The organism is Photorhabdus temperata (assembly GCF_025384845.1).
GTDB lineage: Bacteria > Pseudomonadota > Gammaproteobacteria > Enterobacterales > Enterobacteriaceae > Photorhabdus > Photorhabdus temperata.
In genome coordinates this window covers 1-57,671 of sequence record NZ_JAJAFX010000034.1, presented here as the reverse complement: position 1 = coordinate 57,671, position 57,671 = coordinate 1, and the positions used below count along the sequence as shown (strand labels likewise).

At 43.9% G+C, this 57,671-nt stretch carries 52 protein-coding genes, 1 tRNA gene, 1 other RNA gene and 2 pseudogenes; 26 read left to right on the top strand and 30 right to left on the bottom strand.

The features are described from left to right. Positions 1-34: 34 nt before the first annotated feature. A complete protein-coding gene (gene zapG / locus LGZ99_RS14540) occupies positions 35-439 on the bottom strand; it encodes a Z-ring associated protein ZapG (protein ID WP_021323576.1) in 405 nt (134 codons plus the stop codon). A 220-nt stretch (positions 440-659) separates the two neighbouring features. On the opposite strand from zapG, the gene zapE reads away from it, so the two are divergent. The 5 genes from zapE to sspB all read left to right on the top strand — a co-directional run bounded on the left by zapE (position 660) and on the right by sspB (position 4,325). Further along, a complete protein-coding gene (gene zapE, locus LGZ99_RS14535) occupies positions 660-1,790 on the top strand; it encodes a cell division protein ZapE (RefSeq protein ID WP_262979249.1) in 1,131 nt (376 codons plus the stop codon). A gap of 253 nt (positions 1,791-2,043) precedes the next feature. Beyond that, positions 2,044-2,472 carry a 50S ribosomal protein L13 gene (gene rplM / locus LGZ99_RS14530; protein WP_011148147.1) on the top strand — a complete coding sequence of 143 codons (429 nt, stop codon included), beginning with the start codon at positions 2,044-2,046 and terminating at the stop codon, positions 2,470-2,472. Between the two features lie 15 nt (positions 2,473-2,487). Beyond that, entirely contained in the window at positions 2,488-2,880 is a 393-nt protein-coding gene (gene rpsI, locus LGZ99_RS14525) for a 30S ribosomal protein S9 (protein ID WP_021323578.1), read from the top strand. A 290-nt stretch (positions 2,881-3,170) separates the two neighbouring features. After that, positions 3,171-3,812, top strand: a complete 642-nt coding sequence (sspA, locus tag LGZ99_RS14520; RefSeq protein ID WP_021323579.1) for a stringent starvation protein SspA — start codon at positions 3,171-3,173, stop codon at positions 3,810-3,812. 3 nt (positions 3,813-3,815) lie between these two features. Next, positions 3,816-4,325, top strand: coding sequence for a ClpXP protease specificity-enhancing factor (sspB, locus tag LGZ99_RS14515; protein ID WP_021323580.1), 510 nt, complete (start codon positions 3,816-3,818; stop codon positions 4,323-4,325). A gap of 56 nt (positions 4,326-4,381) precedes the next feature. Here the strand turns inward: sspB and LGZ99_RS14510 are convergent, their stop codons facing one another. The 3 genes from LGZ99_RS14510 to gltB form a co-directional block, all read right to left on the bottom strand. Continuing rightward, positions 4,382-4,894, bottom strand: a complete 513-nt coding sequence (locus tag LGZ99_RS14510; protein WP_023044335.1) for a hypothetical protein — start codon at positions 4,892-4,894, stop codon at positions 4,382-4,384. Between the two features lie 226 nt (positions 4,895-5,120). Then, positions 5,121-6,539: a glutamate synthase small subunit gene (locus tag LGZ99_RS14505; protein WP_036840311.1), complete on the bottom strand. Its 1,419-nt coding sequence runs from the start codon at positions 6,537-6,539 to the stop codon at positions 5,121-5,123. A 9-nt stretch (positions 6,540-6,548) separates the two neighbouring features. After that, positions 6,549-11,006 (bottom strand): glutamate synthase large subunit, encoded by a 4,458-nt coding sequence (gene gltB / locus LGZ99_RS14500; RefSeq protein ID WP_036840314.1) that lies wholly within the window; start codon positions 11,004-11,006, stop codon positions 6,549-6,551. A 745-nt stretch (positions 11,007-11,751) separates the two neighbouring features. Here gltB and arcB point away from each other — a divergent pair. The 3 genes from arcB to mtgA all read left to right on the top strand — a co-directional run bounded on the left by arcB (position 11,752) and on the right by mtgA (position 15,714). Next, positions 11,752-14,094 (top strand): aerobic respiration two-component sensor histidine kinase ArcB, encoded by a 2,343-nt coding sequence (gene arcB, locus LGZ99_RS14495; RefSeq protein WP_021323583.1) that lies wholly within the window; start codon positions 11,752-11,754, stop codon positions 14,092-14,094. Between the two features lie 236 nt (positions 14,095-14,330). Beyond that, positions 14,331-14,984: an isoprenoid biosynthesis glyoxalase ElbB gene (elbB, locus tag LGZ99_RS14490; protein ID WP_021323584.1), complete on the top strand. Its 654-nt coding sequence runs from the start codon at positions 14,331-14,333 to the stop codon at positions 14,982-14,984. 4 nt (positions 14,985-14,988) lie between these two features. Beyond that, complete coding sequence (mtgA, locus tag LGZ99_RS14485) at positions 14,989-15,714, top strand: monofunctional biosynthetic peptidoglycan transglycosylase (RefSeq protein WP_039877864.1); 726 nt, start codon at positions 14,989-14,991, stop codon at positions 15,712-15,714. Between the two features lie 141 nt (positions 15,715-15,855). Here the strand turns inward: mtgA and dolP are convergent, their stop codons facing one another. From dolP to LGZ99_RS14465, 4 genes are read right to left on the bottom strand one after another with little or no spacing between them, the layout of a single operon-like run. Beyond that, a complete protein-coding gene (gene dolP, locus LGZ99_RS14480) occupies positions 15,856-16,431 on the bottom strand; it encodes a division/outer membrane stress-associated lipid-binding lipoprotein (RefSeq protein ID WP_021323586.1) in 576 nt (191 codons plus the stop codon). Between the two features lie 10 nt (positions 16,432-16,441). Next, entirely contained in the window at positions 16,442-17,032 is a 591-nt protein-coding gene (gene diaA, locus LGZ99_RS14475) for a DnaA initiator-associating protein DiaA (RefSeq protein WP_021323587.1), read from the bottom strand. A 24-nt stretch (positions 17,033-17,056) separates the two neighbouring features. Further along, positions 17,057-17,437, bottom strand: a complete 381-nt coding sequence (locus tag LGZ99_RS14470; protein ID WP_023044340.1) for a YraN family protein — start codon at positions 17,435-17,437, stop codon at positions 17,057-17,059. Positions 17,438-17,497: 60 nt separating this feature from the next. Continuing rightward, entirely contained in the window at positions 17,498-19,240 is a 1,743-nt protein-coding gene (locus LGZ99_RS14465) for a penicillin-binding protein activator (protein ID WP_262979248.1), read from the bottom strand. 63 nt (positions 19,241-19,303) lie between these two features. Here LGZ99_RS14465 and rsmI point away from each other — a divergent pair, with 63 nt between their 5' ends. Together rsmI and rnpB are read left to right on the top strand one after the other, a co-directional pair. Next, complete coding sequence (rsmI, locus tag LGZ99_RS14460) at positions 19,304-20,170, top strand: 16S rRNA (cytidine(1402)-2'-O)-methyltransferase (protein ID WP_036840327.1); 867 nt, start codon at positions 19,304-19,306, stop codon at positions 20,168-20,170. A gap of 77 nt (positions 20,171-20,247) precedes the next feature. Beyond that, an RNA gene (gene rnpB, locus LGZ99_RS14455) (RNase P RNA component class A) lies at positions 20,248-20,623 on the top strand. 43 nt (positions 20,624-20,666) lie between these two features. Here rnpB and LGZ99_RS14450 read toward each other — a convergent pair. Next, positions 20,667-21,368 (bottom strand): pirin family protein, encoded by a 702-nt coding sequence (locus LGZ99_RS14450; protein ID WP_021323589.1) that lies wholly within the window; start codon positions 21,366-21,368, stop codon positions 20,667-20,669. A gap of 110 nt (positions 21,369-21,478) precedes the next feature. Here LGZ99_RS14450 and LGZ99_RS14445 point away from each other — a divergent pair, with 110 nt between their 5' ends. After that, the gene (locus LGZ99_RS14445) at positions 21,479-22,375 is read left to right on the top strand and encodes a LysR family transcriptional regulator (protein WP_021323590.1); all 897 of its coding nucleotides are present in this window, start codon (positions 21,479-21,481) and stop codon (positions 22,373-22,375) included. Positions 22,376-23,036: 661 nt separating this feature from the next. On the opposite strand, the gene LGZ99_RS14440 is transcribed toward LGZ99_RS14445, so the two are convergent. The 6 genes from LGZ99_RS14440 to LGZ99_RS14415 all read right to left on the bottom strand — a co-directional run bounded on the left by LGZ99_RS14440 (position 23,037) and on the right by LGZ99_RS14415 (position 26,131). Further along, a complete protein-coding gene (locus tag LGZ99_RS14440; RefSeq protein ID WP_021323591.1) occupies positions 23,037-23,432 on the bottom strand; it encodes a DoxX family protein in 396 nt (131 codons plus the stop codon). Positions 23,433-23,636: 204 nt separating this feature from the next. Next, positions 23,637-23,909: a YqjK-like family protein gene (locus LGZ99_RS14435; RefSeq protein ID WP_036840330.1), complete on the bottom strand. Its 273-nt coding sequence runs from the start codon at positions 23,907-23,909 to the stop codon at positions 23,637-23,639. After that, on the bottom strand, positions 23,902-24,303 hold the full coding sequence (locus LGZ99_RS14430; protein WP_021323593.1) for a phage holin family protein: 402 nt from the start codon (positions 24,301-24,303) through the stop codon (positions 23,902-23,904). The genes LGZ99_RS14435 and LGZ99_RS14430 overlap by 8 nt, the downstream gene beginning before the upstream one ends. 1 nt (position 24,304) lies before the next feature. Beyond that, on the bottom strand, positions 24,305-24,610 hold the full coding sequence (locus LGZ99_RS14425) for an ElaB/YgaM/YqjD family protein (RefSeq protein ID WP_023044346.1): 306 nt from the start codon (positions 24,608-24,610) through the stop codon (positions 24,305-24,307). A gap of 192 nt (positions 24,611-24,802) precedes the next feature. Continuing rightward, a complete protein-coding gene (locus LGZ99_RS14420; protein ID WP_023044347.1) occupies positions 24,803-25,474 on the bottom strand; it encodes a DedA family protein in 672 nt (223 codons plus the stop codon). A 414-nt stretch (positions 25,475-25,888) separates the two neighbouring features. Then, a complete protein-coding gene (locus LGZ99_RS14415; protein ID WP_158019959.1) occupies positions 25,889-26,131 on the bottom strand; it encodes a hypothetical protein in 243 nt (80 codons plus the stop codon). Positions 26,132-26,221: 90 nt separating this feature from the next. Here LGZ99_RS14415 and LGZ99_RS14410 point away from each other — a divergent pair, with 90 nt between their 5' ends. Then, a complete protein-coding gene (locus LGZ99_RS14410) occupies positions 26,222-27,184 on the top strand; it encodes a TerC family protein (protein WP_046975316.1) in 963 nt (320 codons plus the stop codon). A gap of 289 nt (positions 27,185-27,473) precedes the next feature. After that, complete coding sequence (gene sstT / locus LGZ99_RS14405) at positions 27,474-28,721, top strand: serine/threonine transporter SstT (RefSeq protein ID WP_046975317.1); 1,248 nt, start codon at positions 27,474-27,476, stop codon at positions 28,719-28,721. A 136-nt stretch (positions 28,722-28,857) separates the two neighbouring features. Here sstT and LGZ99_RS14400 read toward each other — a convergent pair whose 3' ends face one another. Next, complete coding sequence (locus LGZ99_RS14400; protein ID WP_046975318.1) at positions 28,858-30,879, bottom strand: oxidoreductase; 2,022 nt, start codon at positions 30,877-30,879, stop codon at positions 28,858-28,860. A 270-nt stretch (positions 30,880-31,149) separates the two neighbouring features. Here LGZ99_RS14400 and LGZ99_RS14395 point away from each other — a divergent pair, with 270 nt between their 5' ends. Next, complete coding sequence (locus LGZ99_RS14395; protein WP_235184789.1) at positions 31,150-31,737, top strand: GNAT family N-acetyltransferase; 588 nt, start codon at positions 31,150-31,152, stop codon at positions 31,735-31,737. 53 nt (positions 31,738-31,790) lie between these two features. Here LGZ99_RS14395 and LGZ99_RS14390 read toward each other — a convergent pair whose 3' ends face one another. Then, entirely contained in the window at positions 31,791-32,726 is a 936-nt protein-coding gene (locus LGZ99_RS14390) for a VirK/YbjX family protein (protein ID WP_031280557.1), read from the bottom strand. A 538-nt stretch (positions 32,727-33,264) separates the two neighbouring features. Between LGZ99_RS14390 and idi the strand changes: the two genes are divergently transcribed. The 5 genes and pseudogenes from idi to LGZ99_RS14370 all read left to right on the top strand — a co-directional run bounded on the left by idi (position 33,265) and on the right by LGZ99_RS14370 (position 36,237). Continuing rightward, positions 33,265-33,798 carry an isopentenyl-diphosphate Delta-isomerase gene (idi, locus tag LGZ99_RS14385; RefSeq protein ID WP_021323599.1) on the top strand — a complete coding sequence of 178 codons (534 nt, stop codon included), beginning with the start codon at positions 33,265-33,267 and terminating at the stop codon, positions 33,796-33,798. 135 nt (positions 33,799-33,933) lie between these two features. Next, positions 33,934-34,878, top strand: coding sequence for an SAM-dependent methyltransferase (locus LGZ99_RS14380; RefSeq protein ID WP_036840341.1), 945 nt, complete (start codon positions 33,934-33,936; stop codon positions 34,876-34,878). A gap of 90 nt (positions 34,879-34,968) precedes the next feature. Next, positions 34,969-35,261: pseudogene (locus LGZ99_RS14375) on the top strand (hypothetical protein); the annotation flags it as partial. Positions 35,262-35,723: 462 nt separating this feature from the next. Then, positions 35,724-35,795, top strand: coding sequence for a damage-inducible type I toxin DinQ (gene dinQ / locus LGZ99_RS24855; RefSeq protein WP_369293964.1), 72 nt, complete (start codon positions 35,724-35,726; stop codon positions 35,793-35,795). A 241-nt stretch (positions 35,796-36,036) separates the two neighbouring features. Then, the gene (locus LGZ99_RS14370) at positions 36,037-36,237 is read left to right on the top strand and encodes a hypothetical protein (RefSeq protein ID WP_023043729.1); all 201 of its coding nucleotides are present in this window, start codon (positions 36,037-36,039) and stop codon (positions 36,235-36,237) included. A 352-nt stretch (positions 36,238-36,589) separates the two neighbouring features. On the opposite strand, the gene LGZ99_RS14365 is transcribed toward LGZ99_RS14370, so the two are convergent. Further along, positions 36,590-36,832, bottom strand: a complete 243-nt coding sequence (locus LGZ99_RS14365; RefSeq protein ID WP_262979247.1) for a hypothetical protein — start codon at positions 36,830-36,832, stop codon at positions 36,590-36,592. On the opposite strand from LGZ99_RS14365, the gene dinQ (LGZ99_RS24850) reads away from it, so the two are divergent. Further along, entirely contained in the window at positions 36,825-36,896 is a 72-nt protein-coding gene (gene dinQ / locus LGZ99_RS24850) for a damage-inducible type I toxin DinQ (protein ID WP_390894019.1), read from the top strand. The genes LGZ99_RS14365 and dinQ (LGZ99_RS24850) overlap by 8 nt on opposite strands. A 406-nt stretch (positions 36,897-37,302) precedes the next feature. Here dinQ (LGZ99_RS24850) and nadS read toward each other — a convergent pair whose 3' ends face one another. The 5 genes from nadS to rpsU form a co-directional block, all read right to left on the bottom strand. Next, the gene (gene nadS / locus LGZ99_RS14360) at positions 37,303-37,599 is read right to left on the bottom strand and encodes a NadS family protein (RefSeq protein ID WP_113044380.1); all 297 of its coding nucleotides are present in this window, start codon (positions 37,597-37,599) and stop codon (positions 37,303-37,305) included. 291 nt (positions 37,600-37,890) lie between these two features. Beyond that, positions 37,891-37,967, bottom strand: a tRNA-Ile gene (locus LGZ99_RS14355). Between the two features lie 329 nt (positions 37,968-38,296). After that, positions 38,297-40,147 carry an RNA polymerase sigma factor RpoD gene (gene rpoD, locus LGZ99_RS14350; protein ID WP_023044425.1) on the bottom strand — a complete coding sequence of 617 codons (1,851 nt, stop codon included), beginning with the start codon at positions 40,145-40,147 and terminating at the stop codon, positions 38,297-38,299. Between the two features lie 170 nt (positions 40,148-40,317). Beyond that, entirely contained in the window at positions 40,318-42,063 is a 1,746-nt protein-coding gene (dnaG, locus tag LGZ99_RS14345) for a DNA primase (RefSeq protein ID WP_036840343.1), read from the bottom strand. A 121-nt stretch (positions 42,064-42,184) separates the two neighbouring features. Next, positions 42,185-42,400 carry a 30S ribosomal protein S21 gene (gene rpsU / locus LGZ99_RS14340; RefSeq protein WP_001144069.1) on the bottom strand — a complete coding sequence of 72 codons (216 nt, stop codon included), beginning with the start codon at positions 42,398-42,400 and terminating at the stop codon, positions 42,185-42,187. Between the two features lie 306 nt (positions 42,401-42,706). Here rpsU and tsaD point away from each other — a divergent pair, with 306 nt between their 5' ends. After that, positions 42,707-43,720, top strand: a complete 1,014-nt coding sequence (gene tsaD / locus LGZ99_RS14335; RefSeq protein WP_021323603.1) for a tRNA (adenosine(37)-N6)-threonylcarbamoyltransferase complex transferase subunit TsaD — start codon at positions 42,707-42,709, stop codon at positions 43,718-43,720. A 70-nt stretch (positions 43,721-43,790) separates the two neighbouring features. Here tsaD and plsY read toward each other — a convergent pair whose 3' ends face one another. Next, positions 43,791-44,447 carry a glycerol-3-phosphate 1-O-acyltransferase PlsY gene (gene plsY, locus LGZ99_RS14330; protein ID WP_023044427.1) on the bottom strand — a complete coding sequence of 219 codons (657 nt, stop codon included), beginning with the start codon at positions 44,445-44,447 and terminating at the stop codon, positions 43,791-43,793. A gap of 106 nt (positions 44,448-44,553) precedes the next feature. On the opposite strand from plsY, the gene folB reads away from it, so the two are divergent. Both folB and bacA read left to right on the top strand, forming a co-directional pair. Beyond that, positions 44,554-44,904, top strand: a complete 351-nt coding sequence (folB, locus tag LGZ99_RS14325; RefSeq protein ID WP_036840345.1) for a bifunctional dihydroneopterin aldolase/7,8-dihydroneopterin epimerase — start codon at positions 44,554-44,556, stop codon at positions 44,902-44,904. Between the two features lie 178 nt (positions 44,905-45,082). Then, positions 45,083-45,901: an undecaprenyl-diphosphate phosphatase gene (bacA, locus tag LGZ99_RS14320; protein ID WP_036840346.1), complete on the top strand. Its 819-nt coding sequence runs from the start codon at positions 45,083-45,085 to the stop codon at positions 45,899-45,901. Positions 45,902-45,977: 76 nt separating this feature from the next. On the opposite strand, the gene LGZ99_RS14315 is transcribed toward bacA, so the two are convergent. Both LGZ99_RS14315 and LGZ99_RS14310 read right to left on the bottom strand, forming a co-directional pair. Beyond that, on the bottom strand, positions 45,978-47,204 hold the full coding sequence (locus LGZ99_RS14315; protein WP_262979246.1) for a multifunctional CCA addition/repair protein: 1,227 nt from the start codon (positions 47,202-47,204) through the stop codon (positions 45,978-45,980). A gap of 15 nt (positions 47,205-47,219) precedes the next feature. Continuing rightward, entirely contained in the window at positions 47,220-47,840 is a 621-nt protein-coding gene (locus tag LGZ99_RS14310; protein ID WP_023044430.1) for a TIGR04211 family SH3 domain-containing protein, read from the bottom strand. 213 nt (positions 47,841-48,053) lie between these two features. Here LGZ99_RS14310 and LGZ99_RS14305 point away from each other — a divergent pair, with 213 nt between their 5' ends. From LGZ99_RS14305 to hldE, 3 genes are all read left to right on the top strand, one after another. After that, the gene (locus tag LGZ99_RS14305) at positions 48,054-49,004 is read left to right on the top strand and encodes a CYTH domain-containing protein (protein WP_262979245.1); all 951 of its coding nucleotides are present in this window, start codon (positions 48,054-48,056) and stop codon (positions 49,002-49,004) included. Between the two features lie 16 nt (positions 49,005-49,020). Continuing rightward, a complete protein-coding gene (gene glnE / locus LGZ99_RS14300) occupies positions 49,021-51,864 on the top strand; it encodes a bifunctional [glutamate--ammonia ligase]-adenylyl-L-tyrosine phosphorylase/[glutamate--ammonia-ligase] adenylyltransferase (RefSeq protein ID WP_262979244.1) in 2,844 nt (947 codons plus the stop codon). 84 nt (positions 51,865-51,948) lie between these two features. Then, positions 51,949-53,373 (top strand): bifunctional D-glycero-beta-D-manno-heptose-7-phosphate kinase/D-glycero-beta-D-manno-heptose 1-phosphate adenylyltransferase HldE, encoded by a 1,425-nt coding sequence (gene hldE / locus LGZ99_RS14295; protein WP_262979243.1) that lies wholly within the window; start codon positions 51,949-51,951, stop codon positions 53,371-53,373. A gap of 1,468 nt (positions 53,374-54,841) precedes the next feature. Here hldE and LGZ99_RS14290 read toward each other — a convergent pair. The 4 genes and pseudogenes from LGZ99_RS14290 to LGZ99_RS14275 all read right to left on the bottom strand — a co-directional run. Then, a complete protein-coding gene (locus tag LGZ99_RS14290) occupies positions 54,842-55,114 on the bottom strand; it encodes a PAAR domain-containing protein (RefSeq protein WP_046975334.1) in 273 nt (90 codons plus the stop codon). A gap of 3 nt (positions 55,115-55,117) precedes the next feature. After that, on the bottom strand, positions 55,118-56,263 hold the full coding sequence (locus LGZ99_RS14285) for a DUF3396 domain-containing protein (RefSeq protein WP_262979242.1): 1,146 nt from the start codon (positions 56,261-56,263) through the stop codon (positions 55,118-55,120). Between the two features lie 36 nt (positions 56,264-56,299). After that, positions 56,300-57,445, bottom strand: coding sequence for a DUF3396 domain-containing protein (locus LGZ99_RS14280; RefSeq protein WP_046973618.1), 1,146 nt, complete (start codon positions 57,443-57,445; stop codon positions 56,300-56,302). A gap of 15 nt (positions 57,446-57,460) precedes the next feature. Beyond that, positions 57,461-57,671: pseudogene (locus LGZ99_RS14275) on the bottom strand (VRR-NUC domain-containing protein); the annotation flags it as partial.

The following is a 57,671-nucleotide window of genomic DNA, read 5'->3' as shown; positions in this document are numbered from 1 at the left end:
TGCTGTGGCACAAAACATGCCACAGCAGAAATATTTACTGGTTTTTTTCATTAATCGGGCGGAACAGGCCGGAGGCGCCATCAGAGTAATCTTTTGGCGGCATTTTAACCGGAGCCTGATCATTATCTGCTTCTGATTCAGTTAGTCGATAATTGAATGGATTTTCTTGTACTGGCATATTCGGCATCAGCTCGTGGGAGCTTTTGACCATATGCTGATACAACTGACGATAATCGCGGGCCATATTATCGAGTAATTCTGCGCTGTGGGCAAAATGGCCGACTAATTCTTTACGATACTCTTCCAGTTCTGATCTATTATTCTCCAGTTCAGTTTGTAAGGCTCCCTGCTGGCGCAGCTTAGTGTTCCCAAAGCGCATAACCAGCGCTCCAATAACAAAACCAACTACTAATCCAATCAGTGCATACTCCCAAGTCATAGCTACTCCTTCATCAACATCGTTGTTCAGCAGAATGTTTCACTTAATTATCGTCACTATAACCGTTAATCTAGCTAGAGTGGAATATTGATCATGATTTACATATTGTTTGTAGACCTTATTTTGAACCTTATTGTAGACAATTGATCCGGTGATAAGGTCAATCTGAATCATAAAAACGATAAAAAACGGGCAATTATTTTTTAAGGATTTTTTTGTCATGCCATCATTGATTATCCCTTCGTCATTCTATCAGAAAGCCCTTTCTAAGGGGGAATACCAGCCAGATGATATCCAACGTCGTGTCGTCGCTCAATTGGATGTTATTCACTACGCCCTGATTAATACTTCTCCCAGCAATCCAGCGAAGCGAAAAAGCTTGAAAGAGCGCCTGAATAAACTATTAGGCAAGCAGACTTCAACGACCTGTACACCTGTTCAAGGGCTCTATATGTGGGGGGGTGTTGGCAGAGGAAAAACGTGGTTAATGGATATGTTTTACCAGAGTTTGCCGGGTGAAAGAAAACTGCGTTTGCATTTTCATCGCTTTATGCTGCGGGTGCATGAAGAATTAAAGGTGTTACAGGGGCATGCGGATCCGCTGGATATTGTGGCGGATGGTTTTAAAGCAGAAACCGATGTGCTCTGTTTTGATGAGTTCTTTGTTTCTGATATTACGGATGCCATGATCCTTGGTACATTGTTGGAAGCTCTGTTTGTCAGGGGGATCACGTTGATTGCAACGTCCAATATTCCTCCTGATGAGCTCTACCGTAATGGTTTACAGCGAGCTCGTTTTTTACCTGCTATTGAGCAGATTAAAAAATATTGTGACGTAATGAATGTGGATTCAGGTATTGATTACCGGCTGCGTACTTTGACACAGGCTCATCTCTATTTCACACCGCTGAATGAGAATAACGAACGGGCTATGGATCGAATATTTATCCGTTTGGTTGGTAAAAGCAGTGAGCAAGCCCCGGTGTTGGAAATTAATCATCGGCAGATGCCGGCAATTCGCAGCGCCGATGGGGTATTGGCAATTGGATTTAAAGTCTTGTGTGAAGATGCCCGTAGTCAGGTGGACTACATTGTTTTATCAAAACTTTATCACACCGTTTTGTTATATCAGGTTCCAGCGATAATGCCTGGTAATGAAAATGCCGCCCGACGTTTCCTGGCGCTGGTTGATGAATTCTACGAGCGTCGGGTAAAACTGATAATTAATGCCGCGGTGCCGATGGAACAGATTTACCAAGGGGTTTTGCTGACTTTCGAATACCGGCGTTGCTTGTCTCGTTTGCAGGAAATGCAAAGCGAAGAATACCTGAAATTACCTCATTTGCCTTAATCTTGCGCTTATTCTGTATATTTCGGACTAAAGTTGATTTTAAATAATTCAAATTGGGGTCGATTTTTATTTGTGACTTCTCTATAATCTTGCGACCCCACGTTACAGCAATGTTTTTTTTCCCAAAAACTTGCATAGTGCCGGCATAGGCTATTCGAAGGGGTAGGTTTGCTGGACAAGAGTCGTGTGAACCTCAGCAGTTTTTGAACCTTGAGTGTTCACCAACGTGTAACTTATTATTGGGTAAGCTTTAATGAAAACTTTTACAGCTAAACCAGAAACCGTAAAACGCGACTGGTATGTTGTTGACGCAGATGGCAAAACTTTAGGCCGTCTTGCAACTGAAGTGGCTCGTCGTCTACGCGGCAAGCATAAAGCGGAATACACTCCGCACGTTGATACCGGTGATTACATCATCATTGTTAACGCAGAAAAAGTTGCTGTAACCGGTAACAAGCGTTCTGATAAGATCTATTATCACCACACTGGTCATATCGGTGGTATCAAGCAAGCGACCTTTGAAGAGATGATTGCCCGCCGTCCTGAGCGTGTAATTGAAATCGCGGTTAAAGGCATGCTGCCAAAAGGGCCACTGGGCCGTGCAATGTACCGTAAACTGAAAGTTTACGCAGGTAGCGAGCACAACCATGCGGCACAGCAACCGCAAGTTCTGGACATTTAATCGGGATCATAGGCAATGGCTGAAAATCAATACTACGGCACTGGTCGCCGCAAAAGCTCTTCCGCACGTGTCTTTATTAAGCCAGGTAGCGGTAACATCGTAATCAACCAACGTAGCCTCGAAGTTTATTTTGGCCGCGAAACAGCACGCATGGTTGTTCGTCAGCCACTTGAGCTGGTTGATATGTTGGACAAACTGGATCTGTACATCACCGTTAAAGGTGGTGGTATTTCTGGTCAGGCAGGCGCAATCCGTCACGGTATCACCCGTGCACTGATGGCATACGACGAAACTCTGCGTTCTGATCTTCGTAAAGCTGGCTTTGTTACCCGCGATGCTCGTGAAGTTGAACGTAAGAAAGTTGGTCTGCGTAAAGCACGTCGCCGTCCACAATTCTCCAAACGTTAATTTTTTGTCTTTATGGCAATTACTTAATGTTCAAACCCGTCTTTATGGCGGGTTTTTTACTTAATTATCCATACACTTCCCCCAAAATGTACAAAATCTGGTAAACTAGTGCCAATTTTTGCCTCATCCATTTATCTGCCTACTATCTGAACGATAGCCATTGTGTCGAGTAGCGCATGCCGTATTCACCGCTGTGGCGCAGAAACATAAGGGGTGAGAATGAATGAGTAGGAATAGTCGCTATAGCGTGGGACTATTCATTCCTTTTTTAGATAAACTTGGAGGTTTTCATGGCTGTCGCTGCCAACAAACGTTCGGTAATGACTCTGTTTTCAGGCCCGGCCGACATTTTTAGCCATCAAGTGCGAATTGTACTGGCGGAAAAAGGTGTCAGTGTTGAAGTTGAACAGGTTGAGGCAGGTAATTTGCCACAGGACCTTATCGATCTGAACCCTTATCAGACAGTTCCGACTTTGGTTGACCGTGAGCTGACGCTGTATGATTCCCGCATCATTATGGAATATCTCGATGAGCGCTTTCCTCATCCGCCATTAATGCCAGTGTATCCGGTTGCCCGTGGTTCCAGTCGTTTGATGATGCACCGCATTGAGAAAGATTGGTATTCCCTGATGCACACTATTGAGAAAGGTAATTCTCAGGAAGCCAATGCTGCCCGTAAACGATTAGCAGAAGAATTGCTGGCAGTAGCGCCAATATTTAAAGAGATGCCATTCTTTATGAGTGAAGAATTCAGTTTGGTTGATTGCTATCTTGCCCCTTTACTATGGCGTTTACCTGAACTGGGTATAGAGTTGCCGAGTTCTGGTACCAAAGATTTACAAATTTACATGCAGCGTGTCTTTGAACGTGATGCATTCCTGGCTTCATTAACCGAAGCTGAACGTGAAATGCGCTTGCAATCCAGGAACTGATTTATGGAGCTGTCTCAAATGTCTCCTCGTCGCCCTTATTTGTTGCGTGCTCATTATGAGTGGTTACTAGATAATAATATGACTCCATATCTGGTTGTAGACGTGACTTTATGTGGAGTAAATGTACCAATGGAATATGCCCGTGATGGGCAAATTGTGCTGAATATCGCGCCGAGAGCTGTTGGTAATCTTGAGCTAACCAATGATGAAGTACGCTTCAATGCCCGTTTTGGCGGTATGCCCCGTCAAATTAATGTACCAATGGTGGCGGTTATCGCTATTTATAGCCATGAAAATGGGGCAGGAATGATGTTTGAGCCTGAAGCAACTTATAAAGATGAATATCTTTTTGAGCCCACTTCAGGGCATGATAAAGCTGGCGCTTCTGCGGCAGATAACCTGGTATTAGTTACGGATACTCTCCGCGATGCTGAAGATAATAGTGGAGCTTCACCCGAGGATGAGCCACCAAAACCGACAAAAGGGCGTCCTGCTTTACGGGTAGTAAAGTAGTAAAATAAGCGCTAAAAAGGGGGCAAGTTGCCTCCTTATTTTTTCAAATTTATTGATTAAAATTCCACATTGTAGGCTTTCTCTAGCTCCCAGAAACATTCTTCTACCCTGCCTTTAGCTTCGTAGTCTGTGATAGACCCTAAGCTCTTTCTGACTTTATTGACAAACTCTATTTTATTATCTCTAGTTTCAAGTTCTGGCGGGATTGTACAGATATCAGCTAATAATATGTTGTTTTCTTTATCGGCAGTAGCAAGGACATCAACGGGATTATTAATTAATGCCATAGAGAGTGCGTAACGCATCTCTTTGGAAAAATCCAGATGTATACTTTGAGTTAATTTAAAAGCCAGTTTTATCCAGTCACGGTCACCAGTAGTAATTTTGTGAGTGATTTCTTGTCTGGCTCCTGTTTCCCCTAATTCTGCAACGACAGAGTTGATACCTCTATTCATAATCTCTTTATTAATATTATCGGGTGTAATGTTTCGTGACAGCGCAAGCACCGGAAGACTAGTACCAGTAAGTAACGCCAAAGACAACAAAATTAGAGATTTAATTAATTTCATTAATATTTCCAGAGTTTATAGTTGAATAAGTACAGTGCTATCTGAACCGGGTAGTTGGTAAAATCCACTATAACAAGATGAAATATAGCTAAATGTTAATTATGACAGCAGTAAGTCCGGAATGTTCATTAAATACATTCACTCTTTATATAAAGATAGTCCAGCTAATATAAATTATCGAGATGATAATAGGAAGGTTTGGGAGCTGGAAAGCTCCCTTTGTTGATTAGATCTTGAGGTGGTCGAGAATGCCCTGTGCAGCTTTACGCCCTTCGGCAATTGCGGTTACAACCAGATCTGAACCGCGAACGGCGTCTCCGCCAGCAAATATCTGAGGATTGCTGGTCTGAAACGGTATGTCTGAGAACTCAGGTGCAACGATACGCCCCTGTTTATCCAGCGCTATTTGATGATCATTTAACCAGCTCATTGTATGTGGTTTAAAACCAAATGCCATAATCACGGCGTCAGCTTCGAGCAGATGTTCGGAGCCGGTGATAATTTCAGCCTGGCGGCGTCCATTTTCATCAGGTTTACCTAATTGGGTCCGTACCATTTTTATGCCACAAACTTGACCTGAACTGTTGATTTCAATGCTGAGAGGTTGCAGATTAAACAGAAATTCTACACCTTCTTCCCTGGCATTTTTCACCTCGCGGCGGGAGCCTGGCATGTTAACTTCGTCACGGCGGTAAGCACAGGTAACTGAAGCCGCTTTTTGGCGAATAGACGTTCTGACGCAATCCATCGCCGTATCGCCACCACCGAGAACTACGACCCGTTTACCCTGCATATCAATGAAAGGCTGTGATTGCAGGGGGGAATACCCCATCAAGTGTCGGGTATTGGCAATCAGAAATGGCAGAGCATCATAAACGCCATCAGCATCTTCATTTACCAGCCCCCCGCGCATTGACTGATAGGTTCCTACACCAAGAAATATGGCATCAAACTGCTCTGTCAGTTCAGATAGGGCGATATCTTTGCCTATTTCAATATTGAGCCGGAATTCAATTCCCATCTCAGAGAAAATTTTACGTCGGCGTATCATCACCTCTTTTTCCAGTTTAAACGCAGGTATGCCAAAAGTGAGTAATCCGCCTATTTCCGGGTGGCGATCAAAAACGACTGCTTGTACGCCATTACGGGCTAATACATCAGCACAGGCCAGCCCTGCGGGGCCTGCACCAATAATCGCAACTTGTTTACCTGTTGGCTGAACTTGTGACATATCGGGCTTCCAGCCCATCGCAATCGCTTTATCGTTGATGTAGCGTTCGATGTTACCAATAGTGACGGCACCAAACTCATCATTCAGGGTACAGGCGCCTTCACAAAGGCGATCCTGTGGACAAACACGGCCGCAAACTTCCGGCAGGCTGTTTGTCTGATGGGATAAATCAGCGGCTTCCATAATGCGCCCTTCATTGGCAAGTTTAAGCCAATTGGGAATGTAATTATGGACAGGACATTTCCATTCGCAATAAGGATTACCACAGGAAAGGCAGCGATCTGCCTGGGTTTGTGCCTGAATTGCTGAAAATGACTCATAGATTTCCACAAATTCTATTTTGCGGATCTTCAGCGGCTTTTTAGGCGGATCGACGCGTTGTAAGTCGATAAATTGATATACATTCTGGCTCATCTGGGCTCCTTATTGCGCTTGAATTCGCAACTCTGCGGAAGAACGACTGCGATGTCCCAGCAGGGCTTTCACATCACTGGATTTGGGTTTCACAAGTGCAAATTTGCTCAACCACTGTTGCCAGTTAGCAAGAATATCTTCACCGCGCTGGGAGCCGGTCAGGAGAACGTGTTCAGTGATAAGTCCTCTCAAATGTTCTTCGTGGATAGCTAAGGCCTCTACTGCCAGTACTTCCACCAGCTCTGGGTTAACCCGTTTGCGGAAATCATCATTTTCATCCAGAACATAGGCAAAGCCGCCGGTCATTCCTGCACCAAAGTTTATTCCGGTGCGTCCGAGAATACAGACGATACCGCCTGTCATATATTCACAGCCATTATCTCCGATACCTTCTACAACGGTAATAGCACCTGAATTGCGAACAGCGAAGCGTTCTCCGGCACGTCCAGCGGCGTACAGATTGCCTCCAGTTGCTCCATACAGACATGTGTTGCCAATGATGGTTGCCTGATGGCTTTTGAAGGCAGAACCGACAGGAGGGTGTATTACGATGCGGCCACCGGCCATACCTTTACCAACATAATCATTGGCATCACCGATAAGTGTCAGCTCCAGGCCACCAGCATTCCAGACACCAAAACTTTGGCCGGCAGTACCATTAAAATGAATTTTTATTGGAGTAGCCGCGACGCCCTGATTACCATAGCGGGCAGCGATAAAGCCGGAAAGAGAAGCCCCGACTGAACGATCGGTATTACGGATATCAAAATAGAAGGTTTTACTTTGTTGGCTCTCAATATAACTGGAGGCTTGAGCTAATAAGTTTTTATTCAATGTGCCATTATCAAATGGCGGGTTATTTTCAGTGCAATATAATGTTTTGCCCTGATGGGGTTCAGCTGTTGCCAAGAGCGGCTCAAGATTTAATTTGCTCTGTTTTGCTGAAATACCTTCCAATACTTCCAGCAGTTCAGTTCGGCCTATTAAGTCAGTGAGATTTTTGACTCCTAATTCCGCCATGATCTCTCTGGTTTCACGGGCGATAAAACGGAAGTAATTCATTACCCGCTCAGGCAATCCGTGGTAATGGTCGCGACGTAATTTCTCATCTTGCGTTGCAACACCGGTCGCACAGTTATTCAGGTGGCAGATGCGCAGATATTTGCATCCAAGGGCAACCATGGGGCCGGTGCCGAAACCGAAACTTTCAGCACCAAGAATGGCTGCTTTGATAATGTCCACGCCTGTTTTCAATCCGCCATCTACCTGTAAGCGGATCTTATGGCGCAACCCATTGGCAACCAGAGCTTGTTGGGTTTCCACTAATCCCAATTCCCAGGGGCATCCGGCATATTTCACCGATGACAATGGGCTGGCACCCGTACCGCCATCATAACCTGCGATAGTAATTAAATCGGCATAAGCCTTGGCAACACCCGTTGCAACAGTACCAACGCCTGGCTCTGAAACCAGTTTTACTGAGATCAGTGCATTGGGATTGATCTGTTTTAGATCGAAAATCAACTGAGCCAGATCTTCAATAGAGTAAATGTCGTGATGCGGTGGTGGAGAAATCAGTGTTACGCCTGGTACGGAATAACGTAGTTTTGCAATATACGGTGTGACTTTATCACCCGGTAATTGCCCGCCTTCTCCAGGTTTAGCACCTTGGGCCACTTTAACCTGAATCACATCAGCGTTGACCAGATAAGCGGGTGTCACACCGAATCGGCCGGAAGCAACTTGCTTGATGCGGGAGACTTTTTTTGTTCCATAACGTGCAGGATCTTCTCCGCCTTCACCAGAGTTGGAAAAACCACCCAGTGTATTCATTGCTTCTGCCAGAGCTTCGTGTGCTTCAGGGCTTAATGCGCCAATCGACATTGCGGCGGTATCAAAGCGTTTAAACAGCGCTTCGGCGGGTTCTACTTCTTCAATGGGGATAGATTCATCTTTTGTCTTTATCGCCAGCAAATCACGGATTGTGGTTACTGGGCGCTGATTAACCAAACGGCTATATTTCAAATAATCGCTGTATTCGCCACTGTGAACCGCCGATTGTAGCGTGCTGATGACATCCGGGTTATAAGCGTGGTATTCGCCATTATGCACATATTTCAGTAACCCTCCCTGATCAACTGGATGGCGGGGAAGCCATGCTCGCTTGGATAAGTTTCGCAGATCCTGTTCAAAATCGCTGAAGTTGGCACCACCAATCCGGCTGACAACACCATTGAAGCAAAGCTCAGTTAATTCAGAATGTAAGCCGACAGCTTCAAACAGTTTAGAGCAACGATAGGAGGCGATAGTTGAGATGCCCATTTTCGACATGATTTTATATAGCCCTTTATTGATGCCATTGCGGTAGTTGAGCATGACATCAGCATAGGGTTTATTAATCGTGCCATTATCGACCATTTTGGCCAGTGATTCGTAAGCCAGATAGGGATAGATAGCGGTTGCACCAAACCCCAGCAGCACAGTGAAGTGATGCGGATCACGGGCACTCGCGGTTTCTACTATCAGGTTGGTATCACAGCGCAGGCTTTTTTCTACCAAACGGTGCTGAATGGCCCCGACAGCCATAGGAGCCGGTATGGGTAACTTCTCCGGCGTAATATTGCGGTCAGATAATACCAGTAATACTGCACCATCTCTGGCGAGTTGTTCAGCCTGGTCACATAATACAAACAGCGCATTTTGCAGATGAGTTTCCTGCGGATTGAAAGTTAAGTCTAAACGTTCTGCACGATAGTGCGGACTCTGTTGTGTTGTTAATTGATGAAAATCAGAGTAGAGCAGAATAGGGGATTTAAAACTTAACCGATGTGCCTGTCCTTCAGCTTCACAAAATACGTTCATCTCCCGTCCAATGCAGGTGGTGAGAGACATAACGTGCGCTTCGCGTAGTGGATCAATTGGTGGATTAGTGACTTGAGCGAATTGCTGACGGAAATAGTCATAAATAATCCGTGGGCGGCTGGAAAGTACAGCAAACGGCGTATCATCACCCATTGACCCCGTCGCTTCCTGACCATTCTCTCCCAGGACCCGGATAATTTGATCCAGTTCTTCATTACTGTAGGCAAATTGTTTTTGATAAACCGCCAGTGATTGATCGTTCAGATCCCGGTGACCCGCCCTATCTTCCAGTAATTCTTCAAATGGGATCAGGCGCTTGACGTTTTTATCCATCCATTCTTTATAGGGATGGCGGCTTTTCAGGTCATTATCTGTTTCTTCTGCATGCAGGATACGGCCTTGGCGGGTATCAATCACCATCAGTTCGCCAGGGCCGACTCGTCCCTTTTCTACTACTTCGTCGGGCTGATAATCCCAGATGCCGACTTCGGAAGCACAAGTGATCAGTTTGTCTTTAGTGATGACATAGCGTGCCGGGCGTAAACCATTACGATCCAGATTACAGGCAGCATAGCGGCCATCTGACATGACGATACCGGCAGGACCATCCCAGGGTTCCATGTGCATAGAGTTGAAATCAAAGAAAGCGCGCAGATCTTCATCCATATCAGGATTGTTCTGCCATGCAGGCGGGACCAGCAACCGCATAGCACGGATTAAATCCATTCCGCCATTGAGAAACAGCTCCAGCATATTATCCAGTGAGCTGGAGTCTGATCCTGTTTCGTTGACAAAAGGAGCGGCGGATTGCAGATCAGGGATAAGCGGGGTTTTGAATTTATAGGCTCTTGCCCGTGCCCACTGGCGGTTACCGGTGATGGTATTTATTTCACCATTATGAGCGAGATAGCGGAAAGGCTGGGCCAATGGCCAACGTGGTACGGTATTGGTTGAGAAACGCTGGTGGAACAGGCAGATTGCTGATTCCAAGCGTAAATCAGCCAGATCAGGATAGAAACGGGGCAAATCTGCCGCCATGCACAGACCTTTATAGATAGTGACCAGATTGGACAAACTACAAACATAAAAGTCACTGTCGCTGATGCGTTTTTCTATCCGGCGGCGGGCAACGAATAAACGGCGTTCTAAATCACGGGCACGCCAACCCGCAGGAGCATTAACAAAAACCTGTTCGATACGGGGGAGGCTGGAAAGGGCTATTTCGCCCAGAATATCACTGTTGGTCGGTACTTCACGCCAGCCAACGACTGACAGTGTTTCATTTTGCAGCTCCTGTTCGACTATTTCCCGGCAATTTTGAGCAATCTGAGGGTCCTGGCTGAGAAATAGCATACCGACTGCGTAATTGCGGGCTAAACGCCATTCGTGCTCTTGTGCAACCATCCGAAAAAAACGGTCGGGTTTTTGCAGCAATAAACCGCAACCATCGCCGGTTTTACCATCTGCCAGGATTGCGCCACGATGTTGCATTCGTGCCAGTGCATGGATAGCGGTACGTACTACTTTGTGGCTTGGCTCCCCTTCAATATGGGCTATCAGTCCAAAGCCACAGTTATCCTTTTCTTGAGATTTGTTATACAGCATAGTGTGAACCTCCCCAGGTCCTGTCCGACTCTCACAGAAACTCACAGAAATTTGTGAGATTAATATTTTTACAGGCGTCTGAATTGCGCCCTCAATCAACCGCCACCTGTCTATTGACTATGAACAGGCGGTACGGAAATAGTATTATGTCACTGCATAATTATGGTTCAGATGAGGATCTGACGGATGATTTCTAGTGACTTCCCAAGTTAACGAGAAATGCAGATCAGGTCAAATATAGCCGGGATAAGATAAATACAGGCAAAAAATAGAGTTAATTGCATGATTCATAAATGAAAAAATTAATATAAAAGTTGTGTGATATAGATCATGTTAGGATTTTAATGTGAGTTATATCACTAATATTAGTGTAATATCTGTTTTATATATACTGTTAAATGTTTGTTTGTTGGATTTAAATTCCGATAAATATAAACTAAATAGAATTAATATATATTTTTATTTCTTTATAAGAATAAAGTTTTATCTTTTTGTGGTTATCAACCGAGTGAAAAAGAATTTTATGCTTATTTTGTCAATGGATTTGATTATTTATTCATGCTTGGATTGTGCGAAAAGACCGGCAGGGGTAAAAAGCCAGAATATTGTTTGGGAAGTCATAATCAAAACTGTTAAATAATACTATTATTTTACCCGAGCAACAATTTCTGTATTCCTTCAACGAAGTAGCGGGCTTTTTACGGTATGATTTGGATTGGTCATATTTAACGGGAGTCTTTATGAAATGAAGCTGCTTAGGGGCCTGGCCCAATATTATGTTGATTTAATGATGAAATTGGGGTTAGTTCGCTTCTCATTACTGCTTGCATCCGCGTTAGTTGTTCTTGCTATGGGTGTACAGATGGTCGTCACTTTTCTGCTTCAGGGAGGAGTACAAAGTATTGATTTAGTTCGCTCAATTTTCTTTGGTTTGTTGATTACTCCCTGGGCAGTCTATTTCCTTTCGGTTGTGGTTGAACAGCTTGAAGAATCCCGCCAACGATTATCCAAATTAGTTGAAAAATTAGAAGTGATGCGTCAGCGTGATCGGGAACTTAATCAGCAATTAAAAGACAACATTATTAAGCTGAATCAGGAGATCTCAGAAAGAGAAAAAGCTGAACAGGCGCATCTGATATTGTTGGATAAACTAAAAGAAGAGATGAAGCACCGTGAGCAGACTCAGATTGAATTGGAACAGCAATCTGTATTACTGAAGTCTTTTCTCGATGCTTCTCCTGATTTGGTCTATTACCGTAATGAAGATAATGAGTTCTCTGGTTGTAACCGGGCGATGGAATTGCTGACGGGTAAAAGCCAGAAACAACTTGTCGGGCTAACACCAAACGATGTTTATGACAAAGAAGTTGCCCGCAAGGTGATGAAAACGGACGAAAAAGTATTCCGTCATAATGTTGCTTTAACTTATGAACAATGGCTGGTTTATCCCGATGGCCGAAAAGCCTGTTTTGAACTTCGGAAAGTCCCTTTTTATGATCGGGTAGGGAAAAGACACGGGCTTATGGGGTTTGGGCGCGATATAACGGAGCGTAAGCGTTATCAGGACGCTTTGGAGAATGCGAGCAGGGATAAGACAACTTTTATCTCAACGATTAGTCATGAGCTTCGTACGCCTTTAAATGGCATTGTTGGTTTGAGTCGTATTCTGCTCGATACTGAACTGACCTCTGAACAAAATAAATATCTGAAAACGATTCATGTCAGTGCTATCACGCTTGGCAATATTTTTAATGACATTATTGAAATGGACAAAATTGAGCGGCGTAAAGTACAGCTTGATAATCAGCCCATTGATTTTACCGGTTTTATGTCCGATCTGGAAAACCTCTCCGGGCTGTTGGTGCAGCCGAAAGGGATTAAATTTGTGATGGACCCCGAACTGCCATTACCTGCCAGAATCATGACAGATGGTACCCGCTTGCGCCAAATTCTGTGGAACTTAATTGGCAATGCAGTGAAATTTACTCAAAAAGGCGAGATTAATGTTCGAATCTGGTATGAAAAGGGTGAACGCTTGTTGTTTGAAGTCACGGATACGGGGATTGGTATTCCACTTGATGAACAAGATAAGATCTTTGCGATGTATTATCAGGTGAAAGGCAGTCATGGCGGTTGTCCGGCAACGGGAACCGGTATTGGGCTGGCGGTATCCAAACGTTTAGCTCAAAGTATGGGAGGCGATATTTTGGTGGAAAGTGAGCCGGGACAAGGTTCTCGATTTACACTCTCTATTATTGCTCCTGCTATGGAAGAGAGCCTGCCATGCAAAGAAGAGACAGAAGATTGCCCACTTCCCGCTTTGCATATTTTGCTGGTAGAAGATATTGAGCTGAATGTGATCGTTGCTCGTTCAGTATTGGAAAAACTGGGTAACAGCGTAGAAGTCGTGATGAATGGTAAGGATGCTCTGGAGGTGTTCAAGCCAGGGGAGTTCGATCTGGTACTGCTTGATATTCAGTTGCCTGATATGACCGGATTAGACATCTCCCGGGAATTACGTAAGCGATACGCCAAAAAGGATCTGCCCCCACTTATTGCGCTGACCGCAAATGTCTTAAAGGACAAAAAAGAGTATCTGGATGCGGGCATGAATGGCGTGCTGAGTAAACCGCTGTCTGTGAATGCCTTAACTGCCATTATTGAACAATTCTGGGGAGAACAGTCTGTGCATCATATGAAGCCGGAAGAAGAGGAGTCAGGATTGATGAAAGATGAAGATTTACTTGATACAGAAATGCTTAATCAGTACATCGAGCTGGTTGGACCTCAATTGATTCGCGATAGCCTGAATGTGTTTGAGAAGATGATGCCGGGATACCTGTCTGTGCTGGAGTCGAACATGACAGCTAAAGACCAGAAAGGCATCACCGAGGAAGCACATAAGATAAAAGGTGCGGCGGGGTCGGTTGGATTACGTCATTTACAACAATTGGCTCAACAGATTCAATCACCTGATTTACCTGCATGGTGGGACAATGTTCAGGAATGGGTTGATGAGTTAAAGCAAGAATGGAGAAACGATACGGAAATTTTAAGGGAATGGTTGGCAGGCGCTGAAAAAAAATAACCCCAACCGAGGTTGGGGTGCGCGAATACTGCGCCAACACCAGGGAAAACTTTTTACCCGCCTTTCTGATGCATCTTTGTTGCGGCGAGTAAATGGGGAATTCTCCGTACATCATACAAATACCAACATAGCAAAGATAAGATTTTTTGTTACAAGATTCATTAAAATCTGTGATGAAGATTGGTGTTTAACCCCCTAAAGGGTTAAGCAATAATCTACTACAAATGGAGTGAGCTATGAAATCAGTTGCGGTTGTCTTAAGTGGATGTGGTGTATTCGATGGTAGTGAAATTCATGAATCAGTATTAACTATGCTTTCTTTAGATCGTTTAGGTGTTAAAACGAGCTTTTTGGCGCCTGATGAGCCACAACTTCATGTTATTAATCATATTAACGGTGAAGAAACCGGCGAAGAACGCAACGTTTTGCAGGAGTCAGCCCGTATTTCAAGGGGAAAAATCAAGTCTTTGTCACAAGCAAATGCAGATGAGTTTGATGCCCTGATAATTCCTGGGGGATTTGGTGTTGCAAAGAATTTATGTGACTTTGCTGTTAAGACAATTGACTGCGAAATAAATAAAGATTTATTAAGTTTAGTGAAGGCTATGCATAAACAACATAAACCAATGGGATTTATGTGTATTGCACCGGTTATGTTGCCAAAACTACTTAATACACCGGTGAAACTAACTATTGGCAATGATCCTGAAACGGCTGCTCAAGTGGAGGCAATGGGAGGCGTTCATATAGTTTGCCAGGTAAATGATATTGTTGTTGATTTGGAAAACAAAATTGTTACAACTCCAGCTTACATGCTTGCTGAATCTATTTCTCAGGCTGAGGAGGGAATTGATAAACTTGTCAGAAAAGTATTGGAAATGACTGAGTAACTGGATGAGGAATCCTTTGCAATTTTTATGGCGCTGGCTTAAAAAAATCGTAATCTCAGTTATTATCTTATGGATAGTTTCTGTTGTTGCATTTTCTTTTTTGCCAGTGCCATTTTCTATGATTATGGTTGAGCGCCAAATTAACGCTTGGTTATCGGTTAATTTTTCTTATGTTTCTCGTTCTGACTGGGTAGGGCATGAGCAAATATCGCCAAATATCGCATTGGCTGTTATTGCTGCTGAAGATCAGAAATTTCCACAGCATTGGGGATTTGACTTTGATGCTATTGAAAATGCCCTTGAGCATAATCAAAATAACTCTGGCAGGTTGAGGGGCGCTTCAACGATTTCTCAGCAAACGGCCAAAAATTTATTTTTGTGGGATGGACGTAGTTGGTTAAGAAAAGGCTTGGAAGCTGGAATGACCTTTGCCATTGAATTGGCATGGTCAAAAAGCCGAATTCTGACGGTTTATCTTAATATTGTAGAATTTGGTGATGGTATTTTTGGTGTTGAAGAGGCATCCAGACACTATTTTCATAAATCAGCCAGTAAATTGACTGCATCAGAAGCTGCTTTACTCGCTGCTGTATTGCCTAACCCGCACCGTTATAAAGTTAACGCACCTTCGGCGTATGTTTTACAGCGTCAACAATGGATTTTGCGACAAATGCGGTTGTTGGGCGGGGTGAATTATCTTAAGAAAAACGAGTTATTGAAAAATAATTGAGGGAAGTAATGGCAGGTTACCCAGTTTTACGTTGTATATTTGACGTCGGATAGTAAAAAAGAAAAGCGCCCGCGTCAAAGAATGACGCGGCTTAATATATCCAGGGTAGATTTTTGGTGCTATCCCCCCTCAGTAATATGCTTAATTCAGATAAGTAAACGCGGTTGTTACCCGCTTAACACCATCCGTTTCACTGGCAATTTTCGCTGCGGCGTTACCTTCTTGTTTAGTCAGAATGCCCAGCAAAAAGACCTCACCGTTTTCTGTAACGACTTTTATGTTGGAAGACTTAACAGAATCACTGGCCAGAATTTTTGAGCGTACTTTAGTGGTAACCCAGGTATCTTTAGAAGCCGTACTTAATTCAACAGGTTTCCCCTGACGAATTTCATTGTACACAACATGAGCACCATCAACCCGCGACGCTATCTGTTTTGCTCGGTCTGAAAGGCTTGAATCCGGGCTTTGGCCTGTCAGCAAAACTTTCCCTTGATAGGCAGTGGTAATAACACGGATACGCTCTTTGATCTGCTTATCTTTGTTAAGTGCATTACTGACACGTGCTTCCAGCGTACCATCGTCAACCTGTTGACCAATAGTACGGGGATCGGTTGCGGTTTTAGTTGCTACAGCGGCAGAACCTACCACTGCTGCACCAATACATCCTTGTAACATGACTACGGCACAAACCGTAGCTAATAGGGAGAGAAATCGCATTATTGGCTCCTTAGTCATCCTGATGGGGAAAAAGTGTATTATCGATTAAGTCACATAGGCAGTTAACTGTCAGCATATGCACTTCCTGAATTCGGGTGCTGCGATGAGATGGAATACGAATCTCCACATCTTGTGGCCCTAACAAGCCAGCAAGTTCACCGCCATCATAGCCGGTAAGGGCGACAATCGTCATATCGCGGGTTACAGCCGCTTCAACGGCTTTAATAATATCTCGGCTATTTCCATGAGTGGAAATAGCCAATAACGCATCGCCTGGTTGACCTAATGCCCGTACCTGTTTAGCGTAAATTTCATCATGTTGTTTACTGCTTGAAATCGCTGTTATTACCACATTGTCTGCGTTAAGTGATAATGCTGGCAGACTCGGGCGTTCAGTTTCAAACCGGTTGATCATATTGGCAGCAAACCGCTGGGCAGTGGCAGCAGAGCCGCCATTACCACAGCAAAGGATTTTGTTACCATTCAGCAATGACTGAACCATCATTATTGCAGCCCGGGAGATAGCATCAGGTAATGCCTCTGCGGCTGCAATCTGAGTTTGAATACTTTCTGTAAAACAGACTTTAATTCTATCCAGCACGTTTATAACCTACCTAGTATCATTTTAGTGAGCGAACTCATTTTGATTGAAAGCATTTGGCAACCATACAAATTGTTGACCAGTAATAGCACAAATATCAAAGCGACAAGAAGTGGTTTCAAAACATTCACCTCGTTGAAACAGCCATACTGCGGCAGCGTGTAATAATTTTTTACGCTTGCTACGGGTCACTGTCGCCAGTGCATCACCATATTGCTCTTGTTTGCGAAAACGGACTTCAATAAAAACCCAGGTCTGTTTGTCTTTCATAATCAGGTCAATTTCACCGCCACGCACTTTCACATTCGCCGCGATAAAAGTTAGCCCCTGTTTTTGTAAAAACAACTTTGCCTGTGTTTCATAGTTACGTCCCAGCAAATAACTTGTTGGTTTTTTTATTTTCATCCTGAAAAGAGTTATTTGAATTTAATTGCCGCTTAGTGACAAGCGGCAATTAATGCTTAATTAAATGGCAGTGATTTGTCCCTGACGATATTGCATCCAGGAGAGTTGCCTGAAAATCGCGCAATTATCCTGAACAGACAACATCCCTGAAGCACCATTGAGATGGAAATCACTTTGAAGTTGAACCTGACTGAACTGATTTGCTAATGACCAGGCATCAATACCCATAGCGTAAAGGCGCATCAAAGAGTAATCATTGGCAAATTTACCAGCTGCTTGTTGCATCAGTGGCAAGTTAGCACCAGCGATTAATGGAATATCGCTGAATTGCATTCCTTCCATTTCCAGACGGAAATCAGGACCGGCACCCGCCTGATTACTGCGGGAACTTGCATAAAGGGCTGGTTTATTACGGGAGCTGATTGCCATATCAATCATTGGTTTAATCAGAGTCAATTCATCTAAAGTGGAAACAATATAAACCGCGTCCACTGAGCTGCTGGCAGAAGTCGGAACGACATCTGTATTTATCTGGGGAATTTCCAGATCACCAATAGTGGTTGATACAGGTTGATTGTTTGTTGCATTAATGGCTGTTCCGGTCAGGCGAATACCTGTACCTCTATTAATTAACTGTTTCAGTTCGGTGGAAGAGCCAAAGGTTTGTTGCAGAACGGTATGCCCACCTTGTTTTTGCCATTCTTGTGCAAATGCCTTGGCAATCCGGTCACCAAAAGTACCTCGGGGAACGAGAATCAGAGGATTCTGTTTCTGTTGCTGCCAAATATGCTCCGCGGCATTTTTCGCTTCATCTTCTGGTGATAAAGAGAAATAACAGACATTGGGCCGGGGCTGTGCATTATCTAACTCGTTCAGCACCAGCATGTTTAATGAAGTATTCATCTGAACCAGTTTAACCACATCTGGTTTCAGTAACGGCCCGACAACTAAATTCACGCCATCCTGTTCAGCCTGAATCAATAAATTTTCCAGTGGTTGGCTTGCCGTATCATAGATTTTGACCTGTTGTGTGTTAACCGGCACATTGGCTATAACCGGCGTTGACTGAGCGGCTGGTGTTGTTGATTCAACGGGAATCTCTGCATTTGGCAGGGCATCGGCAGAGACCACTGCATCTGACGTATTATCGTTGATTGCTGTAGATAAATTTGCTGGGTTTTCTGTTGGCAGTAGTAGGGTTGGTAAACCAGCCTGAGCATCAAGAAAACCCTGACGGATTGCTTCGCCGAATACTTTTGCCTGACCGCTTAATGGCAGGAACAGCGCAATATGGATGTCAGTGCCTTGCGACTGGATAGCGGCTGGTTGTAGCTGGGCTGGGAGTGACTGCGCAGCGGGGTTTTGTGGATAACGAATTTTCCAGTCACGGACAGCTGCTTGTAGTTTGTCAGAGTCCTGTTTGTTATCCTGATAGGTACTGAGTAAGTCCAGCCAGCCTTGCAGAATATTTTCATCAGCGTTGATGACCAATTCACTGCGATTTTGTGGTGAAAGACGGGTCAGCATTTGCCAGGTATCATCAATATTTTTTTGATGAGCGGCATTGTCTTTCAGAAGTGGCTCCTGAGCGATATAAGCACGGATGACATCCAGAGAAGGTTCGCCATTAGCGGCATCAATGATGGATTGATAACGGGCGATTTCTGTACTGACTTTATCCTGAGTTTGCAAAAGTTGTTGTCCCTGTTGGTCAGGTATGGAACACCCTGCGATGATCATAACTGCCAGCATAGCTGAACAGACTAAACCAGTTTTGATACGCACAAAAATTGAGGAAAGCATACTGTATCCAGCGATGTTTTTTTCAAAGATGCTCAATTTTAAATCGGTCATTCGGATGAAACAATGAATCAACCCAATCGAGCAGTGGTTACGACATCCACGCTATATGTTGTGCCAACCCCCATTGGAAACCTGGGTGATATCACTCAGCGTGCGCTTGAAGTTCTTGAGCATGTCGATCTGATTGCGGCCGAAGATACGCGACATACCGGCTTGTTGCTTCAACATTTTGCCATTAATGCGCGCATGTTCGCACTTCATGATCATAATGAACAGCAGAAGGCAGATCAATTAATTACGAAACTCCAGCAGGGGCAGAGTATTGCATTAGTCTCTGACGCGGGAACGCCACTGATTAATGATCCTGGTTATCATGTGGTTCGCCGTTGCCGTGAAGCCGGTATTCATGTTGTCCCTCTGCCTGGGCCTTGTGCGGCTATAACCGCATTGTCTGCTGCTGGCCTGCCATCAGATCGTTTCTGTTACGAAGGGTTTTTGCCGGCTAAGAGTAAAAGCCGGAAAGATACCTTACGGGCTTTAGAGCAGGAGCCGCGGACGTTAATTTTTTATGAATCCACTCATCGCCTAATCGATAGTTTAGAAGATATGGTTGACGTGTGGGGAACTGAACGTTACGTCGTTCTGGCTCGGGAATTAACAAAAACCTGGGAATCAATTCAGGGGATGCCGGCAGGTGAACTTCTGGCATGGGTTAAGGAAGATGAAACCCGTCGCCGTGGTGAAATGGTATTGATCGTTGAAGGTTATAAAAAACCGGATAACGATGCTTTACCGCCAGAGGCATTAAGAACGTTGGCGCTCCTTCAGCAAGAGTTGCCGTTGAAAAAAGCGGCTGCTCTGGCGGCAGAGATCCATGGTGTGAAGAAAAATGCGCTTTATCGCCATGCTTTGGGAGAGCGTGAAGAGTAACAACCATTGTTGATAAACAAGGCAGATAATGAGTAAACGCCTATACATCGTTTGTTAAACCTCTTATAATCCGCCGCGGAGTTGACTAGACAGTCGCTGCTTTATCATTGTCCTTTTGGACGATAGGTAGGGGAGAGGAAAGTCCGGGCTCCACAGGGCAGGGTGCCAGATAACGTCTGGGGGGTGAAAGCCCACGACCAGTGCAACAGAGAGCAAACCGCCGATGGCCTGCTTATGCAGGATCAGGTAAGGGTGAAAGGGTGCGGTAAGAGCGCACCGCGCGGCTGGTAACAGTCCGTGGCACGGTAAACTCCACCCGGAGCAAGGCCAAATAGGGGTTCACTAGGTACGGCCCGTATCGAACCCGGGTAGGCTGCTTGAGCCAGTGCGCAAGTGCTGGCCTAGATGAATGATTGTCCACGACAGAACCCGGCTTATCGGTCAACTTCACCAATTTAGCCCCATCAGGTTTAGCCTTGATGGGGTTTTCTCTTTCTCAGGCGGCCAGATCAATCAACAACCCCTGGAACTCAGTATCTGCTTTTAAAACCAGATAATTTTCTTCATGAATAAAAGCGCCATCTCCACATTTAATCAAAGCGTTATCCTTCGAATTGCCTTTTATTTTTATATTGCCGTTCAAGGATTGCAGATAAGCATTTTTTCCTTTCAATTGCAGATGGTGAGACTGGCTCTTATTAAGAGAAATATGATTTATCCACACTTGCTGGCGTAATTGCATACTGCCATCTTCTGCGGTTGGAGAGGCAAGCATAGTCAATGGTTGTTCTGGTAACGCCATCCGTTGCAGCGGTAAGCTTTCCTGCTGAGGGAAGGCATTTAGCCAAAGTTGTAAGCGGGTCAGTGGCTTATTCGCACTGATATTATGTTCACTGTAGCTGATGCCTTGACGGGTAGAAAACAGTAAACATTCTCCCTTGCAGGCTCTGACATGATTGCCTTCACTGTCACGATATTCTGCTTCACCTCGCAGAATAATGTTTAGTATATCCACATGTGGATAAGATTTAGGCTGGAAAGCGGCTTTTGGTGCGATAACTTCCTGATTCAGTACACGCAGAGCGCCATAACCTAAAAACTTTGGATCAAAATAGTGACCAAATGAAAATGTATAACGGGCCTGTAGCCAACCATAGTCTGCTTTTCCACATTGCTTTGCTGTTCTATTTATAATCATGATGGCAGTTACCTTCAAAAAACACACACTAAAGATAGTAATTATCTGGACGGCGAAATGTTAGCCAGTTAATCTGGTCACCATATTCAAATTTCCTGATTGAGAAAAATATGAGCAAAGAACGAGCGCTTACACTGGAATCTCTACGGGTCATGGATGCGATTGACCGGCGGGGAAGTTTTGCTGCGGCAGCTGATGAGCTTGGCCGTGTTCCTTCTGCACTTAGCTATACGATGCAAAAGCTGGAAGAGGAGCTAGATGTGGTGCTGTTTGACCGTTCGGGTCATAGGACTAAGTTCACCAATGTTGGCCGTATGTTGCTTGAGCGTGGACGTCAATTGCTTGAAGCTGCGGATAAATTAACCGCTGATGCAGAGGCATTAGCGCGGGGTTGGGAAACTCACCTGACAATCGTTTGTGAGGCATTGGCCCCTGCTGCTTCATTGTTCCCATTGGTGGTCAAACTTGCTCAGAAATCGAATACCCAGCTCTCTTTATTGACTGAGGTCTTGGCTGGTGCATGGGAGCGGTTGGAAACGGGTCGGGCGGATATTGTTATTGCGCCAGATATGCATTTCCGTGCATCGGCAGAAGTGAATTCACGTCAGCTTTACAGCATTACCAATGTCTATGTTGCCAGCCCTGATCATCCTATTCATCAAGAACCGGAGCCTTTGTCTGATGTAACGAGGGTGAAGTACCGTGGTATTGCTGTGGCAGATACAGCAAGGGAGCGCCCGGTATTGACGGTTCAGTTATTAGATAAGCAACAGCGTTTAACGGTGAGTTCGCTGGAAGATAAACGTCGGGCTCTTTTGGCTGGGTTAGGGGTTGCCACGATGCCTTATCCTATGGTGGAACAAGATATTTCGGCTGGTCGTTTACGGGTGATTAGCTCTGAATACAGCCACGAGACAAATGTCATTATGGCATGGCGACGAGACAGTATGGGTGAAGCTAAATCTTGGTGTTTGCGGGAAATCCCTAAATTGTTTGCTAACCGCTAAGATAGATGAAAAAGCCGGAAAAATCTGCCATGATTTTCCGGCTTTGTTATCTACTGTGAGAATATTCTTGTCAGGCCAGAATGATATTATTTTATTTATCTATTAATAATGTTAAATATGTGTTTTTGGATGTTTTAATTAATGAATTTAACTCCAGTTGAAAGTATGTTTTTATTTAAATGTATTTTTTGAAAAATGCATTGAAATTTTAATGTTATTGTTTAACTTGATTATTGCTAAGTTCTGAATTAATTTTATATTATATGTCCTGTATATTAAACTGCTTTTACGTCGTTAACTATAAGATAAATAAAGTTTTTATCTGGCTAATATTAAAGGGTGAAAAATGTATAAAGTCATTGGTGATGAGTTTTTATGTAAATATATTTTGCAATTATATGAATTGATCGAGGTTTTTATTGTTGTCATTAATATTTTTGCGAAATATATAATGTTTTATCGGAGCTACGATACTTTAATAAAGGTTGGCTCTATTGATTAAATAAAGCAAACCGAAAAATGTGCTAGATTTTCCGGTCAGCTATTTATCTTGAAACTTAATATGAGATTGTTATCTGATAGGATAGTTGAGCAAAGCGGGAATTTGATGGTTTTACTCTTTACCTAAAACTGTTATTTCTCAGATTCAGAAAACAGTATATTACCAGTTTTTATTCATCAAGCGGTCAATACTGAATTTACCTGGACCGATGATAGCCAGTAACAGGTAGCCACCGCCGATAGTCAGGTTTTTTAAAAACATAGTTTGGTTCATGCCTTCAGCAAAATTGCTGTGGAAAAGCAAGGCAGTCAGAATACAGAAACTAAAGGTAAATAGTGCTGTTGTACGGGTTAAAAAACCGAACAGAACAGCCAGGCCGCCACCCAGTTCAAGTAAGATAGTCAGTGGTAGTAAAAAGCCAGGAATCCTCATCGCTTCCATATATTGTTGAGTGCCAACATAGGCATCGCCTAATTTTCCATAACCTGCAACGATAAACAGGATTGACATTAAAATACGGGCTAATAGCAAGGTTCTATCTTCAAATTTTTTCATTAATAACTCCAGGGATGCAGGTAAAATAGTGATGATTAGTCGGTACTAACTTGAAATAGCACAATTTGCTAATCATTAACGAATGGAATGTATATTAAAGAGAGGAGAGCTTAGTTGTAAGCAAGGATTATTAACAATTTTATACAAAGTTTTTGAATGTAAGTAATGTGGTTGATAATCAATAAGATATATTATGAAGAATTATTACTTCTTCCTTTTCAGTATCTTCGATGCACCAATGATTCGGCGGGTCCAGCGATAGAATTTCACTGGATGACGAAGACCATATAGAGAGATGGTACTGGCTCCGAGTAGCAGATAAGGTTTTAATGACAAAAGCTTTTGCCAGCCTTTGTCATAAGGCTCGGTGATATTTCGCCAGTGCTGAGTATCGTTAGAAAGTAGCAGCCGTTGTAACAGGATACTTTTGAGTAATTGCTGTTTTTTCAGTTTTCTTTTTTGGCTCTGTTTACTCATTACTGTGATCCTCCAGCATCTCTCTATCAATCTTTAATTGCTCGCGGGTTGCGTTAAGTAATGTTGAATTACGGGATTTCCTGATAGTCCATATCAGGCCAATGAGCGCCAGGGTTAGCAAAATACCTGTGGTGACGGCTAATGCAGTAAGACGCCAGGCTGGATCGACAGCCCAAAAAATCAGAGCAAGCAGGCACATCAAGCCAAAAGCGGTAAACAGCAATGTCAGACCGATCATTAATATCAGTTGTATCAGCGTTGCCTTTTCCTTTTCCAATTCGACAACGATCAATTGTAAGCGGGTTTCTACCATCCCGATAATGATGGTGGCAATGCGTTGAAGAGAATCAAGGACCCCTTTACCGGGGCCTTGAGATTTGGATGGGTGGTTCATATTAGCGTTTAGCCAACAATACACCTAATACGACAGCCACGGCGGCACCAATGCCAATACTTGTCCACGGTTTGTTGTGAACGTAGTCATCAACATGACGTGCCATCTCTTTTGTTTGCATGACGACTTTGTCACTGACAGTACCAAGTTTCATGCGAGTTTCTTGGAGTACGGCTTCTATTTTGCCGCGAATTTTTTCCAGTTCGACATCGGATTTATCACCGGAATTTTTGATCACTTCCTCCAGTGTTTTCGAGAGGGATTTTAATTCAATGCGTAAGTCTTCAGCGGTTTTGTTCTGTACCATGTAAATTACTCCTTATGTAGGTGTGTATATTTGACTTAGTTAGTCGATTTTCCAGATGCTGGAAAAGACTATCCTTAAATATAGCTTATATTTTGGAAGGTGAATGAAAAACATTAGCGTTATTTCACTATTCTGCCGCAAACAATACTTTTGTCTGCGACAGAGGGGGATTTAAGAGATTTTCAGAAGGAACTACTTCTTTTGTGGGGATTGGCACGTTTTTTTACGTAATACAACTAACAAACTACCGCTAAAACCAATAATTAGTAAAGCAAGTGGCAGTAATATCAGGAAATTCATAACCAGATCTTCATACTGACGGAAAATGGGGGTTTTACCGAGTGCATAGCCCAAAGAGGTCAGGATAACGACCCACAGGAAACCACTGAGCCAGTTAAAAAACTGGAAACGACTATTTTGCAGACCTGTCAGGCCCGCAAGTGTTGGTAGCAGGGTTCTTATAAAGGCGAGGAAACGACCGATAAGTAAAGCAGACAGGCCGTGGCGGTGAAAAAGATTGTAAGCTCTCTGATGATAATGAGTTGGGAGGTGGGAGAGCCAACCTTGTACTATCCTGGTATTTCCTAACCATTTCCCCTGAAGATAACCGACCCAGCAACCTAAGCTTGCTCCGGTGGTCAATATAACGAGCGTTACAGGGAAACTCATTGCACCTTTGGCAATTAATACGCCAACCAATATAAGCAAGCTGTCTCCTGGTAAAAATGCAGCGGGAAGCAAGCCATTTTCAAGAAAGAGGATCAAGAATAGCATGATATAAATGGCCCATAGTAGGGATGGATTGGCCAGAGTTTCATAATCCTGGTGCCAAAGTGCATATATAAGTTCTTTTACTATTTCCATCAGGTGTTCCTAAAATGCCTTTGTTCGTTCATCCTGAAAGCACGGGGCTAAACTGATTAAACTGTATCCTGTTTTAGTTATTTGGCCGGTTATAACGCCTTTTCAATCCGTTGAAAGAGGTAAATGGCGCGGCCTGCGACACTGTAACAAAATCAAGGGTGACTAAACAGAAAATTTTGGTGATCAATTGAACATTGATTGAAATGGAATAATAAATTGATTTAATCAGATTAGTTTATTAGATTTTTTATTTAAATTAATTGCTATTTTTTCATTATCTTAACTATTTTCTTTGCGGCTTATCGGTTATTGGCGCATTCTGCTAATGAGTCAATATTTTCTCAGTGATATACCCTTCATCTTTCAAGTTGCTGCTTTGTTGGCTGCGTTCACTTACCCCAGTCACATAGTTATCTATGCTCCTGGGGATGCGTTCACTTGCCGCCGCGCTGCAACTTGAAATCTATTGGGTATAGATTGATTCTTGCGTGGATTTGATTTACTTTTCACCACAGCAAAGGGGAGTAACTTCCTTGCCGGTTTATCGTCATTACGATGCAATAGCATCCGGTAGCCGGGCAACCTTGAACTGATACCTGGTGGTACATTTTCTGTGTTGTAAGTGAGACCTTGCCAGAAGGCGAGGGTTGCTTGCAATACATTCATCTCCATTGCGTGGGGAAGAGATATAGCAACGGCTGGCGTCTTCTGAGATTTCAGCCGTTTTTGTTTATGTAGAGAAAGAAAATGAACTCAGTGGGTAGTCCTGTTTTATGGGGAAGTTTTGCCGTTTTAATTACGATTATGCTGTTGCTGGATCTGCTCTTACAAGGGCGTAAGAAAGAGCAGACAATGTCATTTCGTCAAGCTGCTGTCTGGAGCGTAATTTGGGTAAGTTTGTCGCTCTTATTTGCATTAGGATTATGGTGGTATTTCAGAGAAACTGTAGGGGAAGCTGTTGCCAATAGTCAGGCAATGGCTTTTCTTACGGGTTATTTACTTGAAAAAGCACTTGCTGTTGATAACGTATTTGTCTGGCTGATGCTGTTCAGTTATTTTGCCATTCCGGCAAATTTGCAACGCCGGGTGCTTATTTACGGTGTCTTAGGCGCAATTGTGCTGCGTACTGTGATGATCTTTGCAGGGAGCTGGCTGGTTTCTCAATTCAGTTGGATACTCTATCTGTTTGGCATCTTTCTGCTGGTTACCGGCGTTAAGATGGCGTTGGCAAAAGAGGATAATGCTCCGGTAGGTGATAAACCTTTTGTTCGTTGGTTAAGATCGCATATTCGTATGACGGATAATCTGCACGGAGAGCGTTTCTTTGTTAAAGAAAATGGTTTGTTATATGCGACGCCATTGATCCTGGTTTTGATTATGGTTGAAATCAGCGACGTTATTTTTGCTGTAGACAGTATTCCAGCTATTTTTGCAGTAACAACAGATCCTTTTATTGTTTTGACCTCTAATCTTTTCGCTATTTTAGGATTACGTGCAATGTATTTCCTGCTGGCAGGTGTAGCAGAGAAATTCACAATGCTGAAATATGGTTTATCAGTCATTCTGGTATTTATCGGTATTAAGATGCTGTTAATGGATGTTTATCATATTCCTATGGGTGTTTCTCTGGGAACTATTGCGAGTATTTTAACAATAACAATGATTATTAATGTTTGGTTAAATAAGTCTAAAGCTAAAGAGATCCAGTAATCAGGTAACTATTTTTTAACAGATAACCTTATTTTCCTGAACAGGAATATAGGGTTTTTTCTGGTCTTAAGTTACTGAAAAATGGTTAAACATAAAAACAAATAATTGTGCTTTGTAAATGTGTAAATTGCTGTTTTGATCACACAAATGTGAATGTATTGTTAATAAGTGCTGGCAGGGTTGTATATTTTAACTGTTTCTGCTTTTCACCCTTCTTGGTTTCCCTATACTGAGGCAGCAAACACAGAACATACAAGTTTAGTAGAACAGTTAATAAAATGGGTCAGTTATGGAAAAACAAAAGCGTGGCTTCGTGCATTACATTGCACAAGGGAGCCTGGTTAAACAAATTTTGGTCGGTTTAATTGCAGGAATACTGTTAGCGTGGTTGGTGCCTTCGGCTGCTAAATCAGTCAGTTTGCTTGGCACGTTGTTCGTTGGTGCCTTGAAAGCGATAGCCCCGGTATTAGTATGGGTTTTGGTTATGTCTTCTATTGCTAACCATAAAGAAGGCCAGAAAACCAATATACGTCCAATTCTTGTTCTCTATATTCTGGGTACTTTTTCCGCCGCTTTAGTTGCCGTGGTCGGTAGCTCTATGTTTCCGTCACAACTGGTGCTGGTTGTAAATAATGCTCAGATGTCTCCTCCTGAAAACATTATGGAGGTGATGAAAGGGATATTGGTTAATGTTGTCGATAATCCGGTGAATGCGTTACTGAATGGTAATTATGTCGGTATTCTTGCCTGGGCGATTGGTTTGGGTATCGTACTGCGTCACGCGAAAGATTCAACTAAGTCTCTGATTCATGATATGTCAGAAGCGGTTACTCAGGTTGTTCGGGTAGTCATCCGTTGTGCGCCTGTTGGTATCTTCGGCCTGGTGTCTTCAACTATCGCAGAAACCGGTTTTAATACTTTGCTGGGATATGCCCAACTGCTGGTTGTGTTACTGGGTTGCATGCTGGTTATTGCATTCGTTGTAAACCCGCTGATCGTTTACTGGAAAATTCGTCGTAACCCTTATCCACTGGTATTTGCTTGCTTGCGTGAAAGTGGTGTGACAGCATTTTTCACCCGTAGTTCGGCTGCGAATATTCCGGTGAATATGGCTATGTGCCGCCGTATGAATCTGCATGAAGATACTTATTCGGTTTCCATCCCGTTGGGGGCAACGATCAATATGGAGGGCGCTGCGGTGACTGTCCCGGTGTTGACTTTGGCTGCGGTAAATACGCTTGGGATACCTGTTGACTTGCCTACGGCATTGTTGTTAAGCGTGGTTTCTGCCATTTGTGCATGTGGTTCTTCTGGTATAGCGGGCGGTTCCTTACTGTTGATCCCTCTGGCCTGTAGTATGTTCGGTATTTCCAATGAAATTGCTATGCAGGTTGTGGCAGTAGGTTTGGTTATCGGTGTATTGCAGGATTCGGCAGAAACTAGCTTGAATTCTTCTACCGATGTATTGTTCACCGCCGCGGTTTGTCAGGCTGAGGATGACCGTCTGGCATCGGATCAGCTAACTCGGCGTAATTGATTGACTGAGGTTTTACAGTTGAAGTTAAAAAGGTAGTAATAGGTAAGAAGAATAAAACGTCCGCGCCAGGAATGGCGCGGTTTAAGCGTTTACTGCATCTTTACGGTCTACTTGTGACTGCCATTACTTATTATTGTCAGATTTTAAGCCCCAATCGGGTGCCCTGATTGATAGCCCGTCGGGCATCCAGTTCAGCAGCAACATCTGCGCCACCAATAAGATGCACGGTTTTTCCCGCTTGTTGTAACGGCTGATACAATTCTTTCAGCGGCTCTTGTCCGGCACAAATAACGACGTTATCCACGGCAAGACAGCTCTGTTCCCCATTACAGCTGATATGTAATCCCTGATCATCTATTTTCAGATATTGCATATTGTTGAGCATTTTCACGCCACGCATATGCAGACTAGTTCTGTGTACCCAACCTGTTGTTTTACCTAATCCTTCACCCACTTTGGTCGGTTTACGTTGTAACAGATAAATTTTTCGGGGGGAGGGTTCTGGCTTCGGGCCTTCAGGCGATAAACCACCACGATGTGTCAGATTCTGGTCAATGCCCCACTCTTCGCTGAAAGCGGTACGATCAAGGCTGGTACTCTTTTCTGGTTGACTCAGATATTCTGCGGTATCAAAACCAATTCCACCTGCGCCAATGATAGCCACACGCTGACCGACATTTTTCTTATCCCTGAGTACATCTAAGTAACTCAGTACTTTTTCGTGATGAATACCATCAATAGTGAGTTGGCGGGGCATAATGCCACTGGCGATGATCACTTCATCGAAATCGGAGAGTATTTCTGTCGTTGCGGTTTGGTTCAACCGCACATCAACATGATGGATTTCTAATTGACGCTGAAAATAACGTAATGTTTCATGAAACTCTTCTTTACCGGGGATCTGTTTGGCAATATTGAATTGCCCGCCAATCTGCCCATTACGTTCAAACAGAGTGACGTGATGACCACGGCTGGCAGCCGTCACGGCAAATGACAATCCAGCAGGCCCTGCACCGACAACAGCCAGTTTTTTAGGCAGGGTAACCGGTTCGGCTGTCATTTCTGTTTCGTGACAAGCACGGGGATTAACCAGGCAAGAGGCTATTTCACCGACAAAAATCTGATCCAAACATGCCTGATTACAGCCAATACAGGTGTTTATCTCATCAGCTCGTCCTTGTTGGGCTTTCAGAACGAATTCAGCGTCCGCCAGAAAAGGCCGCGCCATAGAAACCATATCCGCACAACCTTGTGCCAGCGCTTGTTCTGCAATTTCTGGATCATTAATCCTGTTTGTTGTGATCAATGGGATTGAAACTTTTCCCATCAGCTTTTGGGTTACCCAACTAAATCCGGCGCGGGGAACCATAGTGGCAATAGTTGGAATTCGTGCCTCATGCCAGCCGATACCCGTATTGATAATAGATGTTCCCGCTTGTTCAATGGCGACGGCTAATTGCTCGATTTCCTGCCAATCAGAACCCTCTTCGACTAAATCCAGCATTGAAAGCCGGTAAATCAGAATAAATTTCCGTCCGGTTGCTCGACGGACAGCTTTGACAATCTCCACGGCAAAGCGCATTCGATTTTCAAAACTTCCACCCCATTGATCCTGGCGGTGGTTGGTGCGGGTAGTCAGAAATTGGTTAATCAGATAACCCTCAGAGCCCATGATTTCCACACCATCATAACCTGCTTGCTGTGCCAGTTGCGCACAGTGAGCGAAGTCAGCAATGGTTTGCTGAATGTCTTCTTCTGTCATTTCACGGGGCATAAATGGGTTAATCGGCGCCTGAATGGCAGTAGGGGCGACAAGATTCGGCTGATAGCTGTAACGGCCGGTGTGCAGGATTTGCATTGCAATTTTTCCACCCGCCTGATGAACTGCGTCTGTGATAACTTTATGATGGATAAGGTCTTTTTCATCTACCAGAAATGCTGCGCCTTTTCCTATAACACCTTGTTTATTTGGGGAAATACCGCCTGTGACAATCAATGCTACGCCTCCGGCTGCCCGTTCAGCATAAAAGCGGGCAAGTCTCTGGGCGCGATCGGGATGTTCTTCTAATCCGGTGTGCATTGATCCCATCAGAATGCGGTTTTTTAGTGTGGTGAACCCCAGGTCTAAAGGGGTGAATAGGTGAGGATAGTGGCTCATTGCAATCTCCGTCGGGTGTTTGTCAATCATAACCAGATTATTGTTATTGTGTCCGAAACCACGAGGAGAAAACATCAGGTGGTCGGATGAGATGGAGGTTCAAATCTAGACGGAATGAGGTTAATTGGGAAAAAAATGTTAAACGAATGTGATGTGTATCATAAAATCTCGCACAGTTATAAAGTTGATAACCCAAGGGGTGGGAGGATAGGGTGATGTCTTCTATTCTTAACTTATTTATTAACGCCAACGATTATTATGAAGAAACAGATGACTGAATGGGTAACTCTGGAAGGGAAAGGGGTTATTCTTGAACCTTTGACGCACCAGCGGCATGATGAATTTGTACGGGCAATTGAAGAGGGTGAGCTACATAGATTGTGGTACACCAATATTCCTTCACCAGCTGATCTGAGCAAAGATATTGATCGCCGCTTATTTTTATATGAGAGAGGCACCATGCTGCCTTTTGCTGTTGTTGACCACCGGACAGGCAAAGCCGTTGGAATGACCACTTATATGAATATTGATTCTCATGCCCGCCGGGTGGAAATTGGTTCTACCTGGTATGCGCGTTATGTCCAGCGGACACATATCAATACAGAAGCGAAGTATCTGCTATTGAAATATGCTTTTGAAGAATTGGGTTGTATCGCCGTAGAATTTCGTACTCATTTTCTTAATCATCAGAGCCGGAAAGCGATAGAACGGCTGGGTGCGAAACTTGATGGAATTTTGCGGAGTCATACTTTATCTAAAGATAGCAGTATCAGGGATACTTGTGTTTACAGCATTATTCATGGTGAATGGCCTGCGGTTAAAAGCCATCTTGAATGGCAGATGGTTAAACCAAGGTAGAAGCCATTTCAAAAACCAGGCTATGCCACACTGGGTGGCGGCCTGATTCTAATTTAATTTGAAGGCAGAGAATCCTGCATCCCATTATCCAGCTCATCCAGTAATTGATAACGGCGACGATATTCAGCTCGCTTCTTACTGGCGATATCTTCAAGAGATTTTCTTTCAATGGCTAATGGTAAGTGGAAATCTTTATTTTTTCCCTTTGCTCCACCTAATGATTCCCAGAAAGAGTCGTAATCAGCAACTAATTTGTCTTTCTTTTTATGCCAATAGCGCAGGCTTTTATAGATGTGTGTATCATTGCTGGCAGCTAGAATTTGCTGACAACCAAAGTGAGCAGCAAAACGGCAAACAGATTCAAGCAGTAAGCGTTTTGGAAATAATCCATAACAATCTTTCGTGGCATTGCGGATAATTTCAAGGGTTGTATCTTCTTTAGAACCTTGTAGCCCACCAATAAATAGTGTTTTTTTACCAGCAACAGTCAGTAGTGTAAAGGCACATCTTGCCAGAGTTTTATTATCTTCTGTCCCAATAAATAAGGTAAGCTCACCCTCTTTGTTGAAACAGTCCATGGAATCTATAAAAATAGTATAAGTTCCACTCTTACCATTGATAACTGCTAATGGATATGCATTGGAACAAAATATTTTATTAATAATAGACTTATTTAGCCCGGTAAATAACAACTGATAGTGTTCATTTATTGCGCGCAACGTTTGCCCTTTGTTGAAGTTAATACTCAGGTAAGGGCGATGTAGCTTAGAAGGCAAACAAGGTTGTTTCTTCAAAATATCCAGATAAAACGGTGTATTAACTATCTGGTTTAATAATTTTAGCGTCGATATTGGCATCAGAGCGCTACGCAAAGCAAACTTAGTGCGATTCTGTGCAGAATACCAGTGAGGACTGGGACTGATTTTTTTTCCGACTAAATCTGTGAACAGTCGAATGCCTGAGCTGGCGGGTTGATACATATATTCCATTTCTTTAATCTAATTCTAAAAAATACAGGAGGGAAGATGATTTAAACCTACTGAGTATACTCTTTTAGTATTAAACGGTACTTCAACAGATGTCTCTTTGTGTTTTTTAAGATAAAAAAACAATGATTTTTTTAATAAATTTTTAGCAATTAATGATATTTTTCTTGTTTGTTTATTATTTGTTTAGTTTTCTGTAACGTTTTTGGGTTGTAAAAGTATGTCAAAGAATATGGAAGAGGCGGTTATGACCTGATGTGATACATGCTCTGTAACAAATTCAGCAAGCCAGTATTGGTTGTAAATAAATCATATTGGATATGTTTGTTTTGGAATTAGTTTGATTTAATTATTAGTAAAGTTAATATTAGTTATTTAATGCTTGTTATTAACATCATAATGAAATAACCGGATAATTTCATGTTTTATTCGTTATATCATTTTATTATGAAATTAATTTGACACTTGCAGGGTATGTATTTCGATTTTATTATTGATTAATATTTATGTGTTAGCTCACTTCACAGAAAGGCTATTAATAATGGATGAGATGCTTATTCTTGTTGATAAATATGATAATCCCATTGGTTCAGCGGGAAAAATGGATGTTCACCAGAAAGGTATGTTACACCGGGCCTTTTCTATATTTGTTTTTGATAAAAAAGGAAATTTACTACTACAAAAACGGGCAGCGACAAAATATCATTCGGCCGGGCTTTGGACCAATAGCTGTTGCGGCCACCCTCGGGTTGGCGAATCTCTGGATACCGCAGCACACCGGCGTCTCGGTGAGGAGATGGGCTTTGATTGTCCATTGAAAAAAGTTTTGTCATTTATTTATCATGCCACACTCCCTAATACTTTGATTGAATACGAATACGATCATGTTTTTATCGGGCAATTTGATAAAGAACCGATAATTAATCCTGACGAGGTATCCGATTATAAATGGGTTAGTCCACTGAAATTGAGGGGTTTAATTAATAAGGATCCTGGGGAATATACAGTTTGGTTTAAAAAAATCATTGATGGCCTTTTGAATCAAGATATTAAAGATTGGCAAAGGCAACTCTGATGGCAATGTAATTTATCAGTAATCATAGAATTAAATTATTAAATATGAATGCCTCATTGAAATTTACCAATATGCCGCAAATCCTGACAAATAAGGTTACGGCACCTTTTAAAACCATTTAATAAGGAAAACTTCATGAGTAGCTTTAATAATGTGTTTTACACTGATGTTGAGCCTGCTCCGCCTTATCACATCATTCGGGGGGAAAACACCAACGACTACGAAAACAAAGTGGTACAGGCTTATTGCGAAGATCCTGAACGCTGGCGTAAAGCGATTGGTGATACGCTGTTATTCCAGTTTGGTGTTTACGATGATCCTGCCTCAAGGCCACCTATTTCGTTGGGTGAAGCAGGTATTCGTTATTTTGATCGTCAACTGCTGTTAGCTGGTTTAGAGGCAAGGATCGAGAGGCCAGCGGTTCGGCGAATACTGGATATCGGTTGTGGCTGGGGCTATATCCTGAAATATTTGGCTGAATATTTTCCTGAATGTGCGTGCTTGGACGGAGTGAATATCAGCGATCAACAGTTGAGGTATTGTGCCAAGTTTCATGCAGAACATGGATTGGCTGAGCGTATTAATCTGTACCTGTGTAATGCGCAGGATATTGGTCTGTTGCCTGACCCACAGGAACTTTATGACCTGGTGATTATCCGTGGTGTTATTTCGCATTTTCCTAACTCATTGTATGAAAAAGCGATGAACGCGTTGTTCAAACGTGTGAGAATTGGTGGCCGGGTGATTATTTCTGACAACCTCTATAATGTGGAGCTGGATAACTATAAATCGGATATTCCCGACATCATTGATCGCCTAGCTTGTGGTCATCGTAAAACGCCTGCCTATTTCAGACAAGTGTTGGAGAGAAGTGGTTTCATTATCAAGGACATGAGAGTATTGCCGTCCAATATTGATGTGGTGCATTGGTTGCTGGATGTCAAGGCTAACATCGAACGAAACTTTCCTGAAGGTGTGAGTGGTGCTTTGGAGGAGCTGCGTGTGCTAGCTGAAAACTTCTCGATCGCTTTGGTGAAAAACTATGCATCAACCTATAGTGTTATCGCACAGAAACTTTAACAAGCAGCTTGTTTGCTTTTTGGGTTGAATAGCAAATTTGCTGGTCCCTACTGGATTTGAACCAGTGACCAAGCGATTGGGTATAGCCACGTTGTTGCCAGTATTGGTAAAAATGCAACGGTAGAAATTGGTCAGCGTTTGATTGAAAAGGTTGGTCAACGTAGGAGCAGTGTTGCTGGGGCACGGCAAGATATCGTCGTGGGTGGGCAGCCAGCAAATCAACGTCATGATCTTGATGTTAGAGACACTGGATGTGGTTAAAGAACTGGCGGAACTGACTGCCGTGCACATGCACCACAACACAGGCACGTCGGAGAACGCCAGCACGATAAGGAACACGGCCAGATGGTCTGAAACAGAAATATTCGCCTGTGATTGGGTGAATATTGTCCATTTGTGTGAGGTTCTTTACGCTGTACCCTAGGTTGATATTTTATGCTATAGGTATTAGACTGGTTAGGTCAGTTAAGGAATATCGCGCTAGGACTGAGGCTACCAGTCTCGGTAATAGTACAAAAGATACCCGTGCCCTGTATGGGTAAAACAAAAAAGCCAACCTCACCAGTTGGTTTTTTTGTTTTTACCAACTCACCATTTTAATTGATTGAATCATCTGAAAATAAACCTATAATCAACGGCTGTTAGTTTGGGGTAGCGTTCTGGCTTGTGTATCTCTGACGCAAGTTTTCGTAAGTCCTGGCTGAGTACAGGTGGTGCTGATTCAGTGCCTCGGTCAGAGCGCGATATTCCTTAACTGACTTGATGGAAGCCAGCCGAACAGGCAGCGTAAAGGCAATGGTTGGTTAAGTCGTGCTCCTAACAGGAGCAAACGGGTGAAAGCATTTATTGACACTGCTATCATCGTTCTTAAAGCGTTAATCGCGCTTTTAGAGCTGATCCGTGCATTTCTGAAATAGATAACGGAAACGTAGCTAAGGTCATTGGGTTAACCATCCGATGGCCTTTAACATTTATGGTGCGTGGTTAATCTCTTTGGTTAATTTGGATTGCGCCCCTGCGTCGTACCTATATTGCACAATCTTCACGAAATAAAAGTAAACCAGACGTAAGATACAAGCCACGGATAAAACCACGGTTTTGGGCGCGTCTACGCTATTGGCGGGCGCTGTCCAGCAAATCGCAGACGGTGACTATAGTATGGCGACATCATCAAATTTCGTTGCCAGTGTAGGGAAAGAGGCCAATATTGAAGTCGGGCAAAAGCTGATAGAGAAAATTGGCCTTCTTAAGCAAAGCATCGCCGGAGCCAGGCAAGAAATTGTCGCGCCAGTGGTTTGGGTGGGCAGCCGGCAAATCAACGTTATGACCTTGATGTTAGAGACGCTTGGATATGGTTAAGGAATTGGCTGAACTGACAGCCGCGCATACGCACCACAATACAGGTACCTCAGAGAACGCCAGCGCCATCAGGAACACGGCCTATAAATCGGATGGTCTGAAGCAGAAGTATTCGCCTGTGATTGGTTGATTTTTAGCCAGGCAGTATTGTTTGTTTTGTAATCATGTTATAGGTTGATATTTCCGATTCTAAGCGTTAGACTTCTTATGTTAGTTGAAGTGGATCGCGCTAAAGCCGAGGCTACCAACCCGGTTAAGAGCACAAAAACAGAGGTCCTGCTTAAAGATAAAAACAAAAAAACCAACCTCACCAGTTGGTTTTTTGTTTTTATCTATCTATTAATCCATTGAATCATATCCAAATAAACTTATAATCAACGGCTGTTAGTTGAGGCGCGTTTTGGCCTGTGTATCTCTTACGCAAGTTTTCGTAAGTCTTGGCTGAATACTGGTGGTGCTGATTCAGTGCCTCGGCCGGAGCGCGATCCACTTCAACTAACATTGATGAGAACCAGCCGGACAGGCAATGTAAAGGCAATGGCTGGTTAAGTCGTGCTCCTAACTGGAGCAAACGGGTGAAAGCATTTATTGACATTGCTATCATCGTTCTCAAAGCGTTAATCGCGCTTTTAGAGCTGATCCGTACATTTCTGAAATAGATAACGGAAACGTAGCTAAGGCCATCGGGGTCACCTCCCGGTGGCCTTTAACATTTACCGCTTTTGATCAAGCAAGCCACTTTTGTTTAAGTGGCCTAATATACTGAGCTAACTGCTTAAATTTCGTAATCCCTACTGGACTTGAACCCGTGTTCAAGCGATTGTTGCTCCGGTAGTATAGACGGCACTACACCGCACCCGCCTGCACGTTTTGGATCAAAAGAGGATCACGGAAAAAATTCCAATGCATTGGTATTAAATAAAAAATTATATTTTACATAAAAAATAAAATCACGAAGGAAAGCCGTGCTTTATCATAGAAATCAGATAGAGCGCGGCTTTACAGGATATACAGAACTGAAATTATTTTCTCCTTTTGCATTACGACAAGGAGAAAGTGAAAGTATTAAAGTGTGCTTAATTCATTAATAAGCGCAGGATTACGTTCAAGCATCTTAAGTAGTTTCAGTGATGAACCAGAAGGAATGCGGCGGTGCTGTTCCCAGCTTTGAATTAGAGATGCAGAAACGCCAACAGCTTCGGCAAATTCACTTTGTTTTAAGCCAAAGGTTTCACGTAAGTTTTTTACATCAGGCAGGCGATGGTAATGGATATTTTCATCAGAAACAGAAAGTTCGCCTTTTTCAATTGCTACCATCTGATTCATGCTTTCAACCAGATCGTTAAAAAGTTTTTTGTCCATAGTCTCTCCGTTGTATGAACATTACCACATATCTACACGGTGTTGATTACTGTAATTTGCTACTGATGGCTTTAAGTACTTCTTTTTCTTTAAGAGTGGGAAAGTGATGATGTTAATAGGTTGATAAATAGCCTAACTCCTGTCCAGAAATTGAAGTTGGCTAGTATGCTTTCATCCAGGCAATGGCTTTATGAAAAAATCTCTGTCGCCATTTTGTCGCCACTGACTACCAGAAACAAAAAAGCCACTCTTGTTTGAGTGGCCTAATGCGCTGATTTAAAAGCTAAAATCTGGTGGCCCCTACTGGACTTGAACCAGTGACCAAGCGATTATGAGTCGCCTGCTCTAACCAACTGAGCTAAGGGGCCGTTGGATGGGAAGGATTATACGTACAGTTTTGCTCGCGGTCTAGCTTTGTAAACTCGCATGATCACTTTGTATACAAAATTAAGTTTTTATTAAGTAGTAGAAGGGGATAGCGGTATATATTGGTTGTTTTTATGGCTTATTTATCGTTTTTATAAATCATTGGATTAATTTTTAATAAGATCTTTGATGTTATCGGGTCATATTATTATCCCGATGATCAATATATTTTTATATATGATTATATTAATACTAATCATCTCCTTTGATAAAAAACAAAAGCGTCCGCCGAAGCAGACGCTTTTCAGTTAACATGACTTAAAATTGTTGATTATTCATCAAGGAAGCTACGTAGTACTTCAGAACGGCTTGGGTGACGCAGTTTACGCAGTGCTTTCGCTTCGATCTGGCGGATACGTTCACGGGTGACATCGAACTGTTTACCAACTTCTTCCAGTGTATGGTCAGTATTCATATCGATACCAAAACGCATACGCAGTACTTTGGCCTCACGGGCGGTCAGGCCAGCCAGAACATCGTGGGTTGCCGACCGCAGGCTTTCTGAGGTTGCAGAATCCAGCGGCAGTTCCAGCGTTGTATCTTCAATAAAATCACCCAAATGTGAATCTTCATCATCACCAATCGGGGTTTCCATTGAGATAGGTTCTTTGGCGATTTTCAGTACCTTACGGATCTTATCTTCTGGCATTAACATCCGTTCCGCCAGTTCTTCCGGTGTTGGTTCACGTCCCATTTCCTGCAACATCTGGCGGGAAATACGATTGAGTTTGTTGATTGTCTCAATCATATGAACGGGAATACGAATGGTACGAGCCTGGTCGGCGATCGAACGTGTAATTGCCTGACGTATCCACCATGTAGCGTAAGTTGAGAACTTGTAACCACGACGATATTCAAATTTATCAACCGCTTTCATCAGACCAATATTACCTTCCTGAATCAGATCCAAGAATTGCAGACCACGGTTGGTATATTTTTTGGCGATTGAAATAACCAAACGTAAGTTGGCTTCAACCATCTCTTTTTTCGCACGGCGAGCTTTTGCTTCACCGATAGACATCCGACGGTTGATATCTTTCACCTGTTCAATGGTTAAACCGGTTTCTTCTTCAATCTGACGAAGTCTGTTCAGACTACGTTGTATTTCTTCTTCAACTTCAAGTAATTTTTCAGACCACGGTTTGTTCATTGCTTTTGCCGCGGTGAACCAAATGTCACTGGTTTCATTACCAGAGAACAGAGTGATGAAGTTCTTCTTCGGCATTTTGCACTGTTCAACACACATTTTCATGATTTGGCGTTCTTGAAGACGAACGCGATCCATCATAGAACGCATGTTGTTGACCAGATAATCAAACTGTTTTGGCACCAGACGGAACTGTTTGAAAACTTCTGAGAGCATTAAGATTTCGGCAGCCGTATTTGGATGATTGCGGCCATTTTTCTTAATTTCCTGACGAGTGATCTCATACTGATCTTGCAGTTCCTGGAATTTCTGGCGAGCTAATTCCGGATCGATGCTGTTGTCATCATCACCATCGCTATCTTCGCCACTGTCTTCATCTTCGTCGTCTTCATCATCATCAAGTTCTTCCTGTGGGAGCTCAGAACCAACGTGAGTGGCGGTAGGCGCGAGATCTTCTTCTGCGTTCGGGTCAACAAAACCGGTAATAAGATCTGACAGGCGGGCTTCACCTGCTTCGACGCGATCATACTGTTCCAGTAAATAGGTGATTGCTTCAGGGTATTCAGCAACAGAGCACTGTACCTGATTGATGCCATCTTCAATGCGTTTAGCAATGTCAATTTCACCTTCCCGGGTCAATAACTCAACGGTACCCATTTCACGCATGTACATACGTACCGGGTCGGTGGTACGACCGATTTCAGATTCAACGCTAGACAGGACTTGCGCAGCAGCTTCCACAGCGTCTTCATCTGTGTCGTTAGTGGTTTCTGCTAGCATCAGATCATCGGCATCAGGTGCTTCTTCCATTACCTGAATGCCCATGTCATTGATCATCTGGATGATATCTTCGATCTGATCGGAATCGACGATATCTTCCGGCAGATGGTCATTGACCTCAGCATAGGTCAGATAGCCCTGCTCCTTACCACGGGTGACAAGTAGCTTTAGCTGTGACTGCGGGTTTTGCTCCATAAGACGGTATCCACACTTCAGAGTATTTGGGTTGGTGTCGGTCGGCGAAACTAATCTGCCAACAATAACTTTTAGGGGCGTTTTCGTTGTATTGCCGCTGCCCACTTATAGCGGCAAAATGTAGGGTTGTTTCCCTACCTAATGCGGCACTTAAGCCGTGAATTCAGTATTTACTTTCTGGCACGGGATTCATTAATCAAGCGAACTTCTTCGCGCTCTTCCGGTGTCAGGCCTTCGGTTCTTGCTCTGGCGATAAGAATATCTAAACGTTCTTCCAACGCTGAATCAACGAGATGATCCAACGCGTCACGAAATGTATTTTCTGCTATTTCTTCTATTTGTATATCGTTCCATGCAGCTAATTTTTCAAGTTGTTTACTAAATTTATTGTCACGATATTGTTCTAGCAACTGTCCAGTTGTCAGCCCTGGCTGAGTAAGACAAACCTCTACAAGCTCCATAAACAATGGTAAGCCTGCAATTTTGGCCTGCATAGTTCCCTGTAGCGGGGGAACTAAAGCGGCTAAGTGTGGGTTTTGTACCAACAGTCCTATAAGTATACGCATAGTTGTCGGTTTTAGCTGCGGCATCTGATAATTATTCCCACTTTCCAGCCGCTGCGGTAATAAACGTTCCAACTGTACTGCATCGGGAATACCTAACATATTGCCAAGTTCTTGCCTCATATAGAGACGCAGAGTTTCTCCCGGGATCTGATTAATCAATGGTACAGAAAGTGAACTGAGTTTTGTTTTCCCTTCAGGATTACTCAAGTCAACTTGTGGCAGTAACGATTCGAACAGAAATTCAGACAACGTGTGAGATTGTTCCATTCTTTGTTCAAATGCTTCACGGCCTTCTTTACGAACTAGTGAATCAGGATCTTCACCATCAGGCAAAAACATAAAACGTAACTGCCTACCATCATTAAGATAAGGCAGAGCTGTTTCCAAGGCTCGCCATGCTGCGTCACGTCCCGCTCTGTCGCCATCATAACAACAGATAATGTTGTCAGTAGCACGGAAAAGTAACTGAATATGTTCCGATGTCGTCGAAGTACCTAACGAGGCAACGGCATAATTAATACCAAACTGTGCCAGAGCCACCACATCCATATAACCTTCAACCACTAATAACCGTGAAAGGTCACTGTGATTTTGTTGCGCTTCATAGAGGCCGTATAGCTGGCGACCTTTGTGGAAAATTTCAGTTTCTGGTGAGTTGAGATATTTTGGGAGCGCATCTCCCAGAACCCGTCCACCAAATGCAATCACGCGCCCCCGGCGGTCACGGATTGGAAACATGACTCGTTCACGGAAACGGTCGTAAGTACGGCCATTATCATTTGACACCAGCATCCCGGCGTCATGTAACTGTTGACGATCTTCCGTGCTGCGGGCAAACCGTTTCAAAGCGTTATCCCAGCCAACGGGAGCGAAGCCAATCGAGAAACGGTGGATAATCTCTTCACTAAGTCCACGCTGAGCCAGGTATTGCCGGGCTTGCTGTGCAGTGGAGCTATTTAATGAGTTCTGATAGAAGCTGTTGAGCTTATCCATCAGTTGATAAAGATTTTGTCTTTGGTGGCGTTCTATCTGACTGCTGCCGGAACCTGCTTCATAAGGGACTTCCAGCCCATGCATCGCGGCCAATTCTTCAATAGATTCGACAAACTCAAGTCTATCGTAATTCATCAGAAAATCGATAGAGTTGCCGTGAGCGCCACAACCAAAGCAATGATAAAACTGCTTATCGCTATTAACAGTAAACGAAGGGGTCTTTTCATTATGAAACGGACAGCACGCGTGGTGATTCTTACCCTGTTTTTTCAGTGGCACACGAACATCGATCAGGTCGATAATATCGGTACGAGCTAATAAATCATTGATAAATGCGCGCGGAATTCGTCCAGCCATAAGCCCTTTTTACGCCTGTTGATGAACGACAATAAGCCGCGCTCCCTTTCGGAAAGCACGGCCTTTATCTGCAACTACTGTTGTCTGCAAATTCAATCACTATGCGGGTCAACCGCAAGGATTAGTACAGACGAGTGCGGCGTGCGTTTTCACGAGCCAACTTTTTAGCGTGACGTTTTACAGCAGAAGCTTTAGCGCGTTTACGTTCAGTCGTTGGTTTTTCATAGAATTCACGACGGCGAACTTCTGCTAACACACCTGCTTTTTCGCAGGAACGCTTAAAGCGACGCAGTGCTACGTCGAATGGCTCGTTTTCACGTACTTTAATTACCGGCATGTGCCTCTCACCTCAATAGAAATCGGTCTTGCTGGCGTGGGATGCCAGCCATCTTAAAATGGTGCGGAATTTTACTTCAATGAACACGGCTTTGTAAAGCGCCGCAGCAAATTGAAACAACAACATTACAATGGTGACTTACAGCGAAATTTGCCAGTCAGTTCTGTAATATTGAAGATAACCACACAGGGATTTTACGTAGGGTGCTGATTATAGACTAAACAGTAAAAATAGTCAGCATGTAAACCGCGCAAATTATCTTATTAATGATAAACTGGCTCTCTTCTGTGGAATATAGGTAGTGTAATGCGAGTTTTAGGTATAGAAACGTCTTGCGATGAAACCGGAATCGCAATTTATGACGATCAAGCCGGTTTATTAGCAAATCAATTATACAGTCAGATTAAATTGCATGCTGATTACGGCGGTGTTGTGCCTGAACTGGCTTCACGTGACCATATCCGCAAAACCGTTCCCTTGATTCAGGCTGCGTTGAAAGAGGCAGGATTAACCCGTAAAGATATTGATGCAGTGGCTTATACCGCGGGTCCTGGTCTGGTTGGCGCATTATTGGTGGGGGCGACTATTGGCCGTTCTCTGGCATTTGCCTGGGATGTTCCTGCGATTCCTGTCCATCATATGGAAGGGCATTTATTGGCTCCGATGTTGGAAGATAATAGTCCTGAATTCCCGTTTGTGGCTTTGCTTGTGTCCGGTGGTCACACTCAGCTTATTAGCGTAACCGGCATTGGTGAATATGAGCTGCTTGGTGAATCGATAGATGATGCCGCGGGTGAAGCATTTGATAAAACAGCTAAATTACTGGGTCTGGATTATCCGGGAGGTCCGCTGCTCTCCAATATGGCTCAGAAAGGAGAAACTGGGCGTTTTGTGTTTCCTCGTCCGATGACAGATCGCCCTGGGCTGGATTTCAGTTTCTCGGGACTGAAAACTTTTGCGTCTAATACGATTCGCAGCAACAGTGATGATGAGCAGACCAGAGCGGATATTGCCCGCGCTTTTGAAGATGCGGTTGTTGATACATTAGCGATTAAATGTAAAAGGGCGCTTGAACAGACCGGGTTCAAGCGGCTGGTAATGGCCGGTGGTGTCAGCGCCAACCTCACGTTGCGTACCAGAATGAAAGAGGTCATGGCAAAATTGGGCGGCAAAGTATTTTACGCGCGTCCTGAATTTTGTACAGATAACGGCGCTATGATTGCGCTTGCCGGTATGATCCGCCTGAAAGGCGGAGTAAGTGACGCTCTTGGTGTGACGGTTAAAGCCCGCTGGCCACTGTCTGAATTACCTGCATTATAAATCTTCATACATAGTGAAAATAAAAAACCAGTCACTCAATCAGTAGCTGGTTTTTTATTTGGCAATGTTGTTAATCTTCTTTTCCTTGCTCTTTCTCTGCCTGAATTTTTTCTTCTTCAGTCATCTCTTTTTTCTTTTTGAGTTTGTTCCAGATACGACTTTCCTGGCCGCGCCACAGGCGCTGGATATTATCATGGTGACGGAGCAGTACCAGACAGCAGAGCATGGCAACCGGAAAAGTAAATTCAGGTTTAAACCACCAGACATAGAAAGGTGCTATCAAGGCGCTGACAATTGCGCCTAGAGAGGAATAACCACTCAGTAATACTGTCAACAGCCAGGTACCTGTCATCAAACCCATCAGATCCCAGCCAATTGCGGCAATGGCACCAAAAGCAGTTGCGACTCCCTTACCGCCTTTAAAATGGAAAAAGATCGGATAAATATGGCCGAGACAAGCCGCTATTGCCGTAATTCCCAGATAGAGGGGGGGAACACTAAGCTGATAAGCCAGCCAGACTGGGACCATGCCTTTCAGAACATCACAAATCAGTACTATTGCCGCAGTACTGCGGCCACCAATCCGTAATACATTTGTCGCTCCTGGGTTACCTGAGCCATGCTGGCGGGGATCCGGCAGTCCAGCCAGACGACAGATAAGTATTGCGCTGGAGATTGAACCGCAAAGATACGCGAAGATAATCATACCAAGCGCGATAGCACTCATAATGTCTCTCCAATAATAATGGTCGTTTTCTTAGCCTAGTCATGGATAATACGCATATTTAGTCGGAAGTGGTATCCGGCAAGTTGAAAAACAGGAAAGTGACGTGATGGATATCGTATTTATTGAGGAATTAGCTGTCATCACCACCATTGGTGTTTACGACTGGGAACAGACCATTAAACAGAAGTTAGTGTTCGATATCGAAATGGGATGGGATAATAAACGCGCATCTTCCAGCGATAATGTCGAGCATTGCCTGGATTACGCTAAAGTTAGCGAAGCGATTATCAACCACGTAGAAAATCAGAATTTTGCTCTGGTTGAAAGAGTGGCTGAAGAGGTGGCCGATCTGCTATTAAACTGCTTTAATTCGCCGTGGGTACGGATAAAAGTCAGTAAGCCGGGGGCGGTGGCGCAGGCTCGTCAGGTCGGTGTTATTATTGAGAGAAAAAAATAATCCGATCAGCAGTGAATTCAGTTGTCATATTATTGTCATTATTATTGCATAGGCTGGCATTCATCATTGCCAGGCGTGATAATTATGTCAATTGATTAATGGCAATGGAAAAATGGTAGCCGGATTCATCTGTGCTACCTGTTTTGGAGATTTGTTTAATGGGGTGCGATCTCTCTATATGACTGACCTTTCTACCTTGTTTCATGCATTTATTCTTGGTGTTGTTGAAGGGCTGACTGAGTTTCTTCCTGTTTCCTCTACTGGTCATATGATCATCGTGGGTCATTTGCTGGGATTTACCGGCGATAAAGCTGAAACATTCGAAGTTATTATCCAGCTTGGATCGATTCTTGCTGTGGTAGTGGTATTTTGGCGTCGTTTGTTTGGGTTAATTGGTCTTCACTTTGGTGAAGTTCCTCACGAAGGTAAAACCAACGGCAAGCTGAAACTGAGCCACATTCTTTTGGCAATGTTACCTGCGGTGACGCTTGGATTGCTGTTCCACGATACGATTAAATCGCTGTTTAACCCACAGAGTGTTATGTACGCCTTGATTATTGGCGGCGTGTTACTGATTACCGCAGAAATTCTGAAACCTAAGACACCGAGAGCAGAGGGGCTGGATGATATTACTTATCGCCAGGCTTTTATGATTGGTTGCTTCCAGTGTCTGGCATTGTGGCCGGGATTCTCCCGTTCAGGAGCGACAATTTCTGGTGGAATGCTGATGGGGGTTAACCGTTATACCGCATCAGAGTTCTCGTTTATTCTGGCTGTACCGATGATGATGGGGGCGAGCGGGCTGGATTTATATAAGAGCCTGCATTTTTTGACTGCTTCTGATATTCCAATGTTTGCTGTCGGTTTTATTACTGCATTTATTGTCGCATTGATCGCAATTAAAACCTTCCTGGCATTGATTAAGCGTATGTCTTTCATCCCATTTGCTATCTACCGCTTTATTATCGCCGCCGCTGTTTACTGGGTATTTATGTAGTGAATGATTCCCCTGATATCGATTTAGTTTAGATATCAGGGGATGTACAGCGTATTTGATCTTTCAGACAACAATATTAATCCTGTTGTTGCTTCCATTCAGCCAATGCCTGCTGACGCTGGCGTCGTAGCTCTTCACCAATATCCGCGCCACGCAAGCCGCTGTCTACAATACTTTTCACCTGGACCTGGCTGGCAACCTTAAATGCCTGTCGCAGATAATGACTTTGTGGATAGGGGATATCTTCAAAACCGGTACGACCCCGCGCATCTGCTTCACTGGTGATAATCAACTGATCTATTCGCTGAGGTTTACGCCATGCATCAACAGAATCAAACAACTTAAGCAATGTTTTTGGCCGCAATTGATCGACGGTATGCACTAAGTCATGATATTGAGCGACCAGTTTTGCCAGATCACGAGCAGAATTAGGTACACGCAGACGTTGGCACAATTGATCGACTAACTTTACGCCTGCTGGACCATGCCCATAATGATGAGGCCACTGTTCTGGCGGTGTCAGTCCTTTGCCAAGATCATGGCACAGAGCTGCAAAGCGGCTATCTACTTCATCTGTCAGCTCCGCGGCAACTTTCAGCACCATCAACGTATGAATACCGGTATCAACCTCAGGATGCCACTTTGCCGGTGCGGGAACGCCAAACAGATTATCAATTTCAGGAAACAGTACCGCTAATGCACCACAATCACGTAAAACCTGAAAAAAAACCTGCGGTGAATGAGTGGAAAGGGCTTTTTCTGTCTCTTTCCAGACACGCTCCGGTGTGAGTGCTGATAACTCTCCGTTAGTTGCCATTTTTGACATTAACATTAATGTTTCTGGGGCGATGGTAAATCCCAAATGGGCGAAACGGGCGGCAAAACGGGCTACCCGTAATACCCTCAGTGGATCTTCAGAGAAAGCGTCGGAAACATGGCGCAAAATACGATTACTTAAATCATCAACCCCACGGTAAGGATCGACAAGTTCGCCTTCGGATGTTTGAGCAATGGCGTTAATGGTCAGATCACGGCGCAGCAAATCATCTTCCAGTGTGACATCCGGCGCGGCGTAACAGGTAAAACCCGTATACCCCAAGCCGGATTTTCTCTCAGTGCGCGCCAGTGCGTACTCTTCATGGTTTTTGGGATGCAGGAACACCGGGAAATCTCTGCCAACTTGCTGATATCCCTGAGACAATAGCTCTTCCGGTGTTCCACCAACAACAACCCAATCCCGTTCTTTTACAGGAAAATTTAGCAGGCGGTCACGTACTGCACCGCCAACCAGATAGATTCTCACTTGAATATTCCTTAATCAACTCATCCAACGGTCATTACGCTTGCGACGCGGAACCATACGTGGCAGTAACAGCCCTAAAATTAAACCCGCACCTGCAACACCACCGCCGTACATAAACCATTGCAGAATGATATTGCGTTGTTTGTCATCAAGTTGCAGATTCGCAGCATCAAGTTTTTTCTCTGCCACAATCAGTTTATTTTTCAAATGTTCATTTTCTTTTTTCAGCCCTGCAATAATGTCACCGCTGTTTGAAACGTTTTGTTGCATGTCAGCAGTGCGCTGATTCCAGCTATTGTCTATATTGGCTAACTTATCCGTCAGTATTTTGATTTCCTGCTCCATCTCTGGGAGGCGGGTGCGCAAGCTCGGTTTATCACTGAGCTGGTTAACGGGTAGCCAGACAACACGGCCTTTATCATCCTTCACCTCAGCGTAATTACTGTCCCGGTTGATGCTTATCAATGTGACTTCATCACCGGCATTCAGTGTGCCGGCGATACGATATTTGTTACCCGGTCCAGCGTGTGTGTAGGTAGATAACTCATCAGATACATAGCGCTTTTCTTCCGCGTGGGTAGTAAGCGAAAAGCTTAGGCTCAATAGCGCCGTAAGAAGTAAAGGTAATTTTCGCATTGTGATTTCAACTATTCTTTATCTATGGTGAGTTTAGAATTTGATAGTAAAGAGTTAAGTTTGCTAGAGCAAACAGTAAACCAAAATAGGAACTATCTTAACGGGTCGAATACGGGGCTTACTGGTTGTTTGTTTAATTTTTTCATGCGGTCGTAGAAAAAAGTGAAATCAGGGTAAGATAATAACCAAAAATTGCCACCAATGGTGCAGATAATGAGTGTAGAAATTGAATTAAAACTTATTGCCAGACCGCTGGCTATTCCTGTAATTCGTCAGCAATTATTGTTATTTCCTCATCACTACTTTGCGCCGCAAAAGTTGACCAATATCTATTTTGAAACGGCGGATAACCAACTGCGCGGTCTTGATATGGGATTGCGTATCCGTGGTTTTGACGACCAGTATGAGATGACAATCAAAACAGCCGGGGAAGTGATCGGCGGGTTGCATCAGCGCCCGGAATATAATGTGCCATTGTTAAAGCCGGAACTGGCGTTGACACTGTTTCCTCCTCATATCTGGCCTGAAAACTGTGATGTGAAAGCGTTGCAATCCCGTTTAAATGCGTTATTCAGTACTGACTTTATGCGGGAGAAGTGGGTGGTTACTTACGGGCAAAGTGAGATTGAAGTTGTGCTCGATCAGGGAGAAATCATCGCGGCAGGCCGCAAAGAACCCATTTGTGAATTTGAATTGGAACTGAAACAAGGAACTACTGCGGATGTATTAGCGTTGGCCGCTGAGTTGGCAAAGTCAGAGGGTTTGCGACAGGGAAATAAAAGTAAAGCTGCCCGTGGTTATCAGTTAGCCCAGGGAAAGCCAAACACGATTTTGCCTCAAGTTTCGGTAGAAATTGATAGGCAGCAGTCATTGCCTGCTGTACTTTCGTCAATATTGGCCCATTGGCAAGAGCAGGAAGAGCGCTGGCTGACTGGCTTGTCAGAAAGTCGGGATGGTTTGCAGCAAGTACTTACTTTAGTTCAGCGGGCGCTTGAATATTGCAATGAACCGGCAGGCAGGCCGGAACAGTTGGATGATCAATTAGCGGCGATCAACCAGAAATTATCAGCAGCGGAAACAACGGCTGAAACGCTGTGTTACAGCTCGGGCTATTTGCAATGTAAGTTGGCGCTGACTATGTGGTTAGTCAATCTCTCTGCTTGAATAACAGGAATTCTCTATGTTGCCACTTTCAACCCCTCTTTTGGCTCAGTTATCGAGTGTGACTAAGTATTTTCAGGAACAGGCTTTGTGTGTTGACGCTTTTGCTCCTCATGAACAGATTGTGTTGTCACTGAGTGATTTTGTTGCTGAAAACCTTAGAATTCACCCTGAATGGTTAGCCGAAATCCGCCAGAACCCACCGCAAGCGCGGGAGTGGCATCAATACGCTGAATGGCTGCAACAGGGACTTTCATCAGCAGAGGATGAAAATACCCTGATGCGGGTTTTACGTCAGTTCCGTAACAAAATTCTGGTCAGAATTGCCTGGTCACAGTCGCTGCACAGCAGTACGACTCAGGAGACGTTGCAACAGCTCAGTATGTTGGCTGAAACGCTGATTATTGCCGCTCGCGACTGGTTGTATCCGCGTTGTTGTCAGGATTGGGGCACTCCTTGCAATGACCAGGACGAACCACAACCCCTGTTAATTCTGGGCATGGGGAAACTGGGTGGCGGCGAGCTGAATTTCTCTTCCGATATTGATCTAATTTTTGCCTATCCTGAAAACGGGATTACCCGCGGTGGCCGCCGTGAAATGGACAACGCTCAGTTTTTTACCCGTCTGGGGCAGCGTCTTATCAAAGTGCTCGATCAGCAAACGGTGGATGGTTTTGTTTATCGGGTTGATATGCGTTTGCGCCCATTTGGTGACAGTGGTCCACTGGTATTCAGTTTTGCCGCATTGGAGGATTATTATCAGGAACAGGGGCGTGATTGGGAGCGTTATGCGATGGTTAAAGCGCGAATTATGGGCGCTGACAGCGAATCGTATTGCGAAGAATTACGCCGGATGTTAAGGCCGTTTATTTTCCGCCGTTATATTGATTTCAGTGTGATTCAGTCCCTGAGAAACATGAAAGGGATGATTGAACGTGAAGTTCGTCGTCGTGGTTTGCAAGACAATATCAAACTGGGTGCGGGTGGTATCCGTGAAATTGAATTTATCACTCAAGTATTCCAGCTTATTCGTGGTGGGCGTGAATTGTGTCTGCAATCTCAGGCTCTGTTACCCACACTTCAAGTAATAGAAAAACTGGAACTTTTGCCGTCATCACAGGTAGAACAACTTGCTGACAGTTACCTCTTTTTGCGGCGGCTGGAAAATCTTTTACAGTCAATTGACGATCAGCAAACTCAGACGTTGCCGGAAGATGAACTGAACCGTTCACGGTTAACGTGGGGAATGGGGTTTGAACGTTGGGATAAGTTGATGATTGCATTGAACAGCAAGATGAGCGCTGTTCGGGTTATTTTCACGCAATTAATTGGTGATAACAGTGATAACAATGAAGAAGAAGCGGGTCATGTACCATTTAAGAGTTTATGGCTGGAAAATCTCGAAAAAGAAGAGTTAATCATACTGGCTCCGCATCTGCATGAATCGGTTGCACAGCAGATATTACACGTCATTGCTATATTCCGTCAGGATGTGGGAAAAAGAACCATTGGCCCTCGCGGACGTGATGTACTTGATCATCTAATGCCACGTTTGTTGGCAAAAGTCTGCTTGCGACAAGATACCAATACGGTGCTGGAACGGGTTATTCCGCTGTTGTTGAGCATTGTCAGCCGCACAACTTATCTGGAACTGATGTTGGAATCAGAAGCCGTACTGACACACGTTATCCGGCTGTGTGCGGCTTCACCGATGATTGCCACTCAACTTGCCCGTCACCCCTTGTTGCTGGATGAGCTGCTTGATCCCCAATTTCTGTATAGACCCCTGCCGCTGAATGCCTATAAAGATGAACTGCGGCAATATTTGTTGCGAATACCTGAAGATGATGAAGAGCAGCAACTGGAGGCTCTTCGCCAGTTTAAACAGGCGCAATTACTGCGGATTGCGGCGGAGGATATCACTGGGGTGTTGCCGGTGATGAAAGTGAGTGATCACCTCACTTATTTGGCAGAGGCAATTATTGAGGCGGTGGTTCAACAGGCGTGGGGACAAATGGCAAAACGCTATGGTGTTCCATCACATCTGAATCAGCGGCAAGGGTTGGGATTTGCTGTAATTGGCTATGGCAAACTGGGGGGATGGGAACTGGGTTATGGCTCCGATCTTGACTTGGTTTTCCTGTTGGATTGCCCGATGGATGTAATGACTGATGGTGATCGGTCGATTGATGCCCGGCAATTTTATTTGCGTCTTGCCCAACGCATTATGCACCTGTTCAGTGCCCGAACTTCCTCTGGTGTGTTGTATGACGTAGATGTCCGCCTGCGACCTTCGGGTGAATCAGGAATGTTAGTCAGTACCATCGGAGCGTTTGCTGATTATCAGCGGAATGAAGCGTGGACTTGGGAACATCAGGCATTAGTACGCGCCCGTATGGTATTTGGCGATGAAAATTTGCATCAGGATTTTGAACGGATACGCCACCAGACGTTATGCACGGGCCGAGAACCGGCTTTATTACGTCAGCAAGTCCGGGAAATGCGGGAGAAGATGCATAAACATTTAGGCAGCGTTCATTCAGATCAATTTGATATTAAAGCTGATCCGGGCGGGATCACGGATATCGAATTTATTGCTCAGTATTTGGTACTGCGTTACGCCCCTGAAAATGAGCGCCTGACGCGCTGGTCGGATAATGTACGGATTTTTGAGTTAATGGCGGCTTATGGAATTATGGATGAAGGTGAAGCTGCTGCATTGACTCAGGCTTATATTTCCATGCGTGATGAATTACATCATCTGGCGTTACAGGAGCTTTCCAGCCGGGTATCCGCCAATTGTTTCCAAAAGCAGCAGGAGCGGATAGGTCATAGCTGGCAACAGTGGTTGGGTGAACAATAACGGGTTATAGCGGTTTGGTGCATGGATTTTACTGGCTTATGGTAATATTTGGCCCCAGTTGATATCTGATATTTGGAGTAAGGAATGAAAGTGACACTCCCGGATTTTCACCGTGCAGAGGTTTTAGTTGTCGGTGATGTTATGTTAGACCGCTATTGGTATGGACCAACCAGCCGGATTTCACCGGAAGCCCCGGTGCCTGTCGTCAAAGTAAATACCATTGAAGAACGTCCGGGAGGGGCGGCCAACGTTGCTATGAATATTGCTGCTCTTGGGGCGAATTCACATTTGGTTGGTTTGACAGGGGTTGATGACGCGGCGCGTGCACTGGATGAAAAACTGAGTAGTGTTAACGTGCGCTGTGATTTTGTTGCTGTGCCGACTCATCCGACAATTACCAAACTGCGGGTACTTTCCCGTAACCAGCAGTTAATCCGCCTGGATTTTGAAGAAGGTTTCGATAACGTTGATGAGCAACCGATACTTGAGCGCATTGAACAGGCGTTACCTCATATCGGTGCATTGATTTTATCTGACTACGCCAAAGGCGCGTTGAGTCAGGTTCAGCAGATGATCAAACTGGCAAACGATGCTGACGTGCCGGTGTTAATCGATCCGAAAGGGAGTGATTTTGAGCGTTATCGTGGCGCAACTTTGCTAACGCCGAATTTGTCTGAATTTGAAGCGGTGGTCGGCCACTGTAAAGATAATGACGAACTGGTTGAGAAGGGCACTAAACTGGTTAAGGACTTGGATCTTCAGGCATTACTGGTCACCCGTTCTGAACAGGGAATGAGTTTGCTGAGTGTTGATCATCCACCCCTGCATTTGCCGACATTGGCGCAGGAAGTGTTTGATGTTACTGGTGCCGGCGATACGGTGATTGGTGTGCTGGCAACGGCGATTGCGGCTGGAAAGCCACTGAATGAAGCCTGTTTCCTGGCGAACGCCGCCGCGGGTGTTGTGGTTGGCAAATTGGGAACTTCAACGGTTTCGCCGGTTGAACTGGAGAATGCTATTCGTGGCCGTGCTGAAACCGGTTTCGGTGTTATGAGTGAATTTCAGCTTAAACAGGCAGTAGCTCATGCTCGCCAGCGTGGCGAAAAGATTGTGATGACCAATGGTTGTTTCGACATTTTACATGCTGGTCATGTCTCTTATCTGGAGAGTGCTCGAAAATTGGGTGATCGATTGATTGTCGCCGTTAACAGTGATGCATCAACTAAACGGTTGAAAGGTGAAACCCGTCCTGTCAATCCACTGGAACAACGAATGATAGTGCTATCTGCGTTGGGTGCTGTGGATTGGGTTGTTCCGTTTGAAGAAGATACGCCACGCCGTTTGATTACGGATATTCTGCCGGATGTATTGGTGAAAGGTGGAGACTATAAGCCTGGAGAGATTGCCGGTAGTGAAGAAGTTTGGGCTGCTGGTGGTGAAGTCAAAGTGCTGAACTTTGAAGATGGTATTTCAACAACCAATATCATTAAAGCGATTAAAAAGCAGTGAATAATGCTTTATAAAACAGAGCTTGCTGGGAAATAAGGTACTGGCAGGGGGATGCCGATTGGAGTGAAGAACTATCGACACTCCAGCGGCATGATTTTGTGAGCAGGGCTGTGGGGGGATTCCATTTTGTTTACCCTGCCGTGTTTAATTCATTTATTTTACATTTACCTAACCTGCTATAATCATTTGAAAGTGAAAATAAAGAAGTATTAAAGTTTTTCACTTTTATATCAAGGGCGGATTTAACTGAATAAATACAACTTCTTAGCGGGGGATTTAATGACATTTAATCGAAAAATTATTAACTGTTAAAAGAGAGCTGAAAAGGAATCCACACGTAAAAGAATATTATCCGAATAGACGGGTATTTAAGTGCTTTTTCGCCGATTATTTTATGAATAAAACCCTAAAAATAATGCAATAAAAAAGGGATAAAACGGTTAATCTGGCAGGATTTAAGTCCTGAAACAGGAGGTGATTATCGGAAAAACAGAAAGAGGTGTTTTTATATCATCAGGTTATTTATTTGCTGATTTATGAAGATAAAATAAAGGGGAGGCAGATGAAAACCGTTCAGGATTGTCAGTAAACTTTATCGTAAACGATATGACGGTGATGAAAAAAGGTAAAACACGATAGTTGATGATGATTAAACTTAATAAAAGCAGACGTTAAAACGCTATGCTGATTAAAATCATAAGTTAAAACAGTAATTTTTAATAACAGTTTAAACCCTGTTCATGATAAAACTCAGAGTAGGATTTCACTCTATTTATCCTGCCGTGTTTAATTCATTTATCATCAATGCTATTCCCCGTTTATTTTACATTTATTTAATCTGCCATGATAATTTTAAAACGTGGATAAATAAACATTAAAGCTTCTATATAAAAGGCGTATTTAACTCAATAAATACAACCTTTCAAAAGGAGTGTTAATTACATTTAATAGAAAAGCATTAACTATTAAAAGAGAGTTGAAAAGAAATCCGTGCGTAAAAGAATATTATCCGAATAGACGGGTATTTAAGTGCTTTTTCGCCGGTTACTTTATGAATAAAACCCTAAAAATAATGCAATAAAAAAGGGATAAAACGGTTAATCTGGCAGGATTTAAGTCCTGAAACAGGCGGTGATTATCGGAAAAACAGAAAGGGGTGTTTTTATATCATCAGGTTATTTATTTGCTGATTTATGAAGAAAAAATAAAGGGGGATGACTTATTAAAACTACGGGTAAAACAGCGTCAGTAAAGATAAAAAGTGGATATGATGAGTATTTGTTAAACGTAAAACATGATAAGCCGATGATGATTAAACTTAATAAAAAGCAGGCTTTAAAAGGGGTAGAAAAACGGTTAAAACTTTATACCGATTAACATTATCGGTTAAAAAAATGAATGTTAATAACAGTTTAAAACCTGCCTTAGTTTTGTGGGTATTTCAATTAATGGCCCTGGAGTTTGATATTTATGACCGTACCTTTAATCGACAAGCTCCGGTCTGGCAACCACACTTAACAAGGTGTCCCTCCAATGCAACAGGTATTCCCTGGATATTGAATAAGTTGGAGCCTTCCGCAATAGCGCCGGTTTGTTTACAGGCGGGACAAAATACCGAATCACCTTTACGGGCAACCTCCAGTTGTTGGTTTACCAAACCGGAGCCATTGAGAACATTTCCTCCGGTTGTTGTGGTATCACCTTTAAGGATAATTTTTTTTCTTTCTACTACACTTCGCATTATTTACTCCGTTATATTTTCCGCTTCTCGTATTAAATGCCAGATTGTTGTGCCCGGTTCCGCGCCCTGAATATCAAAAGCCATCGCGCCCTGCGCAAAGAAATACTGTTTGTCAGGGATGCTGTCGGTTCGCCAGAATCCGCTGACAAGAGCCGGATGGCTTCCCTTCAACGGGGTCACGTGCAGAGGTCCACGGTCATAGCGGGCATACCAGGCCAGGGTGGAAGTTGAATTAAAATGACCTTCACCATAGAAGTGCAATGAATGGCCTTCACGGGGGATCACCCGTATCGGACGTATCAGCTGGTTAATGGCAAAATAACTCTCCGGCACGCTGCCCGGCAGTGGTGTCAAGTCCGGGTATTGACCGGCCCGGATAATCAGACCATCCCGGTAGGGACTAATCACCACATCCGGGTAGCGTGCCAGCGTTTTACGTATCCAAATTTCCCCACCTAGACGGTTGACAAAGCGTTTGGATAGCAGGGTGATCCAGTTAACGCCACGGACGGAATGTTCATACTGTAATTTGGCTGTATGCACCGCAGAATTAACTTGTAATGCAGAGTAACGTTGCGCTAGTTGGTACTCTAAAGGAAAGTAATCGTAGAAGTCGTTGGGTAAGACCAGACAGTAACCACAATCCCCACTGTCAGGCTCAAGCTGTTCACACAGAAAATTCAGCCAGTCCATAAAGCGAGCCATGCCCTCTTGTTCCTTTAGATAATCCCAAGGCAACACTAGACTGAGGTATGAACTACTGTTATCACCATTAGCTTCATCGGAATCCAGATAACGCATCAGGTAATGAGGTGCCTCATCTTCATTTTTAGCATCACTGACCACCCAACCACAAGGTTGGTTTTTTTTCTGATTAAGAATGCCTTCTTCCACTTTGGTAATATTTTCCGGTGAATATTTTTTTAGCCCTTTCAGCTCATGACGGTGAAAACGCAGATGAGCACCGAACTCTTCGCGAAAACGGCGATAACAGGCCAGAATATGCTGTTTTTTCTCCTGGGTGTAGCCCTGTTTAAAAAACAGGGTAATCGAGATACCCAGACGAGAAACAGTCAGCCCCTCGCCATTGGTAAAAGTAAAATCGGCCAGTTGTGATTTTAGCCGGGAAAAATAATCCGAAGTTTCCATATTCTCTCCGTTCATGATGAGGCAGTGGATAATCTGTTATTCCCACATATTTGCTGCTTCCCGTATCAGATGCCAGACCGTTGTGCCCGTTTCTGCACCTTCAACATCAAAAGCTATCGCCCCCTGAGCAAAGAAGTACTGCTTGCCCGGCAGACTATCGGTTCGCCAAATTCCGCTGACCAGTGCGGGATGGTCACCTCTCAGAGGGGTCACATGCAGCGGACCCCGGTCATAGCGGGCATACCAGGCCAGTGTGGAAGTTGAATTAAAATGTCCTTCACCATAAAAATGCAGAGAATGGCCTTCACGGGGGATCACCCGTATCGGGCGTATCAGCTGGTTAATGGCAAAATAACTCGCCGGGACACTGCCCGGTAGTGGTGTTAGATCCGGGTATTGACCAGCCCGGATCATCAGACCATTTCGGTAAGGGCTAATCGCCACATCCGGGTAGCGTGCCAGCGTTTTACGTATCCAAATTTCCCCACCCAGTCGTCTTACAAAGCGTTTGGATAGCAGGGTGATCCAATTAATGCCCCGGATGGAATGTTCATACTGTAATTTGGCTGTATGTACCGCAGAATTAACTTGTAATGCAGGGTAACGTTGCGCTAGTTGGTACTCTAAAGGAAAGTAATCGTAGAAGTCGTTGGGTAAGACCAGACAGTAACCACAATCCCCACTGTCAGGCTCAAGCTGTTCACACAGAAAATTCAGCCAGTCCATAAAGCGAGCCATGCCCTCTTGTTCCTTTAGATAATCCCAGGGCAGCACCAGACTCAGGTAGGAGCTGTCATCGTCACCATCAGCTTCATTGGAATCCAGGTAATGCATCAGATAGCGGGGAGCTTCATAGAGATTTTTGGCGTCACTAACATCCCAGCCAGAAAATTGGTTTTTTTTCTGATTAAGGATTCCTTCTTCCACTTTGGTAATATTTTCCGGTGAATATTTTTTAAGCCCTTTCAGCTCATGACGGTGAAAACGCAGGTGAGTACCAAATTCTTCACGGAAGCGGCGATAGCAGGTCAGAATGCGTTGCTTTTTCTCCTGCGTGTAACCCTGTTTAAAAAACAGGGTAATTGAGATACCCAGACGGGAAACAGTCAGCCCATCGCCATTGAGGAAGGTAAACGCGGCCAGTTGTGATCTCAACTGGGAAAAATAATCCAAAGTCTCCATATTTCTCTCCTTTCATTATGAGGCGGTGGCGAATGTCACACTCGCCAATATTGCCAGGACAGCCGCTAATGCTGCGGCGCTGACTGCTGCTGCGGCAGCTAAAATTTCCACCAGTGCAATCAGCGCGGCAGCGACGGCAAGGGTGACGAGGATAACAACGGCAACTTCGGCAACAATCACCACCACTTCCAGCATGCCTTCCCCCACTTCTTTCAATATTTGCATC

Coding starts and splice junctions, on each gene's coding strand:
- zapG (WP_021323576.1), bottom strand. CDS start 439: ATGACTTGGGAGTATGCACTGATTGGATTAGTAGTTGGTTTTGTTATT.
- zapE (WP_262979249.1), top strand. CDS start 660: ATGCCATCATTGATTATCCCTTCGTCATTCTATCAGAAAGCCCTTTCT.
- rplM (WP_011148147.1), top strand. CDS start 2,044: ATGAAAACTTTTACAGCTAAACCAGAAACCGTAAAACGCGACTGGTAT.
- rpsI (WP_021323578.1), top strand. CDS start 2,488: ATGGCTGAAAATCAATACTACGGCACTGGTCGCCGCAAAAGCTCTTCC.
- sspA (WP_021323579.1), top strand. CDS start 3,171: ATGGCTGTCGCTGCCAACAAACGTTCGGTAATGACTCTGTTTTCAGGC.
- sspB (WP_021323580.1), top strand. CDS start 3,816: ATGGAGCTGTCTCAAATGTCTCCTCGTCGCCCTTATTTGTTGCGTGCT.
- LGZ99_RS14510 (WP_023044335.1), bottom strand. CDS start 4,894: ATGAAATTAATTAAATCTCTAATTTTGTTGTCTTTGGCGTTACTTACT.
- LGZ99_RS14505 (WP_036840311.1), bottom strand. CDS start 6,539: ATGAGCCAGAATGTATATCAATTTATCGACTTACAACGCGTCGATCCG.
- gltB (WP_036840314.1), bottom strand. CDS start 11,006: ATGCTGTATAACAAATCTCAAGAAAAGGATAACTGTGGCTTTGGACTG.
- arcB (WP_021323583.1), top strand. CDS start 11,752: ATGAAGCTGCTTAGGGGCCTGGCCCAATATTATGTTGATTTAATGATG.
- elbB (WP_021323584.1), top strand. CDS start 14,331: ATGAAATCAGTTGCGGTTGTCTTAAGTGGATGTGGTGTATTCGATGGT.
- mtgA (WP_039877864.1), top strand. CDS start 14,989: ATGAGGAATCCTTTGCAATTTTTATGGCGCTGGCTTAAAAAAATCGTA.
- dolP (WP_021323586.1), bottom strand. CDS start 16,431: ATGCGATTTCTCTCCCTATTAGCTACGGTTTGTGCCGTAGTCATGTTA.
- LGZ99_RS14470 (WP_023044340.1), bottom strand. CDS start 17,437: ATGAAAATAAAAAAACCAACAAGTTATTTGCTGGGACGTAACTATGAA.
- LGZ99_RS14465 (WP_262979248.1), bottom strand. CDS start 19,240: ATGCTTTCCTCAATTTTTGTGCGTATCAAAACTGGTTTAGTCTGTTCA.
- rsmI (WP_036840327.1), top strand. CDS start 19,304: ATGAATCAACCCAATCGAGCAGTGGTTACGACATCCACGCTATATGTT.
- LGZ99_RS14450 (WP_021323589.1), bottom strand. CDS start 21,368: ATGATTATAAATAGAACAGCAAAGCAATGTGGAAAAGCAGACTATGGT.
- LGZ99_RS14445 (WP_021323590.1), top strand. CDS start 21,479: ATGAGCAAAGAACGAGCGCTTACACTGGAATCTCTACGGGTCATGGAT.
- LGZ99_RS14440 (WP_021323591.1), bottom strand. CDS start 23,432: ATGAAAAAATTTGAAGATAGAACCTTGCTATTAGCCCGTATTTTAATG.
- LGZ99_RS14435 (WP_036840330.1), bottom strand. CDS start 23,909: ATGAGTAAACAGAGCCAAAAAAGAAAACTGAAAAAACAGCAATTACTC.
- LGZ99_RS14430 (WP_021323593.1), bottom strand. CDS start 24,303: ATGAACCACCCATCCAAATCTCAAGGCCCCGGTAAAGGGGTCCTTGAT.
- LGZ99_RS14425 (WP_023044346.1), bottom strand. CDS start 24,610: ATGGTACAGAACAAAACCGCTGAAGACTTACGCATTGAATTAAAATCC.
- LGZ99_RS14420 (WP_023044347.1), bottom strand. CDS start 25,474: ATGGAAATAGTAAAAGAACTTATATATGCACTTTGGCACCAGGATTAT.
- LGZ99_RS14410 (WP_046975316.1), top strand. CDS start 26,222: ATGAACTCAGTGGGTAGTCCTGTTTTATGGGGAAGTTTTGCCGTTTTA.
- sstT (WP_046975317.1), top strand. CDS start 27,474: ATGGAAAAACAAAAGCGTGGCTTCGTGCATTACATTGCACAAGGGAGC.
- LGZ99_RS14400 (WP_046975318.1), bottom strand. CDS start 30,879: ATGAGCCACTATCCTCACCTATTCACCCCTTTAGACCTGGGGTTCACC.
- LGZ99_RS14395 (WP_235184789.1), top strand. CDS start 31,150: ATGACTGAATGGGTAACTCTGGAAGGGAAAGGGGTTATTCTTGAACCT.
- LGZ99_RS14390 (WP_031280557.1), bottom strand. CDS start 32,726: ATGGAATATATGTATCAACCCGCCAGCTCAGGCATTCGACTGTTCACA.
- idi (WP_021323599.1), top strand. CDS start 33,265: ATGGATGAGATGCTTATTCTTGTTGATAAATATGATAATCCCATTGGT.
- LGZ99_RS14380 (WP_036840341.1), top strand. CDS start 33,934: ATGAGTAGCTTTAATAATGTGTTTTACACTGATGTTGAGCCTGCTCCG.
- LGZ99_RS14370 (WP_023043729.1), top strand. CDS start 36,037: ATGGCGACATCATCAAATTTCGTTGCCAGTGTAGGGAAAGAGGCCAAT.
- LGZ99_RS14365 (WP_262979247.1), bottom strand. CDS start 36,832: ATGTCAATAAATGCTTTCACCCGTTTGCTCCAGTTAGGAGCACGACTT.
- nadS (WP_113044380.1), bottom strand. CDS start 37,599: ATGGACAAAAAACTTTTTAACGATCTGGTTGAAAGCATGAATCAGATG.
- rpoD (WP_023044425.1), bottom strand. CDS start 40,147: ATGGAGCAAAACCCGCAGTCACAGCTAAAGCTACTTGTCACCCGTGGT.
- dnaG (WP_036840343.1), bottom strand. CDS start 42,063: ATGGCTGGACGAATTCCGCGCGCATTTATCAATGATTTATTAGCTCGT.
- rpsU (WP_001144069.1), bottom strand. CDS start 42,400: ATGCCGGTAATTAAAGTACGTGAAAACGAGCCATTCGACGTAGCACTG.
- tsaD (WP_021323603.1), top strand. CDS start 42,707: ATGCGAGTTTTAGGTATAGAAACGTCTTGCGATGAAACCGGAATCGCA.
- plsY (WP_023044427.1), bottom strand. CDS start 44,447: ATGAGTGCTATCGCGCTTGGTATGATTATCTTCGCGTATCTTTGCGGT.
- folB (WP_036840345.1), top strand. CDS start 44,554: ATGGATATCGTATTTATTGAGGAATTAGCTGTCATCACCACCATTGGT.
- bacA (WP_036840346.1), top strand. CDS start 45,083: ATGACTGACCTTTCTACCTTGTTTCATGCATTTATTCTTGGTGTTGTT.
- LGZ99_RS14310 (WP_023044430.1), bottom strand. CDS start 47,840: ATGCGAAAATTACCTTTACTTCTTACGGCGCTATTGAGCCTAAGCTTT.
- LGZ99_RS14305 (WP_262979245.1), top strand. CDS start 48,054: ATGAGTGTAGAAATTGAATTAAAACTTATTGCCAGACCGCTGGCTATT.
- glnE (WP_262979244.1), top strand. CDS start 49,021: ATGTTGCCACTTTCAACCCCTCTTTTGGCTCAGTTATCGAGTGTGACT.
- hldE (WP_262979243.1), top strand. CDS start 51,949: ATGAAAGTGACACTCCCGGATTTTCACCGTGCAGAGGTTTTAGTTGTC.
- LGZ99_RS14290 (WP_046975334.1), bottom strand. CDS start 55,114: ATGCGAAGTGTAGTAGAAAGAAAAAAAATTATCCTTAAAGGTGATACC.
- LGZ99_RS14285 (WP_262979242.1), bottom strand. CDS start 56,263: ATGGAAACTTCGGATTATTTTTCCCGGCTAAAATCACAACTGGCCGAT.
- LGZ99_RS14280 (WP_046973618.1), bottom strand. CDS start 57,445: ATGGAGACTTTGGATTATTTTTCCCAGTTGAGATCACAACTGGCCGCG.